We start from the raw sequence: 55606 nt of genomic DNA, 5'->3' as shown, positions 1-55606 counted from the left end.
AAGGCCAGCCCGGCCAGCAGCAGCGCAAAGGCGGCAAGCAATGCGACAATCGCCAGCACCCACAGGAAAGCCGGTGTTTCAACAAGGTCGAAGCGATGGCCGACAAGGACGGTCAGCAGCAGGACCACTGCAAAAGCAGCTATGCGCCGCGACCAGCCGGCCGACTTGGCCGTTTGCCGTTCAGGAATTTCCATGATGTTCCGTGCCACCCCAACCCGGATAGAGACTTAGAGCATGATCCCGAAAAGTGGAATCCGGTTTTTGCTTCGCTGACATTCGGTTCGGAAAAAGATCATGTTCAACACAGGAATAGAGCCCCATCCCGATCCAATCGGGATGGAACAGGCTCGATGACCTTTGCGGCCGGCTTGAAGGCGAAAAGGCGCGCCATCCCCGTCAATCCGTCGGCAGGCGGTAGTCCTTGAACTGCTGGCGCAAGGTGATCTTCTGGATCTTGCCGGTTGCCGTGTGAGGAATTTCGCCAACGAAGGCGATATCGTCGGGCATCCACCATTTGGCCACCTTGCCGTCCATGAAAGCCAGAATATCGGTTTTGCTCGGATCCTTGCCCGGCTTGCGCACGATGACAAGCAAGGGCCGCTCGCCCCATTTCGAATGGGCAACGCCAATGGCGGCAGCTTCGGCCACGTCGGGATGACCGACGGCGAGATTTTCGAGGTCGATGGTCGAGATCCACTCGCCACCCGACTTGATGACGTCCTTGGCGCGATCGGTGATCTGCATGTAGCCGCCGGCATCGATATGGGCGACATCGCCAGTATCGAACCAGCCGTCGGCGTCGAACTGCTCGGACCCCACGCCGCCATAATAGGCGCGGGCGATCGCCGGCCCGCGCACCTTCAACCGCCCGAAGGTCCTGCCGTCCCATGGCAGCGCCTTGTTGTCGTCATCCGTCACCTTCATTTCGACGCCGAAGGGCGGATAGCCCTGCTTCTGCTGCAGGTCGAGCCGGGTTTCGCCCTCGAGCCCGGTATATTCCGGCTTCAGCGTGCACAGCGTGCCGAGCGGCGACATCTCGGTCATGCCCCAGGCGTGGATGACCTCAACGTCGTAATTGTCCTGGAATTTCTTGGTGATGGCGCGCGGGCAGGACGAGCCGCCGATGACGACCTTGTTGAGATGGGGGAGTTTCTTGTCGTTCTCCTCCAGATACTGCAGCAGCATCATCCACACGGTCGGCACGGCGGCGCTGAAGGTCACCTTCTCGGTGTCGAGCAACTCGTAGATCGAGGCGCCGTCCATCTTGCAGCCGGGCATGACCAGTTTGGCGCCGATCATCGGCGCGCTCTGGCCGAGGCCCCAGGCATTGGCATGGAACATCGGCACCACAGGGAGGATCGTGTCCCGCGCGGATATGCCCATTGCGTCGGGCAAGGCGGCGATCATGGCGTGCAGCACGTTCGAGCGATGGCTGTAGAGGACGCCCTTGGGATCGCCCGTGGTGCCCGAGGTGTAGCACATGCCCGCAGCGGTGTTTTCGTCGAAGCTCTTCCAGGCGAAGTCGCCATCGGCTTCGTCAAGCCATTCCTCATAGGCGACGACGTTGGGCAGCGCCGTTTGCGGCATGTGCGCCCTGTCGGTCAGCACGATGATTTTTTTCAGCGATTTGACCGCGCCGGCGATCTTTTCAAGCAGCGGCATGAATGTCAGGTCGACGAAGATCGCCTTATCCTCAGCATTGTTCATGATCCAGACGATCTGCTCGGGAAACAGCCGCGGATTGAGCGTGTGGTAGATCGCGCCGATGCCCATGATGCCGTACCAGGCCTCGATGTGGCGCGCGCTGTTCCAGGCCAGCGTGGCGATGCGGTCGCCAAGCCCAAACCCGTCACGCTCGAGCCGCTGGGCGACTTTCAGGGCGCGACGATGAATTTCGGCGTAGGTGGTGCGGACGATCGGGCCTTCGATCGAGCGCGACACGATCTCGCGTTTGCCATGCTGCCTTTCTGCGTTGTCGATGAGCTTGTGGCAGAGCAGCGGCCATTCCTGCATCAGTCCGAGCATGTGTTCCTCCCCTACGCTTTTTGCGTCTGTTGTTTTCGTTCCATTGTGGGACGAACCGGCAGATTGTCCAGCCATACCCTCGTACATCAGGTGCATTCGTCGAAAACACCGGAGAAACCGCCACAATCCGGCCATCGTCGGCGTTAATCTTCCTTAACGGGCAGGGTGCGATTGGCGACTGAAAGAGGTTCGCATGGACGCGCAGCTCGACGACAAGATTCTCGAAGATTCGCTTGCCGAAAGCCTGGCCGATTTGACGCCGGATCCCAAAACCGTTTCCGAAGATGAATTCGTCGAGGTCGTGGGCGGCGCCCTTGAGGCGGTCGGCGGCACGCTGCTGTTCAAGATGTGCGTCCACAACGAAGGCGAAGGCCAGCATGTCGCCGCGGCATCCATCGGCAATGGCGGCAACCGCCAGTTCCTGCTGCTCACTCTGCCGACCGGCGGTGGCGCGCTGAAGGTCGAGACGACATCGAGAAGCAGCAATCCGGTCGCCGGTATCGCTGCTGCCTATGCCGGCCTCATGGACGTGTTCCAGACTGCCGCGTGACGGCTCACCGGCACGACCGTTTGACGAGAGACCAGGCCTAACCTGGCCTTTCAGGTGGTGCATTGCACAACGCCCTCGTCCGACACACCTAATGCCGGACAAGGAGAACCCGTCATGGATCAGATTGCAAACCCGGCACCAGGCTTTCAACGCAACCCGGGCAAGGTCATCACTGTCGAGCCCTATCACGGCACCGTTGTCGTTCGCGCCGGCAACACGATTGTCGCCTCGTCGACGAAGGCAAAACTCCTGTCAGAGACCCCCTACCCCCAGGTTTTCTACATTCCGTTCGAGGACATCGATTTCAGCCAGCTCGGCAAGACCGAACGGTCGACCCATTGTCCCTACAAGGGCGATGCGAGCTACTGGAGCGTGCTGCCCGCCGCCGAGGCAGGCAAGGATGCGATGTGGGCCTATGAGCGGCCATTCGACGAGATGACGGAAATCCGCGATCACGGCGCGTTCTATGCCAGCAAGGTGACGATCGAAGCCACGCCCGACTGAGGGGCGCATCGATATTCAGGTGAGACTGGCCTGCAAATGGCTGACACCTCCGCTTCCGGTGCTCACGTACTTAAGTACGCTCCGCTCCGGTTCTCGGTATCAACCATTTTCGACTCAGCCTGACCTGAATCTCAACGCACCCCAAGCGCCGTTCCCAGTCGATTAATCAGTCGTCCCGTCGTTGCCGACCCCATCGGCGTCGTCGAGCCGCACGAAGGTCAGGCCCTTGTCCCTGAGTGCCAGGAGACCTTGCACCACACCTTCGCCAGCCGCATGGGTCGGCTGGTTGATGTGAGCGATGATGACGTCGCCATCCTTGGCGGCGGCAATGCGCCGGGCGGTTTGCCTGGCGCCAAGCAATGAACCACCGTCGCCGTTTATCGAGAAGCCGGCGATCTTGAAGCCCAGCTTGCGGATCATGGCGATGGCCGACGGGCTGTATTCGGCAGTCGCGCCGCGAAACCATTTCGGCGCCGGCTCGCCGGTTCCGGCGAGAGCTGCGGCGCCCGATTCGACTTCGGCCAGCACGGCATCCGGACTGCCGGCGCTGCGGATGCCGTAGATCTTCTGCGGCGTGTCGACGGCCGGGATGTGACGGCCGCCATGGTTTTCCAGTTCGAACAGATCAGGATGCGCCCGCATGATCTCGACGGCGGCGGCGTTGCGCTTCAGCCAGATGCCGGTGACGAAAATGGTGGCCGGGATCTTGTTGTCGACCAGCGCCGAAAGAATGCGCGTGTCGGTCTGGCCGCCACAGGCATCGAGGGTCAGCGCGACACGGCCAACTCCGGTTGCACCCGGCTTGATGTGCAGCGTCGGCTCGACCAGCGGCACGGCATGGGCTGTGGACACCGCCCACATCGACATCGCGATGGCACAAAAATGTTTTTGGAGCAGGCGCATGTTTGGCTTCCGGATCGGCACTGTCTTAGTCGGTCATCCCAAGGCCCGCAACAAGGCGGAAATCGGGATGATGGCAAAGGCAGCCGCCGTGACAAATTGACCGCCATACCCTCCACCGGCGCGCGGTCAAACTGTGTATTCCCTGTCCATTTGTGTTCGCGCCAGGATTTCGCGCAACGCACCGACGACAGGTTCGACGTCCAGGCGCCAGACACAGCAAGCCTTGCTCGAGTCTCGCGATCGGCACAGCTCGCTCGCCACGCAGGCGCAAGGCATTGAAGGCTGCAGCGTGATGCTGGGCACGCCCACCGGCCCCCACTTCAACGGGTTGGTACGGCCGAAGAGGCCGACAACCGGCGTTCCCGCGGCGGCTGCCATATGCATCGGGCCGCTCTCGTTGCCGAGAAACAGCCGCGCCTGTTTCAGGACCGCCAGCAGCGTTTCGAGCGACAAGGCGCCGACGAGAGTGACGACCGGCGCCGCGGTCCCGACAACGATCTGTTCGGCCAGCTCGCGCTCATCGGAACCACCGACAAGCACGAAATCCAACCCGGTCTCGCGCGAAATGATGTCAATCGCGGCGGCAAAGCGTTCCGGCTGCCATCGGCGCCCCCTGAAGCTCGCTCCCGCATGCACCGCGATGAAGCCCTTTGGCCTGAGACGGTATTTGTCCAGCAACGCCAGGGCTCTCGCCGTCTCCAGTGGCAATGGCCGAATTGACGGCACGCGCACGCGCAGATCGACGCCAAGCGGCTCAAGCGGAGAAAGATAGCGGTAGAGAAAATGCCGCTCGCCAAAGCCGAACGGTTTGGCAAACACATTGACGGGCTGACGTTCCAGCCAGCGCAAAGGCCTTTCTGGCGGATTGTAGCCGACCCGGGTTTTGGCATTGATGAAGCCGACGATGATGCGCGACGTCTTGGAATCGGTCAGATCGATCGTCAGGTCGAAGCGAAAGGCGCGCAGCTTGCGTATCGTGGCATAGAGCTCGCGCCCCCGCTCCAGCAGGCTGCCGCGCATTTTGGCACGGCGGAAGGCCACTACCTCGGAGGCGATGCCGTGCGCGGTGACGAATTTGGCGAGATGGGCCTCGCAAAGAAAGACGATCCTGACGCCTGGATATTCGAGCTGCAGGTTCCTGGCGAGTGCGGAGGCGAGAACGATATCGCCGATGAACTTGGTCTGCAGGATCAGGATCGAGCGGAAGGGTTTGGGCGAGATCTGTAACATCTGTTCCGGGCACCGTGCGGGTTCGGGGCCGTAAAACTGGGCAGAAACGATGTCGAGATTGCGCGCTCTCGCGCGCAACTTCGCGTGAGGTTCATTACAAATCGGTAAGCCGAAATTCGCACGGCTGGATCGCTAGCCGCGCCCAGCCTTTGCAACCTGCACCGCCGCTTGCGCTGCGGCCAGCCTGGCGATCGGCACGCGATAAGGCGAGCACGAGACGTAGTCGAGGCCGACCTCTTCGCAGAAGCGGATCGACGCCGGATCGCCGCCATGTTCGCCGCAAATGCCGAGCTTGATGTCGGGCCGCGTCGCCCGGCCTTTTTGCGCCGCCATGCGCACCAGTTCGCCGACACCCTCGATGTCGAGCGACACGAACGGATCCTGTTCGATGATGCCTTTCTGGCGATAGGTTTCCAGGAACGAGGCCGCATCGTCGCGCGAGATGCCGAAGGTGGTCTGGGTCAGGTCGTTGGTGCCGAAGGAGAAGAATTCGGCAGACTCGGCAATGACATGGGCGCGGATGGCCGCGCGGGGGAGCTCAATCATCGTACCCGTGAGATACTCGATCTTGACCCCGGTCTCTTCCATGACGCTCTTGGCGACGGCATCGATGCGCGCCTTGACGTAGTCGAGCTCCTTCTTCAGTCCGACCAGCGGCACCATGATCTCGGGAACCACCAGCGCGCCAGCCTTGTGGCCCGCCTCGACGGCGGCCTCGAAAATGGCGCGCGCCTGCATCTCGGCGATCTCGGGATAGGAAACCGCAAGCCGGCAGCCGCGATGGCCAAGCATCGGGTTGAACTCGTGCAAGGCCTCGGTGCGCTGCCTGAGCTTCTCGGGCGACACCTTCATGGCAGCGGCGACTTCGGCCACCTCTTCCTCGGTCTTGGGCAGGAATTCGTGCAGCGGCGGATCGAGCAGACGGATCGTCACCGGCAGGCCGGCCATGATCTCGAACAGTTCGAGGAAATCCGAGCGCTGCATCGGCAACAGCTTGGCAAGGGCTGTGCGCCGCTCCTTCTCGGTGTCGGCCAGGATCATCTCGCGCATGGCGACGATGCGCTCGCCGTCGAAGAACATGTGCTCGGTGCGGCAAAGCCCGATGCCTTCGGCGCCGAAGGAACGCGCCATGCGCGCATCGAGCGGCGTTTCGGCATTGGTGCGCACCTTCATGCGGCGCACCGCGTCGGCCCATTCCATGATGGCGGCGAAATCGCCGGACAGTTCCGGCTGCAGCATCGACACGGCGCCCTTCAAAACCTGGCCATTGCTGCCGTCGATGGTGATGATGTCGCCCTTGCGGAAGGTCGAGCCCATCGCCATCAGCGTGCCGGCCTTGTAGTCGACGCGCAGCGAGCCGGCGCCGGACACGCAAGGCTTGCCCATGCCGCGGGCGACGACGGCCGCGTGGCTGGTCATGCCGCCGCGCGTCGTCAGGATGCCTTCCGACGCATGCATGCCGTGGATGTCTTCCGGGCTGGTTTCGATGCGCACCAGGATCGCCTTGCGACCTTGCGTCTTCAATTCCTCGGCATCGCCGGAGGAAAAGACGATCTCGCCGGTGGCGGCACCCGGAGAGGCCGGCAGGCCGATGCCGATGACATCGCGCGCCGCTTTCGGATCGATGGTCGGGTGCAGCAGCTGGTCGAGCGAGGCGGGATCGATGCGGGCAACCGCCTCCTCCTTCGTGATCAGTCCATCGCGCGCCATTTCGACGGCGATCTTGAGCGCCGCCTTGGCGGTGCGCTTGCCCGATCGCGTCTGCAGCATCCAGAGTTTGCCGCGCTCGATGGTGAATTCGAGATCCTGCATGTCGCGGTAGTGCTGCTCCAGCCGGTCGGAGATGGCGACGAAGGATTGGAACGCTTCCGGCATCAATTTCTGCAGCGACGGCTTGTCGGAACCAGCGGCAATGCGCGCAGCCTCGGTGATGTTTTGCGGCGTGCGGATGCCAGCGACGACATCCTCGCCCTGCGCGTTCACCAGGAACTCGCCATAGAGCATCTTTTCGCCGGTCGACGGATTGCGGGTGAAGGCAACGCCGGTGGCCGAGGTCTCGCCCATATTGCCGAACACCATGGCCTGGACATTGACCGCGGTGCCCCAGCTTTCGGGAATGTCATGCAGGCGCCGATAGGTGATGGCGCGGTTGTTCATCCAGCTCGAAAACACGGCGCCAATCGCGCCCCACAGTTGCTCGTGCGGATCCTGCGGGAACGGCTTGCCGAGTTCTTCCTCGACCTTGGCCTTGTAGAGCGCGATGACGCCCTGCCATTCGATGGCCGTCAGTTCGGTGTCGAGCTCATGGCCGAGCCCGCCCTTCTGGTCTTCGAGGATTTCCTCGAACACCTCGTGGTCGAGGCCCATGACGACATCGGAATACATCTGGATGAAGCGGCGGTAGCTGTCATAGGCAAAGCGGGCATCGCCGGAATCGGCGGCCAGCGCCTCGACCGTCTCGTCGTTGAGGCCAAGATTGAGCACGGTGTCCATCATGCCCGGCATCGAGGCGCGGGCGCCGGAACGCACCGACACAAGCAGCAACTTCGACGGATCGCCGAAGCGGCGTCCGGTCAGCCGGCCGATATGGTCGAGAGCGACAGCCACATCCGCTTCCAACGAGCCGGGATAGGTGCGGGCATTGGCGTAGTAGGCGTTGCAAACTTCTGAAGTGATGGTGAAACCAGGCGGCACGGGCAGGCCGAGGCTGCACATTTCAGCCAGGTTCGCACCTTTGCCCCCCAGCAGATTCTTGTCGCCGGCGCGACCTTCCGCCGCCCCATCGCCAAAGGTGTAAACCCACTTGGTCATGCCTGCTCTCCGGTTGCGGGAGACTCTAAGAATTGGCGAGGTCCGCCAGTGTCGAGACCGAGCGATATGATGCTGCACTGCGAAAGGCAAGGCGTCGGCAAAGCCCGCCGGCCTCTACAATCGATTAAGCAAAAGCTGCGTCAAAAAGACTTGCGGCATCGCAGGCAACGGAATAGAACATAACAAGAACATTATATGGAGTGACGTTATGAAACTGACCGGAAAGCTCGATTATCTCGAATTGCCGGCTACCGGCGGCACGCTGGACAGGCTGAAAGCTTTCTACAGTGCCGCTTTCTCCTGGTCGTTCACGGACTATGGGCCAACCTATTCGGCCTTTGCCGAGGGACTGGACGGCGGCTTTCAGGCCGATGCCGCGGAAGCGCCCGCCAGGCCGCTGCCGGTACTCTATTCGCAAGATCTGGAAGAAACGGTGAGCGGTGTCGAAAGCGCTGGCGGCACCATCGTCAAGCCGATCTTTTCATTCCCAGGCGGCAGGCGGTTCCATTTCGTCGATCCGGCCGGCAATGAAATGGCGGTCTGGGGCGAGTAGCACGCCCCTCGACGGGGCTGTGTCGAGCGCGAAATCAGGCGGCCAAAAACCGCGCTTCATTGCCATTGTGCTTTTCGGCTGCTCTGCTAATAACGCGCCGCGCAAGCGACTCTTATGGCTATTGGGGCGTCGCCAAGTGGTAAGGCATCGGTTTTTGGTACCGACATTCCCAGGTTCGAATCCTGGCGCCCCAGCCAATCCGTATGCCTTTCAATCCTGTAATGTGCTGACGCCATGAATGGCTGCCGTCAGCCGTTATCTCATTCTTTTCACTCTTTTTAGGGGCGCGCGACCCGACTCCATCCACAGAGCCGGGCCGTGCGATGAGGATCAGTAATCGCTGTCGTCCAGGATGACGACGGGATGATGACGATGATGACGACGATCGATCGAGCCGGTCACGACAACAGTGTCCGGACGGTGCCGGCGGCCGTGGTCGTAGAAGGCAACCGTGCCGTGTTTACGGTGATGAAGGCGCTGACCTTGGTCATTGATGATCTTGACGTTGGTGTGATGGTGCCGATGGTGGGTTTTGATGACTACGTCAGCTTCGGCCGCCGAAGCTATCGCCGGCATCGCCATGAACAGCGCCAAAGCGCTCACGATCATTGTTTTCATTGCAATATCTCCATCTGCTAATTTTCCCTTCGTGGGGATAACCGCTTCCCATCTCTTTGGTTCCGACTGGCGTCGTCAGTTCACGCGGCGCCATCAGTGGCGGCTACTCCTGCGCCACAGGGCATGTGTCGGGGCTGCGCAAGTCGACAACGAAGCGCCGCGCACGACCACGGTCTCCGGGTCTGTGCTGTGAAGCGTCTGCGGTGTGGGGAAGACCGTCGACACGCATCTTTTCAGGATTTCCGAGAGGACGACCAATCAGGCCGTCTCAGATCCCGTAAATGAGTGCAAAGTAGACTACCGGTGCCAAGATCAGCAAAATCGCCATACCAATAACCACTGCGATTGCCTGGCGCTCTGTTCGCCTGACAATTTCAGCGACCTTGTCGTCGTCAGTCGACGGTATGAGGTCAAGGATCGAAGAGACTTCGGGCGCACGACTATCGTTGTCGTTTGCGGGTCGGGTTGCGTCGTCATGCACTGATCTCTGGACAAAGGTCACTGTTAGCCTCGCTGTCGAAAACGCCATGCCGTTTGGCGGTGCCACCGAAACCGGGTGCCCGCCAGTCTCTGGAGAATTGCGGGCACCCGATTGACCGCCGATGAAGGGACTCATACTCGGCAGCCCGGCTCCAATGTGTCGGGAGGGCATAGGTTGCCTGCCCTCAGACCTATGGCTCTGACGCTAGGACTTCAGTCGTACCCTGTTCGGACCTTAGCCCGCCGGCCGACGAAAGGCATGGCGGGCCATTCTTTCGACAGCAGAAATGTGGGAACATTAGTAGGCTCTAACGAGTTCATTCCCAGCAACTGATTTTTGGGAGAGATATCGTGAACAGCATTATTTGGCTCGTCGGAGCAGTCGTCATAGTGGTTGCGATACTGAGCTTCCTTGGCCTCCGATAAAGGCGGCCTCGGCGGAATCGGCAACAAACACGCGGCCCCGTTTTTCGTATGGCGAGTTTGCGCTGGGGCGCCATGCGTCCCAGCAGCCGGTTGGCGAAAATCCGACCACTGACTGATTTCCGTGATCCATCATAGGTCGGGTCGCGCCGGCAGCTGCCATCACATGTTGCTTATCCCGCCGTCCATTCCGAGCGGTACCAGTCGACAAACTTCTTCAGCCCAGCCTCAATCGAGACGCTCGGCCTGAAGCCGAAATCGCGCTCCAGCGTGGTCATGTCGGCAAAGGTCTGCTCGACATCGCTGTCCTGCATCGGCTCATACTGGCGGATCGCCATTACGCCGAGCAGCCTTTCCAGCGTGTCGATGAAGTCGGCGAGCCGCACCGGGCTGTTGTTACCGACATTGTAGATCCGGCTTGGCGGAACCTCAGCCAAAGGCGGCTTGTCGAGCACGGCAACCACCGCCCGCACCACATCGTCGACATAGGTGAAATCGCGCCACATCTCGCCATTGTTGAACACCCGGATCGGCTTGCCCTCGAGCATCGCCTTGGTGAAGAGCCAATAGGCCATGTCGGGCCGACCCCAGGGACCGTAGACGGTGAAAAACCGCAGGCCGGTCTGCGGCACGCCGAACAGATGAGCGTAGGTGTGGCTCATCAACTCGTCGGCCTTCTTGGTGGCGGCGTAGAGCGAAACAGGGCGATCGACCTGATCTGTCTCCGAGAACGGCACCTTGGTGTTGCCGCCATAGACCGAACTCGACGAGGCATAGACCAGATGCTCGAAACCGACTGCCGCGCGACAGAATTCGAGAATTTCGAGATGGCCGACGACGTTGGAGCGGACATAGAGCCTGGGATTTTCGAGCGAATGACGCACCCCCGCCTGCGCGGCCAGATGGACGACTTTGGTGATGCCTTGCCCGGCCAAAGCCGCGCTCAGCGCCCCCTGTTCGGCGATGTCGAGCTGATGAAATGAAAAGCCCCTTTTGGGCTGAAGGCGGGCGAGCCGTCCCTGCTTCAGCGCCAGATCGTAATAGTCGTTCATATTGTCGACGCCGACGACCGCTTCTCCCCTGTCGAGCAGGTGATGGCAGACATGGCTTCCGATGAACCCCGCGGCTCCGGTGACGAGTACAGGCAACAGGGTTCTCCATAGGCACGATCAGGTCGGCCCCTGCGGAGCCGACGATTTTCAGTTGGTGCTATAGTCGAAAGCCGAAATTGAGGCCACTGGCCACGCGACGCGTCAGCTCGCCTCGCGCATTGCCTCGGCGGCCTGCAGGTCGACCGAGACCAGTTGGCTGACGCCTTGCTCTGCCATGGTCACCCCGAACAGCCGGTTCATGCGCGCCATGGTGATCGGATTGTGGGTGATGATGACGAAGCGCGTCTCGGTGGTGGCGGCCATCTCGTCCATCAGATTGCAGAAGCGCTCGACATTGTGATCGTCGAGCGGCGCATCGACTTCGTCCAGCACGCAGATCGGCGCCGGATTGGTCAGGAACACGGCAAAGATCAGCGACATCGCCGTCAGCGCCTGCTCGCCGCCGGACAGCAGCGTCATCGTCTGCGGCTTCTTGCCAGGCGGGCGGGCGAGGATTTCGAGACCGGCCTCCAGGGGATCGTCGGACTCGATTAGCTGCAGTTCAGCAGTACCGCCGCCGAACAGATGCGAGAATAGCCTCTGGAAATGGGCGTTGACGACGTCGAAGGCGGCCAGCAACCGCTCGCGGCCTTCGCGGTTCAGGCTCTGGATCGCCTGCCTGAGCTTGCGGATGGCCTCGATGATGTCCTCGCGCTCGGAAACGATGGTTTCCAGTCGGTCCGAAAGCTCCTTCTGCTCTTCCTCGGCGCGCAGATTGACCGCACCGAGACGCTCGCGCTCGATCTTCAGCCGGTCGAGCTGGCGCTCGATCTCAGCCATTTCGGGCATCGGGCTGTCCACTTCCAGCCCGGTGTGGCGGATGACCAGATGCGGCGGCGTGTTCAGCGTTTCCTGGATGCGTGCCTCGACTTCCAGCCGCCGCTCGTCGGCCGCGGTCAGCCGCTCTTCGGCGCGAACGCGGGTTTCGCGGGCCTCGGCCAGCGACTGGATGGCTGATGTAGCGGCCTTGTCCAGCTCGGACTGGCGGTTTTCCGCTTCCTGCAGTCGGTCGGCCGCCGTTTGGCGCAGGCTTTCAGCCTCGGCCAGCTGCGACAGCAACGCGCGCCGCCTGGCGTCGATCTCGTCAGGGGCGTCGGCCAGCCTTTCGCGCTCGGCTTCGGCCTCGGCCTTGCGTTCGCCAAGCGAGGCGATCTGCGTCGAGGCGTTTTCGGCGCGCTCCAGCCAGTTGCGGCGCTCGGCGTCGATGGCATCGAGGCGACGCACACGCGCCTCGGCTTCGCGCCTCAAGCCTTCATGAACGGCGCGGGCATCGGCAAGGCTGGCGCGGTCGCGGGCGACATTGGCCGATGACTGTTCGAGCTGCAATTGCAGGTCGCCGAGATCCGGTGCGCTTTGCAGCAGCATCTCGGCCTCGACGAAGGCCGTCGCGGTTTCCTCGTGGCTGTCGACAATGCGCGCCCGCGCCTCGTCCAGCGCGGCGCGCCGGCTCGCCAATTCACCGCCGGCCTTTTCGGCATCGGCCAGCACGTTGCGGGCGGCGTCCAGTCCGTGCTGGGCCTCGCGCCCGGCCTGGCGGGCGCGGCGTTCGGCTTCGCTGGCGCGGGCAAGCGCCTGTTCGGCCTGGGCAAGCGCCGCCTCGGCCTCGCGCAGGATGAGGGTGGCATGGACCGCTTCGGCGTCGAGCTCGGCCAGCCGGTTTTTCTGCGCCAGCCTTTGCGCGGCCGCAGTCGGCGCGTCGGCGCTGGCGGTAAAACCATCCCAGCGCCAGAGCGCGCCTTCGCGGCTGACCAGCCGCTGCCCGGGAGCCAGCAGCGTCTGCAGCCGTCGTCCGTCGCCGGCCTCGACAATGCCGATCTGCGCCAGGCGGCGGGCAAGCTGAGCCGGGGCGCGTACCAGGCTGGCAAGGCTCCTAAGGCCTTCAGGAAGAGCCGCATCGCCGGGCCGGACTTCGCTCTCGCCCCAATGCACCGGGGCGCTGCGGTCGAGCGGCACGTCGAGGTCTTCGCCCAAGGCAGCGCCAAGTGCTGTTTCGTAGCCACGCTCGACGCTGATCTGTTCAAGCACCGATGGAAACAGGTCGCCGCTGGCGGCGTTCAGGATCTTGGCCAGCGTGCGGGCTTCGGTTTCGATGCGCGCTAGTTCGGCCCTGGCGTCCTGGAGCGGCGGACGAGCGGCACTTTCCGCCGCGCGCGCCTCCACCACCGCCTGTTCGGCTGATATCGCGGCAGCCTCGGTTTCCTCCAGCAGCCCCAGCGCCTGTTCGACCAGCTGCTGCTTCTCGACGGGATCGGGCAGGCCGGCGACCTTCGAAATGATCTCGGAAAGTTCCCGGTCGACATCGGCGAGCTGGCGGGCAAAGCGATCACGACGCTCGGCTGTGTCGCGCAGTGTGCGCTCGATCTGGTTGCGCGAGGCGGCGGCCTCTGCGCGTTCGGCAGTCAGCGCCGCGAGCTTGGCTTCGCTCTGCGAAAGCGTTGATGCCGCCTGCTCGAAAGCCGCGCGGGTGGTGGCCTCGCGCTCGGCAGCACCGGCGTTTTCGGAATTGAGCGCGGCCTCTTCCGTGCGCAGGCGCTCAAGAATATCCGCATTGTCGCGGACCATGCGCTCTTCGCGGGCGATGTCGCCGTCGAGTTGCTGCAGCCGGCGGTCGAGCTCGGCCTGGCGGGCGCGGATGCGGCCGGCTTCCTCCTCGATCTGCGCCTTGGCGATCGACAGTCGCTGGAAGGCGGCGGCAGCGGCGGCTTCCGCGTCGCGCAAATCGGGCAGCCTGTGCGCGCCGATGCCTTGCTCCTTGGCGGCATTCATCTGCGACGCGGCGCGGTCGCCGACCAGGGCAGTGGCGATCGCCAGCGCCGAGCGCGCCTCGCCTTCCTGTGTCTTGGCCAGCGTCCAGCGCAGATGCAGCAGCGTCGCCTCGGCCTTGCGGATATCGGCCGAAAGGTTCTTGAAACGCGAGGCCTGGCGCGCCTGGCGCTTCAGGCTTTCGATCTGGCTTTCCAGTTCGCCGACGACGTCGTCCAGCCGTTCGAGATTCTGTTCGGCCGCCTTCAGCCGCAACTCGGCCTCGTGGCGGCGGGTGTGCAGGCCGGAAATGCCGGCGGCTTCTTCGAGCAGCGCGCGGCGCGCCTGCGGCTTGGCCTGGATCAGTTCACCGATACGGCCCTGGCCAACCATCGACGGCGAGCGGGCGCCGGTCGACTGGTCGGCGAACAGCAGCTGCACGTCCTTGGCTCGAGCTTCCTTGCCGTTGATGCGGTAGAGCGAGCCGGCCTCGCGCTCGATGCGGCGCGACACCTGCAATTCATCGGCGTCGTTGAAGGCGGCGGGCGCCGTGCGGTCGCTGTTGTCGAGGAAAAGCGTGACTTCGGCGGTGTTGCGAGCGGGGCGCGTTCCCGAACCGGAGAAGATGACGTCGTCCATGCCGGACGCGCGCATGTTCTTGTAGGAGCTTTCGCCCATCACCCAGCGCAGCGCCTCGACCAGGTTCGACTTGCCACAGCCATTCGGCCCGACAATGCCCGTCAGCCCGCGCTCGATGACGAACTCGCCGGGCTCGACGAAAGACTTGAAACCGAGGAGGCGAAGGCGCGAAAACTTCATTCGCGCCGCTCCACAAGTGGGTTCCGCAAAAGTGTTGCGGGGTTTTGCGAAGAGAACCCACGGCAAGGCATAGCGACGCGCACGCCGAAGCGCAGCCGCTCCGGCGTCGCCTGGACGTCAGAGCAGAGGGTCGATGATGGCCGACATTTCCTCAATCGACATCGCCCCTTTGTAGGTCTTTCCATTGATGAAGAAGGTCGGCGTCGAGTCGACCTTGAATTCGTCGGCGCCGCGCTTCTGGACCGATCTCACATCGTCCAGAAGTTTCTGGTCCGTCAAGCAGGCCTCGAAGGACTCCTGTGTAAAACCGGCGAGCTTCGAGATTTGCAGCAGCGCGTCCTTGGTATTGTTGACGCCCACCCAGGCCGGCTGCTGCTTGAACAGCACGTCCACCATCGGGAAATAGTTATCCTTGGCGCAGCGCGCCAGCATGAAACCGGCCTCGGCGCTGGGATCGAACGGGAATTCGCGCAGGATGTAGCGGGCCTTGCCGGTGTCGATGTATTTCGTCTTCAACTCAGGGAAGGTGGTCGCGGCGAAATGCGCGCAATGCGGGCAAGTCATCGAGGCATATTCGACGATGGTGACCTTGGCGTCGTCCTTGCCGAGCTGCTTGTCGGGCAGCGCACCCGGCTTCAGCAATGTCGCCATATCCACCGCGCCAGTGGATTCAGGCGCCGTGACGGCGGCCGGCTTGGCCGGGTTTGCAGGGGCTGCCGGCGTTGCCGGGGCCGCAGGCTTCACATCCGCCGCCTTGGCCTCCTCGTCCGAGTCGCTGCATGCGGCGAGCAGAACCACCACCGGGACGGCGGCCAGCGACGACAGGATTGTTCTGCGAGACAAGCTTTGGTCAAACGGGGGACGGTTCATGCGAATCACCTGACTATGGTTGGATTTTGCAATGCAAAGGCTAGAAAAGGCGAGAGTTGGCGCGAATTAAGGCATCGCCGTCCCCATTCCAATCGCCAAACTTGATGCGCATGATCACGAATGCGCGAGATTGTCACTTCCTTTCGCCAAGAATGGTGGCGCCGAGCCGCTCCAGTGAGGCGCGCAGCCCGTCATCCTCGATCAGTCCGACGGTATCAGACAGTTTTGTCTTTTCGGCCGCGGTCAGCGGCCGGAAGCTTGGTTTGGGCCGGCCCTTGTCCTTCGTCACCGGCTTCTGCACGATCCTGATGCGGCCAACGGCGTTGAAGCCGAGGAAAGCGTTGACCCGGTTGATGATCTCGCCGGTCTCGTGCTGCAGATGCAGAGCCGCCATGCCCTCGCAGGCGATGACCAGTACCGCCGGCTCGAACGGATCGTCCTCATGCATGCGGCGCGGCCACTGGATCTTTTCGGGGCGCGAATGGCCGGCGAGCCTTGGCCCGGCGATCTCTTCCCAGGACTGGACCAGCCCGATCGAAATGCCGGCCCGCTTGCGCAGCACCGGATCGAGGATCGCGGTCGCCAGATCGCTCACCGGAACGGGATTGCCGTAGGGCCTTTTCCCTGCCATGTGCGTTCTCCAGCCACGCCCCTCACCAAGCTTAGGGCCAGTTCTCGATCAATGGCACTGCACGACCAGACCCGCAAGGTTGCAACACCGGATGATGGCGACATCGCGTCCCGGCTCCTCGCCTGGTACGATGTGCATCACCGCGAATTGCCGTGGCGGATCACGCCCCGCGAGCATGCGCGCGGGGCGCGGCCCGACCCCTACCGCATCTGGCTGTCCGAAGTCATGCTGCAGCAGACCACGGTCGAAGCGGTAAAGGCTTATTTCCGCGCCTTTGTCGCGAAATGGCCTGATGTAAACGCCCTTGCCGAGGCTGAGACCGAAGACGTCATGAAGGCTTGGGCTGGGCTCGGCTACTATTCCAGGGCGCGCAATCTCAAGGCTTGCGCCGATCTTGTGGCACTTCGACGCGGCCGATTTCCCGAAACGGAAGCCGGTCTGCGGGAATTGCCAGGCATCGGTGCCTATACGGCGGCGGCGATCGCGGCGATCGCCTTCGACCATCCGGCCGCGGTCGTCGACGGCAATGTCGAGCGGGTTGTCTCACGGCTGTATTCGATCGCCACGCCGCTGAGCGAAGCCAAGGCCGAGATACGCGCCCATGTCGAAGGCATGGTTCCCCTGATAAGGCCGGGCGATTTCGCCCAGGCGATGATGGATCTGGGCGCGACGATCTGCACCCCGCGGCGGCCGCGCTGCATGCTTTGCCCGCTGCGCGAGGATTGCAGCGCGACTGTCTCGGGCGATCCCGAACACTTCCCGGTGCGCCTGCCGAAGGCCGAAAAGCCATTGCGGCGCGGCGCCGCCTTCGTCGCGGTGAGAAGCGACGGCGCCATCCTGTTGCGCAAGCGCCAGGACAAAGGCCTGCTTGGCGGCATGACCGAGGTGCCGACGACGGGCTGGACCGCGCGGAACGACGGCGCGACGACGGATGCGGCCGCGCCGTTCACCGCCGATTGGCGGCGTGCCGGCCAGATTGGGCATGTCTTCACCCATTTCGCGCTTGAGCTCGAGGTTTTTCGTGCCGAGGTGAACGGCGCCGCGCCTGCGGGGCATTTCTGGTCGCTGGTCCATGAAATTTCCGGGGAAGCGCTGCCGACTGTCATGAAAAAGGCAATTGAAGCAGCGATACCCGGCGCGACGAAAAAGCCGTCGCCGCAGAGTGCAAAGAGGCTTGCATGACTGAAGTCCGCCATATCGTTTTCGACATCGGCCGCGTGCTGATCCACTACGACCCGAACATTCCGTTCAGCCGCCTCATTCCCGATGCCGAAGAGCGCAAGTGGTTTTTCGACAATGTCTGCACGCATGACTGGAACATCGAGCAGGACCGTGGCCGCAAATGGGAAGAGGCCGAGGCGCTGCTGATCGCCGAGCATCCCGACCATGCTGAAAACATTCGCAATTTTCGCCGCCACTGGCACGAAATGGTGCCGCACGCCTATGACGACAGCGTCGCCATCATGGTCGGCCTGATCGAGAAAGGCCACGATGTGACCATGCTGACCAACTTCGCCGCTGACACGCTTACTGAGGCCCGGCAACGCTTTGACTTTCTCGACCGCCCGCGCGGGGTGACGGTGTCGGGCGATATCGGCCAGATAAAGCCGGACCGCGCCATCTACGATCATCACGTCGCCGCGTTCGGCCTCGAACCCGGAGCCACGCTGTTCATCGACGACAGCCAGAAAAACGTCGATGGCGCAAAGGCGGCCGGCTGGCAGGCGGTGCTGTTCACCGACGCAAAAACGCTCGAGGCGGACCTCGAGCGTTTGGGGATCAAAGTCTGATCTCAGGCGCTTGCAGGAGGGGCAATCAGGCCCCTGCCCGCTCCATGCCGAGCCTCGCGATGCGGCGAAGCTCGTCGATCGGGGTCAGGCCGCCGCTGCGCTCATAGTGCCAGAAGGTCCAGCCATTACAGGCGTCCAGGCCCTGCACCTCGGCGCCGATCTTGTGGATCGAGCCGGCGCTGTCGCCAATCGCCACCGTGCCGTCGGCGCGCACCTTGGCCGCCCAGCGCTTCTTGGCGTCGTAGAGCGTCGCGCCGGGCTGCATCAGCCCGGTGTCGATGAGGCTGACAAAGGCAACACGCGGTTCGGCGCGCTTGCCGGTCAGCACCGTCAGGTCGGCCTCGTCCAGCGGCCGCACCGCATCGATGCGTTCATTGGCGGCGTCGATATAGGCCTGCTCGCGCTCGATGCCGACGAAGTGGCGGCCAAGGCGCTTGGCGACGGCGCCGGTGGTGCCGGAACCGAAGAAGGGATCGAGCACGATGTCGCCGGGCTTGGTCGAGGCCATCATGATGCGGGCGAGCAGCGCTTCCGGCTTCTGCGTCGGATGCAGTTTGTCGCCATCGTCGTTCTTCAGCCGCTCGCCGCCGGTGCAGATCGGAAACAGCCAGTCGGACCGCATCTGGATGTCGTCGTTCGATGCCTTCATGGCTTCGTAGTTGAAGGTGTAGCCCTTGCCCTTCTGGTCGCGCGAAGCCCAGATCATCGTCTCATGGGCGTTCTGGAAACGTCGACCGCGGAAATTCGGCATCGGATTGGTCTTGCGCCAGACGACGTCGTTGAGGATCCAGAAGCCGAGATCCTGCATCTTGGCGCCGACCCTGAAGATGTTGTGGTAGGAGCCGATGACCCAGATGGTGCCGTTGGGTTTCAACACGCGGCGCGCCGCCAGCAGCCAGGCGCGGGTGAAGGCGTCGTAGGCCTCAAAACTCTCGAACTGGTCCCAGTCGTCGTCGACGGCATCGACCTTGGACTGGTCGGGCCGGTGCAGGTCACCGTCGAGCTGCAGATTGTAGGGCGGATCGGCAAAGATCACGTCGATGGATTTTTCGGGCAGCCGGTCGAGTGCTGCGACGCAATCGCCCTTGAGGATCGTATCCAGCCACTCGGATTGCTGGGGAGCGTGGGAAAGGTCGTCGAGAAGACGCACGGCAGACATTGATACACCCAAAGCACGCGTTACTGTTTACTCCCCGTTATGGTTACCGATCAGCGTAAATATTCAGTGAAGGGATCGGTTCGACGGCCGAAACCTTCTTAATTTGCGCAGCCCGGCCTGTTGGTGTATGCCGCGCCGCCTGAGCTTTCCTGGGTCCCCCGGGGCCTTTCCCCTCCCTTGTTGCGGATCACCATGCCCCAGCCTGACCTTGTCATCTTCGATTGCGACGGCGTGCTCGTCGATTCCGAAATCATCGCCGCGCGCATCGAGGCCGAGCTTTTGACCTCGGCCGGATACGAAATCTCGGCTGAGGAGGTTGCCGAGACCTATGCCGGGCTGACCTTCAAGGACATCATGATGCGGGTCGAGGAAAAGTCGCGCATCCCCTTCCAGGCCTCGCTGATCGACCGCGCCGAAGACCTGGTCGACCGCAAGCTGCGTAGCGACGTGCGCGCCATAGACGGCGCACGCGAGGCGGTCGCCGCGGTAACGGTGCCGCGCTGCATCTGCTCGAATTCGCGCTCCGAGCGGATCGAATTCATGCTGGAGAAGGTGCAATTGCTGCCGTTCTTTGCCGGCCGGATCTTTTCCGCGCTGGAAATACCGAGCAAAAAGACCAAACCGGCGCCCGACGTGTTCTTGCTTGCGGCGCAAAAGCTCAACGCCGATCCGGCCAACACCTTCGTCATCGAGGATTCCGTGCACGGCGTTGCCGGCGCCAGGGCGGCGGGCATGCGGGTGATCGGCTTTACCGGCGCATCACACAGCTATCCCGGCCATGCCGACACACTGACCGAGGCCGGCGCCGAAACCGTCATCCGCCGTTGGGCCGAGCTGAAAAGCGTGATTGCGGCCCTGTCGGAATGGTCGGACGCCTGAGAGCCGCGCTCCCAACGAGCGCACGGCCCGAATGCTAGCCTCGCGGGATCAGGGTCGTGTTGTCGTCAGCAGGAGCAGCAGGAGGAGGAGCGGGTTTGGCTTTCTTCCGGCCCGACTTCTTGGGCTTGTCCGTCACCGCCTTCGGGGTGACTTCGTCATAGCCGGCAAAGGCCTGGTAGTCCGACGCGGTGGGCTCGGGGACGACGACATTGGAATCCGTGAAGACGAATTGCGTGGCGGTCGAGGGGTCACTGACCTGGATCTGATACGGGTGGATCTGCGAGTAAAGAACCTCGGTGCCGTGCATGACGGCGACACGGATCGGCATGGTGATGGTACCGGGGGCAAACAGCGGTCCCGGCACAACCTTGCCGGCGACGGCAATCTTCATCGACAGCTGGCCGTTGGCGCGACTGCAGTCGCGGGTCACATCGGTGATCGAGGCCTGGTAGATGATCTTCGTCGGATCCTTGTTCGGGTCAACGATGGTCCCGTCTGGCGCCGCAGGAGCAGCATCCGCAGCGGCCGCGTCGGTTTTCTTCTTTGGCTTCTGGCTACCCTTGCCATAGGTGTTGAAGAAGGCCGTACCGTCGCGCAGCGTCACTTTCGGGCAGTAGGCCTGCAGCTGGCTGGCGAGAACCTTGGGATCCTGCGGCGGCGGAGGCGTCGTGTCCTTCTTGCCGAAGCCGAGGTTGAGAACGCCATTGTCGCTCGATTGGCAGCCGGCGGCGGCAAGCATAAAGCCGGTAAGCGCCAGACCCGCGACAAAGCGGTTGTTTAACGAATAAAACGCCATGAAACTGCACTTCCCTCTCGCAAAGCTGGTGACGTATATCAACGGCGCGGCAAAAATGCGACTGGAGCCAGCGTAGAAATTAACCACCTTGCCGTGAACGAAACCGCGCGGCAGCAATGGAATGTGACGATGCAATATGTGAGTACCCGCGGGGAAGCGCCCGTGCTTGGATTTTCCGACGCGGTGCTGGCCGGACTGGCGCGCGATGGCGGACTTTACGTGCCCGGCACCTGGCCGCAGTTCTCCGCCGCCGAAATCCGCGCCATGCGCGGCCTCGCCTATCCCGATCTCGCGATCCGCGTGCTGTCGCCGTTTATCGGCGGCGAGATCGAGATGCCGGTGTTCGAGCGCCTGGTGCGCGAAGCCTATGCCACCTTCCGTCATGACGCCGTTTGTCCGCTGGTGCAGACCGGCCCGAACATCTTCGTCCTGGAACTCTTCCACGGCCCGACGCTGGCCTTCAAGGATGTGGCGATGCAGCTTCTCGCGCGGCTGCTGGACCACGTGCTGGCCGAGCGCGACCAGCGCGCCACCATCGTCGGCGCCACATCGGGCGATACCGGCGGCGCGGCCATCGATGCCTTTGCCGGGCGCAACCGCACCGACATCTTCGTGCTCTTTCCGGATCGCCGCGTCTCGCCTGTGCAGCAGCGGCAGATGACGACGTCGGCCGCCGCAAACGTCCATGCGCTGGCGATCGAGGGCAATTTCGACGATTGCCAGGGCCTGCTGAAGGACATGTTCAACGATCACGGCTTTCGCGACCGGGTGGCGCTGTCCGGCGTCAATTCGATCAACTGGGCCCGCATCATGGCGCAGATCGTCTATTATTTCTCGTCGGCGCTGTCGCTCGGCTCTCCCGACCGGCCGGTCTCCTTCACCGTGCCGACCGGCAATTTCGGCGATATCTTCGCCGGCTACGCCGCCAAGCAGATGGGCCTACCGATCGAGCGGCTGATCATCGCCACCAACGACAACGACATTCTGGCGCGCACGCTTGCGACCGGCGAATACCGCATGAAAGGCGTGTTCCCGACCACGTCGCCGTCGATGGACATCCAGGTCTCGTCGAATTTCGAGCGCCTGCTGTTCGAGGCCGCCGGCCGTGATGCGGCGACGGTGCGGCGCTATATGAACGGCCTCAAGCAGTCCGGCGCCTTCACCATCGAAGACGGCGAGATCGCAAAAATCCGCGCCGAATTCGACGCCGGCCGTTCGACCATGGACGAAGTCGCCGCCACGATCCGCTCGACGCTTGGCGCCAGCAACTATCTGCTCGACCCGCACACGGCCGCGGCCATGCATGTTGCCGCCGGCAAGGCCGACGGCGCGGTGCCGATGGTGGTGCTTGGCACCGCCCATCCGGCCAAGTTCCCGGCCGCCGTCGAAGCCGCCTGCGGCGTATCGCCCGCCCTGCCCGCATGGCTAGGCGGGTTGATGACAGCGGAGGAAAAATACACGGTACTTCCATCCGACCTGAAAATGGTGGAAGATTATGTCGGCCGCCACACGCGGGCGGCGCGTTAGGGAGTACTAGCCATATGGGTGTTGAGGTAAGCCGTCTGTCGAACGGCCTGACAGTCGCCACCGAAACCCTTCCAAGTCTTGAATCCGTTGCCCTTGGTGCCTGGGTCAAGTCAGGCGCACGCAATGAGCGTGACGACGAGCACGGAATGGCCCATCTGCTCGAGCACATGGCGTTCAAGGGAACGAAGCGGCGAACCGCCTTCGAGATTGCCTCGGAAATCGAGGATGTCGGCGGCGAGATCAATGCCGCGACCAGCGTCGAGACCACCTCCTATTATGCCAGGGTGCTCTCCGACGACGTGCCGCTGGCGGTCGATATCCTCTCCGACATCCTGCAGGAATCCGAGTTCGACCCGCAGGAGCTGGAACGCGAGCAGCATGTGATCCTGCAGGAGATCGGCGCCGCGCACGACACGCCCGACGACATCGTCTTCGACCGCTTCACCGAGACCGCCTTCCGCCATCAGACGATCGGCCGCTCCATCCTCGGCACGCCGGAAACCGTCAAATCCTTCACCTCCAAGCAGTTGCACGATTTTATCGAGCGGCAATACGGCGCCGAGCGTATGGTGGTCGTCGCTGCCGGCGACATCAAGCACGACAATTTCGTGCGCGAGGTCGAGAAGCATCTCGGCGGCTTCCGCAGCAAGGCCGACAGCACAATGCCGCAATATGCGCAGTATGTCGGCGGCGATTTCCGCGAGGATCGCGACCTGATGGACGCGCAGATCGTGCTCGGCTTCGAGGGCCGCGCCTATCACGTGCGCGATTTCTACGCCTCGCAGGTGCTGTCGATGATCCTTGGCGGCGGCATGTCGTCCAGGCTTTTCCAGGAAGTCCGCGAAAAACGCGGCCTGTGCTATTCGGTCTATGCCTTCCACTGGGGCTTTTCCGATACCGGCATATTCGGCGTCCACGCCGCGACCGGACAGAGCGACATTGCCGAACTGGTGCCTGTGATCATCGACGAGTTGCAGAAAGCCGGTGAAAACATCCTGCAGGAGGAGCTCGATCGGGCGCGCGCACAATACCGCGCCGGGCTGATCATGTCGGCCGAAAGTCCGGCCAGCCGTGCCTCGCAGATCGCCCGGCAGCTGCTTTTGTTCGGCCGGCCGATTGCCAAGGAGGAACTGATGGAGCGGCTGTCGGCGCTGACCATCGAGCGACTGACTGATCTCTCGTCGCGGCTGTTTTCGACCAAGCCGACGCTTACCGCTGTCGGACCGGTGGGTACGCTTGCACCCTACGAGTCTATCCTCGACTCGCTCTCGGGCACGCAGACCACGGCCCGCAAGCTCGCCGTCTAAATCAGTCCAGGCGTTGTGTTCGCGCTCCCTTTCTTTCGCCGAGACCTGCCGGCGCTGAAAGGTGACCACGTCACGCTGCGCGTGCCGTTCACCAACGACTACCGCGAGTGGTCGGCACTGCGCGGCGAAAGCCGCGGCTTCCTCGAACCGTGGGAGCCGCGCTGGACGCCTGACGAGCTCGACCGCACGGCATGGCGGCTTCGCATCAGCCGCTACCGCGAAGACTATGCGCAGGGAACCGCGATCGCCTTCTTCATATTCGAGAAGAGCAGCGGCAAGCTGGCCGGCGGCATAACCCTCGGCAACATCCGCCACGGCGTTTCGCAAAGCGGCCATATTGGCTACTGGATCGGCGAGCGCTTTGGCGGCCGTGGCCTGATGACCGACGCGGTCAAGGTGGTGTCGCGCTTTGCCTTCGATACGCTGAGGTTGCACCGGATCGAAGCTGCCTGTATTCCCGACAACGCCCGGTCGATCCGCGTGCTTGAAAAAGCCGGATTCCGGCGCGAAGGACTTCTTCGATCCTATCTCAGGATCAACGGCATCTGGCAGGACCACTACCTCTACGCCCGGATCGCGGACGATCCGCCGGGCGCTGGAACGAAGGGCTGATTTTTGACGAATATCCTGCGAAACAGGTCGCTGTTGGCCTTCGCCCTGGCGGCAATCGTCACGCTGTGCGCGGCGGTCTCGGCCTTCGCCGTCGAACCGATCAAGATTGCCCGCGACGACGTGGCGCTCGACCTTTCGGGCGCCGTCGAAATTTACCGGAACCAGGGCGAGAATTTCCAGGTCTCGACCGCGCCCGGGCCGGACGGCATCGTGCGACGCATCGAGGTCGAGGCCAATGATGCGCGCTCGACCGGCGACTGGGCGGTGTTCGCGCTGGCCAACACCACCGACCAGCAGCTCGACCGGCTGATCGTCGCGCCGCATTTCCGGCTGGTGAATTCCGGCATCTTCTGGCCGGATCTCGGTTCGACCCGCATCGCCGCGATCACGCCCAGCGAAGGCTTCGCGCTCGACCGCCAGACCAGCCCCGACGCCGACGTGTTCCGGGTGACGCTGAACCCCGGAACGGTGATCACCTTCATCGCGGAACTCGCCTCCCCCAAGCTGCCGCAGGTCTATCTGTGGGACCCGGAAAAATACAAGGACTCGGTCAATTCCTACACGCTGTTTCGCGGCATCGTCATCGGCATCGCCGGCCTGCTGGCGCTGTTCCTGACCATCCTTTTCGTCGTCAAGGGAACCTCGATGTTCCCGGCAACCGCGGCCCTTGCCTGGGCGGTGCTGGCCTATATCTGCGTCGATTTCGGCTTTCTAAACAAGATCATAGAGATATCACCCGGAAATGAGCAGATGTGGCGGGCGGGAACGGAGGTGGCGCTGGCGGCGACCTTCGTGGTGTTCCTGTTTGCTTATCTCAACCTCAACCGATGGCACGGCCATTTCAGCTACGGTGCATTGGTCTGGATCCTCGGACTGGTGCTGATCGCCGGTGTGGCCATCGTCGACCCAGCGGTTGCCGCCGGCATCGCCCGCATTTCCTTCGCCGCCACCGCGCTGACTGGCCTTGGCCTGATCATCTTCCTCGGTATTCGTGGTTACGATCGTGCGATCATGCTGGTGCCGAGCTGGGTCATGGTGCTGCTGTGGCTGTGCGGGTCGTGGATGGCAATCACCGGCATGCTCGCCAACGATATCGCCCAGCCCGCACTTGGCGGCGGGCTGATCCTGATCATCCTTTTGATCGGCTTCACCGTCATGCAGCACGCCTTTGCCGGCGGCGCGCTGCATCAGGGCCTGTTTTCCGACCTCGAGAGGCAGGCGCTGGCCGTTGCCGGCTCGGGCGACACGGTGTGGGACTGGGACGTGCTGCGCGACCGCGTCGTCACCAAGCCCGACGTCAGCATCCAGCTCGGCCTGGCGCCCAACAGCCTTGGCGGCGCTGCCCGCAACTGGCTGCCGGTGCTGCATGCCGACGACCGTGACACGTTCCGCACAACGCTCGACGTGGTGCTCGAACACCGGCGCGGCCGGGTATCCCAGAATTTCCGCCTGCGCGGCGCCGATGGCCACTATCACTGGTTTTCGCTACGCGCCCGTCCGGTAATCGGCTCCGACGGCGAGGTGATTCGCTGCGTCGGCACGATGATCGACGTCACCGAGCAGAAGAAGTCCGAGGAAAGGCTGCTGCACGACGCCGTGCACGACAATCTGACCGGCCTGCCCAACCGCGAACTTTTGATGAACCGGCTGGAGGCGATCATCTCGATCGCCCGCACCGAAGAGAAGGTGCGGCCAACCGTCTTCGTCATCGACATCGACCGCTTCAAGCAGGTCAATGACGGGCTCGGCATCTCGGCTGGCGACACCATCCTTTTGACCATTGCGCGCCGGCTGCACCGGCTGCTCAAACCGAAGGATTCGCTGTCGCGCTTTGCCGGCGACCAGTTCGCGCTGATGCTGCTGTCCGAACAGGACCCGGCCCGCATCGCCGGCGTTGCCGACGCCATCAAGCATGCGATCAACAACCCGATCACCTTCGCCAAGCGCGAGATCGTGCTGACCGCCTCGATCGGGCTGATCACCTGGACCTCGGCGCAGACCTCGGCCGAGGACATGGTCAAGGATGCCGAGCTTGCCATGCACCAGGCCAAGCGTTTCGGCGGCGACAGGATCGAGCCGTTCCGGCCGGCCTTCCGCACCGTCGGCACAGACCGGCTGCAATTCGAGTCCGATTTGCGCCGCGCCATCGAGCGGCGCGAATTCACGCTTGCCTACCAGCCGATCGTGCGGCTAGAGGACGGCAGCACGGCCGGCTTCGAGGCGTTGCTGCGCTGGGACCATCCACGCCGCGGCATGATCCCGCCGGGCGATTTCATCCCGGTCGCAGAAAGCTGCGGCCTGATCGTGCAGCTTGGGCTGTTCGCCATGCAGCAGGCGGCGGAAGACCTCGCCGGCTGGCAAAAACAGATCGGCGACACGCCGCTGTCGGTTTCGGTCAACCTGTCCAGCCGCCAGCTGATCCGCCGCGATCTGGTCAGCGATGTGCGCTCCGTCATCGCGCGCGCCAATCTGAAGCCGCGCTGCTTCCGCCTCGAACTCACCGAATCGCTGGTGATGGACAATCCCGAGCAGACCTCGCATGTGCTGACCAAGCTGAAGCAGCTCGGCATCGGCCTGTCGCTGGACGATTTCGGCACCGGCTATTCGTCGCTGGCCTATCTGACGCGCTTCCCCTTCGACACCATCAAGATCGACAAGAGTTTTGTCGACGACGCGACGCCGAAGCGCGCCGTGCTGCTCAAGTCCATGGTCAACATGGCGCATGAACTCGGCCTGTCGGTGGTGGCCGAGGGCATTTCAGACGAAAGCGATGCGCTGGAGCTGCGCCAGATGGGCTGCGAATATGTGCAGAGCTTCATGTTCGGCGCCCCGATGCCCGCCGACCAGGTGCTGAAGACGCTGAAGGAACAGTATCCGATGACGCAGGCCTAAGGGGTCAAGCGTGCCCGGCAGCCAGGCTGAGATGCGCCAGATCGATGCCGATCGAGGCGAGGATGCGGTCGTATTTGCGCTCGATATCGGTATCGAACAAAAGCTCGGCATTTGCCGGGCAGGTCAGCCAGCCATTCTCGGCGATCTCGGTTTCCAGCTGGCCGGCGCCCCAGCCTGAGTAGCCAAGCGCCATCAGCGCGTGCCTGGGGCCACGGCCCGACGAGATGGCACGCAATATGTCGACGGTCGCCGTCAGGCAGATATCGTCGGAGACCGTCAGCGACGATTCCACCCGGTAATCGCCCGAATGCAGGACGAAGCCGCGGCTGCGGTCAACCGGGCCGCCATTGCGCACGACGAAATCGCGGGCCTGCGCGGGCAGGCGGATCGCCTCCTGCTCGTTCATGATGCCGAGTTGCACCAGGAGGTCCGGAAACAGCATCTGCTGCGTCTGGTTGATGATCAGGCCCATCGCGCCTTCGTCGCTGTGCGCGCAAATGTAGATGACGGAGCGCGTGAAGCGGTCGTCCTTCATGCCAGGCATGGCAATGAGGAACTGGTCGTCGAGAAAGCCGCGCTGGGCCGCCGTCTTCTTGTGCCGCAACAAGTCCATGGACAGGAGCGTAACGCGTTTCCAAAGCGCCGAAAAGATGCGACACGCGCGATTCGGATATGGCCGCCCTGCCGCAGGTCACGCAAATATGATACGGGCGATCCCATGACGCCATTGCGCAGACACGAACGGACGATCAAATCACCGCCATGCAACGCTTGAAAATCATGCTGCTCGCTGCGGTCATTGGATGCGGAACCGGCTTGCCCGCCGCTGCCTCGTCGTCAGCCTGGTACGACAGCGAAGGCGGCAAGGTGCGGCTGGTGACATCAGGCAAACCCGACGAAGCCGGCCGCATCCATGGCGTGCTCGACATTGCGCTGAAGCCAGGCTGGAAGACCTATTGGCGCGATCCGGGTGACGCCGGCGTGCCGCCGCAACTCGACATCTCGGCCAGCACCAACATTGCCGACGCCGCGCTGTCGTTTCCGCCGCCGCAGCGCCACGATGACGGCTACGGCAAATGGGCCGGCTACGACCATCCGGTTTCGTTGCCGGTGACGTTCACGCTGTCGGCGCCAAAAGAGGCGACCGTCATCGACGCCGATATTTTTCTCGGTATTTGCGAGACGATCTGCATTCCGGTGCAGACCAGGCTGAGCGTCGATCCTGCCTCTGACCCGGACAATGCCGAGGACGCGGCGCAGGTGGCGGCAGCGCTTGCAGCCCTGCCCACCCAGGCAAAGCCCGATTTCGGCATCGTTGTTTTGCCGGGCGACCATGAGACGCTGGTTGTCGAGGCGAGTTTTCCGGGCAATCCGGACGCTGCCGATTTCTTCGTTGCCGGCGAGCGTGACTACATGTTCGGCGCCCCGGTGCGCAGCGAAAAGGACGGCAGGCTGGTGTTTACGGTGCCGATCCTCGACCGGCCGTCGACGACGCCGACGGATGGCGGCCTTCACTACACGCTGACCAGTGCCGAGGGTGCCGTCGAAGGCCTCTTGCCTTTCCCTTGATACAGGCTTTGTCAGCGGTTGCGGGAAACGCCTGAGTTCGCTATCTCGAAGACCAAGTCCTTCCAGCTTTTCGAACGAGGAATTTCATGACGATTGCCGTTGGCGACAAACTACCCGATGCGACTTTCAAGGAAATGACCGCCGATGGCGCCAAGGTCATCACCAGCGCCGAGATTTTCTCGGGCAAGAAGGTCGTGCTGTTTGGTGTTCCCGGCGCTTTCACGCCGACCTGCAGTAACAACCATCTGCCCGGCTATCTCGAAAACCATGACGCCATCCTGGCGCGCGGCGTCGACACCATCGCTGTCGTCTCGGTCAACGACGTGCACGTGATGGGCGCCTGGGCGCGCTTCAGCGGCGGTGAAGGCAAGATCCTCTACCTCGCCGACGGCACCGGCGATTTCGCCAAGTCGATCGGCCTCGACTACATCAGCGCCGATATGGGGCTGCGTTCGAAGCGCTTCTCGATGATCGTGGATGACGGCAAGGTCACCGCGGTCAATGTCGAGACCAAGCCCGGTGTCGACGAGTCCGGTGCGGCCCACATTCTGGGACAGCTCTAGGGATCAATCATGTCCGATGTCCTTTGGCGCGCGATAGCGATCGGCATCGGCGCCACGGTGCTGATGGATATCTGGGCGATGTTCCTGCACTTGGCGTTCGCTCAGCCGCGGCCGAACTGGGGGCCGGTCGGCCGCTGGGTCTGGCATCTCAGGAGCAAGGTTTTTCACGACGACATCGGTGACGCCGCACCTTACGCGCATGAATCGGCGCTCGGCTGGGCCTTCCACTATCTCGTCGGCATCGTCTACGGCATTATCCTGGTGGCGTTGGCCGGGACGGCGTGGCTGGCCGCGCCGACCTTCCTGCCCGCCTTCATCCTCGGAATGGTCACGGTCGGCGCCGGCTGGTTCCTGCTAGCCCCTGGCATGGGCGCCGGCTGGGCCGCATCCAAGCGTCCCAATCCGATGCAGATCCGCGCCCTCAACCTGGTGTCGCACACGGTGTTTGCGCTCGGCCTCTACGGCACGGCCCTACTGATCCGCTGAGGCACTCTATTCGCTGACCGTGCGCGGCTTCATCGAGGCGACGGTATCGATGATTTCCTGACGCAGCGCGTCTTTCTCCGCCTCGAATTGCTCCCGCGTGATGCTCCGGCCGCCGGTGGCGGTGACGCCGAATTCCTCGAGTGCTGATTCGTAGCGCGCCTTCCACCGGATCACGTGCCCGGTCATTGCCTGGTTCAGCGCCGGAACCGAGCCCGGATGGGCCGGCAGGCCGCATGATTGCGTGGTCCGTGCATCCGCCGCCAACATGACGACGTTCCAGTCGTCGAAGCTGACGAGATCCATCTGGGCATAGAGGAATGCGCCATGCTCGCCGTCCCAGATCGTGCCGTCGATGACCAGGAAGGGCGTGGCACGGCAATAGCCGTGGCGTGCCGCCATCTCGCTGTTGAAGGCCTCGGTGCGCTGCTGAAGCCGGTATTTGGCCGCGGCGAAAAGAGCGATGTAGTCGTCTGCCGTTCGCATGATGTTGCGCGCATCGTCCGGCGCGAAGCCGACTTCGCGCAGGAGTGAGCCGATCTTCGGATCGTCCCAAAGCTCTTTTGAGAAAACGCGTCACGCCATCGGCATCCGGCGTCGGACGCATCATTTTCTTCAGATCGGCAAAGCTGTGCTGCTGCTTGCCGAAAGTCCTGCGCCCGAACATTGCCGCAATACCTCACACCAGGTCGATTGCGGCAGTCTATCGCGCAGGGTGTGAAATTCATTCTAATCCAAAATATAGAATTGCTTGCTTTCCTCAATCAATTGGCGCGCTGCGGAGCCGCCTTGTCGATCGGCCACCATTCATGAATGACGCGACGAGCACCCATATCATAGGCGAAGTAGTTGCCACCGCCGGCTGGCTGATCCCCCGCGCGGCTGATCTCGCGGCCGCTGAGCGACAGCAAGAGGAGTGTTCCGACGCCGCCATGGCCGACGAAGGCAATATCGCCGATGTCAGCGGCGCCGAGTACAGCCTCGACCTCGCTCACGATGCGCTGCTGGGCGTCGATGGCCCGTTCCCAGCCGCGGATGCTTTGGTGCGGGTTGGCGAAGAACTGGTCGGCGATCGCTTCGAACTCCGGCGGCGGCAGAAAGCCTGTCGCCGAGCGGTCGTTCTCATGCATGGCCTCTCTCACCTCGACAGCAAGGCCGAGATGTTTCGCGAGGATTTCCGCGGTTTCGATCGCCTTGCGCTCAGCCGACGAGACGATGCGGCGGATCGAGCCGACCCAGGGTTGGTCGAGCATGGCCAACGCCCGCGACCGGCCGATGTCGGACAGCCCCCATTCCGGCACGGGAACGCTGGCGTCAATCTGAACCTGCGGATGGGTGATATAGAATGCAATCGGCATGATAGAGATTCCTGGCAGGAACTGACCGGTGCCCGGGTCTCAATAGCTCTGGGTCGAGCGCCGTGCCCTTGGCGCCGCCGGCTGCTTCTCGGATGCCGCGGGCTTCAGCGCCGCTGCAGGCCTCGGCGCGGCAGGTTTGGCCGAGCCTTTCTTGAACGGCGCCATGCCTTCCCGCGCCAACTCGTCGGCGCGTTCGTTCTCGGGATGACCGGCATGGCCCTTGACCCAATTCCAGGTGACCTGATGGCGTCTGTTGGCCTCATCCAGCGCCTGCCAGAGTTCGCCGTTCTTGACCGGCTTCTTGTCGGCGGTTTTCCAGCCGTTCTTCTTCCAGCCGTGGATCCACTTGGAAATACCATCCATGACGTATTTGCTGTCGGTGTGCAGGTCGACGGCGCAAGGCTCCTTCAGCGCATTCAGCGCCGAGATGGCAGCGAGCAATTCCATGCGGTTGTTGGTGGTCTCGGCCTCACCGCCTGACAGCTCCTTGGTTTTGCCGTTGAAGCGCAGGATCGCGCCCCAGCCGCCCGGACCCGGATTGCCCGAACAGGCACCGTCGGTGAAGATTTCAACGCGCTTGCTCATGTCAGCCCATATTCGGAGGGAGATTGGATCGCCCGGTGGAATCGCATCCTGCGGATATATTCGGTCGGATCGCGCTTCATCACCAGCCCACCATCGGGAACGTTCAGCCAGTCATAAAGCCGGGTCAGCATGAAGCGCAGCGCCGAGCCGCGCGCCAGCATCGGCAGCGCCGCTTTCTCGTCGCCGCTCAAGGGGCGCACGCTCTGATAGCCGGCAAGCAGCGCCGTGCCCTTGGTCAGGTTGAAGGAAAAGTCCTTCTCGAAACACCAGGCGTTGAGGCAGGTGGCGACATCGTAGGCGTAGAGATCGTCGCAGGCGAAATAGAAATCGATCAGCCCCGACAGTTTCTCGCCGAGGAAGAAGACATTGTCGGGGAAAAGGTCGGCATGGATAATCCCTTCCGGCAGGCCCGTCGGCCAATTCCGCTCGAAATCGGCGAAATCGGCATCGACCTCGGCCGCCAGCCCCAGCTCGACCTCGTCGGCGCGGTCGCGCGCCGCGTTCCACAGCTTGCGCCAGCCATCGATGGCCAAGGCGTTGGGACGGATCATGGAAAAGTCCTGGCCGGCAAGATGCAGCGCGGCCAGCGCCTTGCCGACTTCGCCGCAATGCCCTGCTGTCGGCCGCCGGAGCGAAAGGCCTTCGAGGAAAGTGATGATCACCGCGGGACGGCCGGCCAGCTCGCCAATGACTGTGCCGTCATGCGCGGTCACCGGCAGCGGGCACGAAATCCCCTTCCTGGCGAGATGGCCCATCAGACCGAGGAAGAACGGCAGATCCGCCCTGTCGACGCGCTTTTCGTAGAGCGTCAGTATGTAGGCGCCGCTGGTGGTGTGCAGCAGGAAATTCGAATTCTCGGTGCCTTCGGCGATGCCCTTATAGGACAGGAGATCGCCGACCGGATAGGCCTTCAGGAACGCGCCAAGCTCGCCCTCACTGACATCGGTATAGACCGCCATGGGCTGTTCACGCGGCTCCGTTGACGAAGGCCATGTCGGCCTTCGTCAGTTCGACATCGCGCAGAACCCGCATTACCGGAAAATCCTCCGTTTCGGTCGCCGTGACCGCCAGATCGATCGTTACCTCGAAGCGCTGCCGAAAGGCATCGATGATCTCGTCGACGATGATTTCCGGCGCCGACGCGCCGGCCGACAGGCCGAGCGTCGAGATGCCGGCAATGTCATTCCATGGAATCTCGGAGGCGCGCTGTACGAGAAGCGACATCGTCGCGCCGGCACGCTCCGCCACTTCGACAAGACGGCGCGAGTTGGAGGAGTTGGGCGCGCCGACGATCAGGAAGAGATCGGCACCGGCAGCGGTCTCCTTGACCGCTTCCTGGCGGTTGGTGGTAGCATAGCAGATCGATTCCGCGGCAGCCGCATGCAACTGCGGAAACCGGTCCTGCAAGGCGCGGATGATGCCGGCGGTGTCCTCGACCGACAGCGTCGTCTGGGTGACGAAGCCCAGCGCTTGCGGGTCGACCGGCACAAAGGTTGCAGCGTCGGCCTCGGTCTCGATCAGGGTGACGGCGCCCTCCGGCAACTGGCCCATGGTGCCGATCACCTCGGGGTGCCCGGCATGACCGATCAACAGCACATGGCGGCCGAGCCGCTGGTGGCGCATCGCCTGCTTGTGGACCTTCGACACCAGCGGGCAGGTGGCGTCGAGATAGAAGAGGTTGCGCGCCTGGGCGTCCGCCGGCACCGATTTCGGCACGCCATGCGCCGAAAACACCACCGGGCACTGGCGATGCTGAGCCGGGATCTCGGACAGCTCCTCGATGAACACCGCGCCGAGGCTTTGCAACCCCTCGACGACATAGCGGTTGTGCACGATCTCGTGGCGGACATAGACCGGGGCGCCGTATTTCTTTAGTGCCAGCACGACGATCTGGATGGCGCGGTCGACGCCGGCGCAAAAGCCGCGCGGCTGGCAGAGCCTGATCGTCAGCGGTGGCTTGGTCTTGGTGTGAAGCATGAATCCGGGGCCGTTGTTCAGAGCCGAAATGAGGTGTGCACCCCTGCCCTGTCAAGGGCGGCGACGATCATTCCTCCTTTGCGGGGCGGCGCAACCTGATGATGAGAACCGCCGCCAGAGCAGCCGCCAGGCCATACCAGGTGAAGGCATATTGCAGGTGGCTGTTCGGCAAATCGATGATGGTGACGCCGCCGACCGGCAGCCCGCCGGGGTTCGGCGCGGCGTTGGCGTCGACGAAGAACGGCACCAGCGCAGCACCGGCCGGCAGGACGGCGCTCGAGGCCATGGCGTCGCGGTCCTTCCAGTAGAAGATGTTCTTTTGCACATCATTGTCGGGAAGCATCATCGACGGCTTGGCCAACAGCGGATTGCGGGCGAGCCCGGTCACCGTCACCTTGCCCGCCACCTGGCCCTGCGCGCGCTTGGCCGCGTCCTTCAGGTCGTAGGGAACGAAGCCGCGGTTGACCAGCACGAAGCGGCCACCGTCGAGCTGCAGCGGTGTAATGACGTCGAAACCGGACGCGCCTTCCCAGGTCGAGAAGAAGTGGCGCTCGCCCTGATGCAGGAACGTGCCGGTCACCGTCACCGGGGTGTAGTCGACATCGCCGGTGGCTGTGAACTGCCTCTCGACCTCCGCCAGCGGCAGCGGCGCGGAATGCGTGCGCTGGTCGATGGTCTGCAGAAGCGCTTCCTTCCAATGCAGGCGCTGGATCTGCCAGGTGCCGAGCGCAAGCAGGATACAGAACAGCACCAGGCCAAGGCCGATCAGCAATGCCGTCTTTGGCCGCGAACGGCCAGCGACCAAACCGGAAGCCTGGCTCATTGCCCGCTGTCCAGCCGGCCCTCGGCCGCCTTGTTGGCGTATTGCAGCGTCAAAAGCACGCCCTTGATCAGCCGCAGCGCCGTCAGGCACAGAACCAGCGCCAGCGGTATCCAAAGCAAGAAATGCAGCCAGAGCGGCGGGCTCAGCGTGACTTCCATCCAAAGCGCCAGCCCAACGACGATGAAACCGATGATCAGGATGACGAACACCGCCGGTCCATCGCCGGCATCGGCATAGGAATAGTCGAGGCCGCAATTGCTGCAGCGCTTGCCGACGGTGAGGAATCCGGAAAACAGCTTTCCCTCGCCGCAGCGCGGACAGCGGCCGTGCAGGCCGGCCGAAATCGGATCGATCGGTGGCCAGATAGCCTTGTCTTCGCTCATGCTTTACGGCTCGATTTCGATCGGCGTTCCATCCGGCACCCTAGTCCAGATTTCATCCATGTCCGAGTCGGTAACCCCAATGCAGCCGTCCGTCCAGTCGACCAATTGAAGCAGCCAGCCCCACCAGCCGAAGCCGTTGGGCTGGCCATGGATCATGATCATGCCGCCGGGGTCGATGCCGGCGGCTTTCGCGGTCTCGATTTGTGCGGCGTTGGGATAGGAGATGTGGATCGACTTGTAGGCGACGCTACCGGGATTGCGCCAGTCGAGGATGTAGCGCCCCTCGGGCGTGCGCTCGTCGCCTTCCCGGTGTTTTTGCCCGATAGGGTCGCCTCCCAGTGCAATGCTGTAGCTGCGGAGGACCTTGCCACCTCCGATCAGATGGAGCCGCCGTTCCGACTTGTCGACACGCACGAGGTCGATGCGTTCGATGGCAAAGGCCGGGAAGGCGGCGAACAGAAATGTGCAGATCGTCCAGAAAATCGTCAGCCGCATTGGCTACCGATCGGCGATCATTGCGCCGGAAAGAAGATGGCGCCGAAAAGAAGAAAGGCGGCTGCGTTGTCGCAACCGCCTTTCTGATTTCTCGGGTCGATTCTCCCGGCGAAGTCGGTCAATGGCCTTCGATCAGAGCGCCGGACGATCCCCAGACATAGATCGCGCTGAACAGGAACAACCAGACCACGTCGACGAAGTGCCAATACCAGGCGGCGGCCTCGAAGCCGAAATGCTGCTTGGGGGTGAAATCGCCCTTCATCGCGCGTACCAGGCAGACCAGCAGGAAGATGGTGCCGATGATGACGTGGAAGCCATGGAACCCGGTCGCCATGAAGAAAGTGGCGCCATAGATGGAGTCCTTGAAGCCGAACGGAGCGTGTATGTACTCGTAGGCCTGCACCATGGTGAACAGCATGCCGAGGCCAACGGTCAGCACCAGGCCGTTGATCAGCCCCTTGCGGTCGCCATGCAGGAGCGAGTGGTGGGCCCAGGTGACCGTGGTGCCCGACAGAAGCAGGATGATGGTGTTGTAGAGCGGCAAATGGAAGGGATCGAGGACTTCGAGGCCCTTCGGCGGCCAGACGCCACCAGTAAACGCCGTGCGCGCATAATTCTGGACCTCGCCCGGAAACAGGCTGGCGTCGAAATAGGCCCAGAACCAGGCGACGAAGAACATCACTTCAGAGGCGATGAACATGATCATGCCGTAGCGCAGATGCAGCGACACGACGCGCGTGTGATGCCCCTCATGCGCTTCCTTGATGGTGTCGGACCACCAGGCGAACATGGTGTAAAGGACGATGACCAGGCCGATGAAGAACAACCACGGATTGGCAATGTTGTGGCCGAAAAGCGGAAAATCGCCACCCTTGAGATACTGCATCCAGGCGACGCCGCCTATGGCCATGACCAGTGCACCGATGGCCCCCAGGAAGGGCCACGGGCTCGGGTTGACGAGATGGTAGTCATGTTGTGGTTTTGCGTGCGCGTCTGCCATATCAACCCCCGAGATTTGCTTCGGTATCTGGAACTTTGTTGCTGCTGCCTTCGATCGGCGCTGACGACGCAACCGGCTTGCTCTTTTCGACCGGGAACATCGTGTAGGATAGAGTGATCGTCTTCAAGTCCTTCAGTTCCGGCACGTTGACGATGTCGGGATCGACATAGAACATGACCGGCATGTCCAGCGTCTCGCCGGGCTTCAGCGTCGTGTCGGTGAAGCAGAAACACTCGACTTTGTTGAAGTACGGGCCAGCCAGTTCGGGCTGCACGTTGAAGGTGGCGCGGCCGGTGACGGAGCGGTCGAACTTGTTGGTCGCGCTATAGTGTGCCTGAACCGTCTCGCCGATCTTGATGACGATGGAGCGGGCCACGGGCTCGAACTGCCATGGAACGCCGGCTGTGTTGGCGTCGAAGCGGATGGTGACGTCGCGGTCGAGCACACGATCGGCATATTGCTGCGTGGCGCGCCTGGTGGTGCCGCCATAGCCGGTCGCCTTGCAGAACATCGCATAGAGCGGCACCGCGGCATAAGCCATGCCAATCATGCCGCCGAAAAAGGCGATGCAGACGCCGGCGACGATGCGGTTAGTGTTCTTCTTCCTGGGATCGGTGACTGTCTGGCGGTTCATCGTCAGCCTCACATCGATCCGGAATGACCGAACTTCACGATGGTCGCGACATAGAAAATGACGACAAGCACGGCCAGCGCCAGGCCGATGGCGGCCGAACGGTTGCGCCGGGCTTTCTGCTGGCGATCCGTCAACGTAACTAGGTCAAGCTTCTTGTCGACCATGGTCATGCTCCACCGATGGCGAGCGCGCGACCGACGACGCAGTCGGCAAGGTAGATCGCGAAGATGGCGAACAGATACAGCAGCGAGTAGCCGAACAGGGCCTTGGCCGGCTTCATGACGCGGTCGTCGTCCGTCATCTGCAGCACCTTCCAGGCATACCAGACGAAGCCGGCGCCAAGCAGTAATGCGGCGATGCCATAGGCCGATGTGGTGAAGCCGAGGATCCATGGCAGCACGCCAACCGGTGCAAGGATCAGCGCGTAGGCGAAGATCTGGCGCCGGGTCGATGCCTGGCCGGCAACGTTCGGCATCATCGGGATGCCGGCTTTCGCATAGTCCTCGGACTTGAACAGCGCTAGCGCCCAGAAATGCGGCGGCGTCCACAGGAAGATGATGAGGAACAGGATGAGGCTTTCGAGGCTGACCGCTCCGGTCGCCGCGGCCCAGCCGATGACCGGCGGAATGGCGCCCGCGGCGCCGCCGATGACGATGTTCTGTGGCGTCGAGCGCTTCAGCCACATCGTGTAGACGACGGCGTAGAAGAAGATGGTGAAGGCCAGCAGCGTCGCCGACAGCCAGTTGACCAGGACGCCGAGGGTCATCACCGACAGCACCGAAAGCACGAGGCCGAAACTCAGGGCTTCACCGGGCCGGATGCGGCCGGCCGGGACCGGACGTCCGGCGGTTCTGGTCATCACCGCATCGATGTCGGCGTCGTACCACATGTTGAGCGCGCCCGACGCGCCGGCACCGATGGCAATGGCCAGGATGGCGATCACCGCCAGCAACGGATTGATGGTCACCGGTGCGGCAACCAGGCCGACAAAGGCGGTAAACACCACCAGCGACATGACGCGCGGCTTCAGCAGGGCGAAGAAATCGCCCGCCGTGGCTTCCGACATGCGAAAGCCCGCTTCGTCAATCAATGGGTCGTCGACTAGGGCCATGCGTACTTAAGTCCATCATTCCGTTGGCCAAAACCGCCGGACGAGCCGGCGGTTTCGTATTCAAGCTGCCTTACTTGATCTTCGGCAGCTGTTCCCACTGGTGGAAAGGCGGCGGCGAAGGCAGCTGCCATTCAAGCGTCGTGGCGCCCTCGCCCCATGGATTGGCGCCGGCCACCCGCTTCTTCTGGAAGGCCTCGAACACGCCATAGAGGAAGATCGCGACGCCGACGGCCGAGATATACGAGCCGTAGGACGACACCATGTTCCAGCCAGCAAACGCATCCGGGTAGTCGATGGTGCGGCGCGGCATGCCGGCAAGGCCGAGGAAATGCTGCGGGAAGAAGATCAGGTTGACGCCGATGAAGGTGACCCAGAAATGGGTGTTGGCGATGGCGAAGGAATACATGTAGCCGGTCATCTTCGGGAACCAGTAGTACCAGCCGGCGAAGATGGCGAACACCGCGCCGAGCGACAGCACGTAGTGGAAGTGGGCGATGACGAAATAGGTGTCGTGCAGCGAGCGGTCGAGACCGGCATTGGCGAGCTGAACGCCGGTCACGCCGCCAATCGTAAACAGGAAGATGAAGCCGAGCGCCCACAGCATCGGCGGCTTCAGCGAAATCGAGCCGCCCCACATCGTCGCGATCCAGGAGAAGATCTTCACGCCCGTCGGCACGGCAATGACCATGGTGGCGAAGACGAAATAGCGCTGCGTGTCGAGCGACAGGCCGGTCGTGTACATGTGGTGGGCCCAGACGATGAACCCGACCGCGCCGATCGCCACCATGGCATAGGCCATGCCGAGATAGCCGAACACCGGCTTCTTAGAGAAGGTGGAGACGATATGGCTGATGATGCCAAAGCCCGGCAGGATCAGGATGTAGACTTCCGGGTGACCGAAGAACCAGAACAGATGCTGGAACAGGATCGGGTCACCGCCGCCATCCGGGGCAAAGAAGGTGGTGCCGAAGTTGCGGTCGGTGAGCAGCATGGTGATGCCGCCGGCCAGAACCGGCAGCGACAAAAGCAGCAGGAAGGCGGTGATCAGCACCGACCAGGCAAACAGCGGCATCTTGTGCATGGTCATGCCAGGCGCGCGCATGTTGAAGATGGTGGTGATGAAGTTGATTGCGCCGAGGATGGACGAGGCGCCGGCAATGTGGATCGACAGGATCGCCAGATCCATCGCCGGCCCGGGCTGGCCCGAGGTCGACAGCGGCGGATAAAGCGTCCAGCCGCCGCCGACGCCGTAGGCGCCAGGCGCGCTCGGCATGAAGGCCGAGGTGATCAGCAGGATGAAAGCCGGCGGCAGCAGCCAGAACGAGATGTTGTTCATGCGCGGGAACGCCATGTCCGGCGCGCCGATCATGATCGGCACCATCCAGTTGGCAAAGCCGCCGATCAGCGCGGGCATGACCATGAAAAAGATCATGATCAGGGCGTGCGCAGTGCCGAAGGCATTGTACATGCTCTTGCCGCCATCGATGGCGGCATCGCCGTTCATGCCGTAGACCATCTGCGCCAGGCCGGTGAATATCTGGATGCCCGGCTCCTGAAGCTCCATGCGGATGACGACCGAAAGCGCCCCGCCGACGATGCCCGCGAAGATCGCGAAGATCAAATAGAGCGTACCAATATCCTTGTGGTTGGTCGAATACACCCACCGGACCCAGCCGTGATAGGGCTTGTGGTCGTGATCGTCGTGAGCTGCAGCGTCTGCCATGTTCCGCTCCGTTCCCTGATCTCTTATGGTCGCGGCGTCAGTTGCCGGCGGCCGCTACCTTGTTTGTGCCATCGACCTCGGCCATCAGCGCCTTGTTGGCGCCGGGCAGATCGGTCTTGGCTGCCGCCAGCCAGGTCGTGTACTGCGCATCGGAGACGACACGGATCGCGATCGGCATGAAGGCGTGGTCCTTGCCGCAAAGCTGCGAGCACTGGCCGTAGTAGAGGCCTTCCTTTTCCGCCTTGAACCAGGTCTCGTTGGTGCGTCCGGGAACGGCGTCCATCTTGATGCCAAACGCAGGCATGGCAAAGGAGTGAATGACGTCGGTTGCGGTGACCAGCACGCGGGTCATGGTGTTGACCGGCACCACCATCTCATTGTCGACGGCGAGCAGGCGCGGGTAGACCTTGCGATCGTCCTTGCCGGCGGCAGCGCGGTCAGCGTCCTGCAGGATCGCCGAGTTGAAGGTAAGCGCCTTGTCGACCTGGTATTCGTAGTCCCAGTTCCACTGGTTTCCCGTCGCCTTGATGGTCAGCTTGGCTTCTTCCGGCGGCGTGTATTGCGCGGTCAGCAGCTGGAACGACGGTATGGCGATCAAAAGCAGGACGATGACAGGCCCGATGGTCCAGATCACTTCGATCAACGTGTTGTGGCTGGTCTTCGAAGGGATGGGATTCACGCTCGCACGGAACTTCCAGATGCAATAGGCGAGCAGGAAAAGCACCACGGCGGTGATGATGACGATGAACCAAAGCGTGTAGTTCCCGAACCACTCGATCTGCCGCATCATGTCGGTCGCCGGAGGCTGAAAACCGGTCTCCCACGGCTGGGGCTGAGCCGCATGGGCGGACGCACCGGCAAAGACTGTGGCGGCGGCTGCGCCTGCCAGAGATTTGGCGCTTGCTAGAAAATTGGCGCTAGCTAGGAATTTTCTCATCGCCCTCATCATCTCCCGGTTCCTCGCGATCGGAGCGCAAGAATATCTGATAAAGCCGGGATGGGAATCCCGGACAGTCCCAAGGCTGGTTCAAACCATACTCTATTTGCCTCCGCAAGAAAGGAGCGGAGGAAACCGTGCGGCATTTTTGCGCGCAAGTGCGATAGCGGCCTTTTTGCCTTGCGCGGATCGGGGATGGACGGGCGGCGCAGGCGTGCGGACAGAATGCGCCGGACGGTCGCAATTCGGGCGAATTTGCTAGGGAAAAGCGGATTGTGGCCGCTATCGGGGCAGACCAGCGGCGGTCTCATCCTTTACTTGGCTTTGGCGCGGCTTAAAGTGCCGTGATTCGCAATGGAGCCGTCATGAACGCTTGGCTTTCGGCAGATTTTGGGCTTTCGAGAAACTCTTGGCTTTCGAGAAACTGGACGAAGGTCATCGTTCTCGCCGCCCTCTCTTGCGTCGGCTTGTCCGGCATCAGCCATGCCAATGCCGCGCAGCCAAGCGGCACGGTGCGGTCGACGCATGGGGCGTGGTCGATCATCTGCGACACACCGGCCGGCGCCACGTCGGAACAATGCGTGATGATGCAGAACGTCGTCGCCGAGGACCGTCCCGAGATGGGGCTTTCCGTCGTCGTGCTGCGCACCGCCGACAACAAGGCCGAGATTTTGCGCGTGCTGGCGCCGCTCGGCGTGCTTTTGCCCAACGGACTTGGCCTCAATGTCGACGGCAAGGACATCGGCCGCGCCTATTTCGTGCGCTGTTTCCAGGATGGTTGCTATGCCGAGGTCATTCTCGAAAAGCCGCTGCTCGACACGCTGAAGACCGGCACGTCGGCCACCTTCATCGTCTTCCAGACGCCGGAAGAAGGCATCGGCATTCCCGTCGACCTCAAGGGATTCGCCGACGGTTTCGCCGCCCTGCCTTGAGACTGTTTTGGCCCTGAAACTGCTCGATCCCAACGACTTCGAGATCTTCAAGCGAATTCGCCTGGAGGCGTTGCGCGCTAATCCCGAAGCCTTCGCCAGCAGCCTGGCGGATTGGGAAGGTCTGCCGGACGAGGAGTGGCGACGGCGCCTGACGAACAACCCTGTTGTCGTCAGCTTTAGCGGCGATGAACCTGTCGGCATAATGGGCCTGATGCGACAGCAGGCCGGCAAGATGGCGCACCGCGCCACCATCATCATGGTTTACTTGCGCGACACCGAGCGCGGCGACGGACACGCCATCGCAATGCTCAATCTTTTGCTCGAACACGCCCGCGCATTGGGCATCAGGCAGGTCGAACTGGCCGTAAGCGCGGAAAATCCCGCCGCCATACGATTTTATCAACGCGAAGGTTTTCATGAAATCGGTCGCATCCCTGCCGGCTTTCTTCACGAGGGCCGGGAGATCGACGAAATCATGATGGCGCGGCGCCTGACATAGGCTACGGCTCGGCCAAGCTCGAAAAGGACGACGGTGGCGATCCGATGGTTTCCGGCCGGCTCCAGGGCATGAAATATGTGATCTACTTCTACGGTTGCGATAATCACGAGAAGTGCAAGTCGCTGCAGTTCTCCTCCGGCTACACCGATGCGTTCACGGCCGACCAGGCCAACGAATGGAACAAGAAATATCGCTGGATCAAGGCCTATTCCGGCGACGGATCCAACTTCAAGATGGATGTCAGCTTCATCGGCGGCATCACCAAGGCCAATCTCGAGGAACAGTTCTCGACCTGGGATTCGCTGACCAGCGATATCAAGGTTTTCGTGAACCAGAAGTAGCGCGGCCCTGGCCGGCCGCCGGCAATCGGCAATATCGATCTTGCCGATTGTCTGGGCGCGGCTTCGCGCCTACATCGTGGGAGACAATTCTTCTTCCCACGAACGGACCTGCCATGAACAGCCTGATCGGCCAATTCGACATTTCCGACGATCGCATCAAGCAGATCGTCGCCGAGACCCTCAACGGCGCCGACGACGGCGAGCTGTTCCTCGAATACAGCGAAAGCGAAGCGCTGATGTTCGACAATGGCCGGCTGAAGACCGCCAATTTCAACACCGACCAAGGCTTTGGCCTGCGCGCTGTCGCCGGCGAAGCCAGCGGCTACGCGCATTCCAGCGACCTTTCGGAAGCCTCGCTGCTGCGCGCCGCGGATGCCGTTGCAACGGTCAAGGGTGGCTATTCCGGCACGCTCGCAGCGGCACCCGCGCGCACCAACCGCCATCTCTACGGCGATGAAAACCCGATCCCCTCGCCTTCCTTCGAGGTCAAGGCAAAGCTGCTGCAGGAAATCGATGCCTGGCTGCGCGCCGAGGACCCGCGCGTGCGCCAGGTGACGGCCTCGCTCGCCGCCTCCTGGCAGCATGTCGAGATCGTACGTGCCGACGGCCAGATGGTGCGCGACATCCGCCCGCTGGTCAGGATTAACGTGTCGGTCGTCGTCGGCAATGGCGACCGCCAGGAGAGCGGCTCCTACGGCATGGGCGGACGCAAGGCGTTCGGCGAGTTTCTGGTCGAGGACAGCTGGAAGCACGCGGCCAAGGAGGCACTGCGGCAAGCACTGGTCAATCTCGAAGCCATTCCGGCGCCCGCCGGCACCTTTGACATCGTGCTGTCCAGCGGCTGGCCTGGGGTCATGTTGCACGAGGCCGTCGGCCACGGGCTGGAAGGCGATTTCAACCGCAAGAAGACATCGGCCTTCGCCGGGCTGCTGGGCCAGCAGGTCGCCGCCAAAGGCGTCACCGTCGTCGACGACGGCACCATGCCCGAGCGACGCGGCTCGCTGACCGTCGATGACGAAGGCACGCCTTCGGCCCGCAACGTGCTGATCGATGACGGCAAGCTCGTTGGCTATATGCAGGACCGCCAGAATGCCCGGCTGATGGGCATGAAGGCCACCGGCAACGGCCGACGCGAAGGCTATGCGCACCAGCCGATGCCGCGCATGACCAACACCTACATGACCTCGGGCGACATGGAGCCGGACGAGATCATCGCCTCGGTCAAGAACGGCATCTATGCCGTGTCCTTCGGCGGCGGCCAGGTCGACATCACCTCGGGCAAATTCGTGTTCGGCTGCACCGAGGCCTACATGATCGAAGACGGCAAGGTGACGCAGCCGATCAAGGGCGCCATGCTGATCGGCAACGGGCCGGACGCCATGCATCGCGTGTCGATGATCGGCAACGACATGAAGCTCGACAACGGCATCGGCATGTGCGGCAAGGCCGGACAGGGCGTACCGGTCGGCGTCGGCCAGCCGCATCTGAGGATGAACCAGATGACGGTCGGCGGCACCAGGGTTTGAGGATGCCGCCGTGTTCCGGCAACAAGCCTAAATCTCAGCCATACCTTGAAGTGAACACAATCGGCGTTAGGAAATTGGTAACTGTTTAACCGCCTGGGCCACGTTTCCGCGCAAACGCTGTACCAGCCTTCTCGTTGCGGTGGTGTTGGCAATGCAGCGTTCCCCCGGCGTCCTGGCTTTCCTGCTTGGCTTGGTTTCATTGATTGGCGCGACATCACTGCAAGCCAATCCGGCGTCAGCACAGTCGACATGGTTCAAGTCGCGATCGACGCAATCTGCCGTCGTTGGCGGAAGCACCAGTGTCCCCTACGGCTGGATCGATTTCTGCCATCGCCGGCCAAAAGAGTGCAAGGTGCCTGCCCTGCCGGCCGCTGATATCAAGCTGACCGCGCAGAACCTGCGCACCCTCAAGCGGGTCAATCAGAAGGCGAACAGCTCCATCAAACCGGTCAGCAATTTCGATCATTGGGGCACGATGATGGACCACTGGGACTATCCGGTGGACGGCAAGGGCGACTGCAAGATCTACGCGCTCTACAAGCGCAAGCTGCTTCTGCAGGCAGGATTCCCGCGGCAGGCGCTGCTGATGACGGTCGTGCGCGACCTGAACAATGAAGGCCACACCATCCTGACGGTGAAAACCGACAAGGGCGATCTTGTCCTGGACAATCTGGTCGATGAGATCAGGCCGTGGAACGCGACGGGCTATTACTTCCTGAAACGCCAGTCGCAGCAGAACCCAAACACCTGGGTATCGATCAACCAACGGGGCGGCACGCCGAAACGGATGTCGCCAAGCTAGCCTACGGCTAACGCCGCCGTTTCGGCTTCTCCAGCAGCGCCACCGCCTCGACATGCGACGACCACAGGAACTGGTCGATCGGGGTGACGCTCTTCAGCGTATAGCCACCATCGATCAGGATGCGCAGGTCGCGCGCCAGCGTCACCGGATTGCAGGAGACGGCGACGACCAGCGGCACGTCGGAACGGGCGATCTGCTTCGACTGGTCCTCGGCACCGGCGCGCGGCGGATCGAAGACGAGGCCGTCGAAGGCATTCAACTCCTTGAAGGTGAGCGGCCGGCGGAACAGGTCGCGGCGTTCGGCGGTCACCCGCTTCAGCCCAGAGGCGAAACGAAATCCCCGGTCGAGCGCCGCAAGGGCTGCCGCATCGCCTTCCACCGCATGGACTTCCGATTTCGCCGCCAGGCGCAGGGCAAAGCTGCCGCAGCCGGCGAAAAGATCGGTGACCTTCTTGGCCCGCGACAGGTGCTGGCCGACGATATCCGCCATCGCTTGCTCGGCGGCCTGCGTCGCCTGCAGGAAGGCACCCGGCGGCACCGCGACGGCGATGCCGCCAAACATGACCACCGGCTTCTTCGGCTCGACGACGATCTCGTCATCGACCGAAAGCCGGGCCAGTCCTTCGCCGATGACAAAATTGGAAGCGACGCGGCGCTGGTTTTCGCCGAGCTTGCCGGACTCGTGGACCGCGATGTCGAGGCCCGAGCCGGTCAACGTCACCGTCATGCGGAACGATTTGGTGGTTGCGCATACGAGTTCTGCGAGTGCCCTCAGACGATCGAGCGCTGCGACGATCTCGGGCAAGGAGATCGGACATTCCTCGATGGGAATGATTTCCGACGACAGCGCGCGAACGAAACCCAGCTTCATGCCGGCCTCGCTGCGCCGGGCCGTGAAGACGACGCGGCGGCGCGTATGCGGCGCGCATGGCACCAGCGCGCCTACATCGCTGGCTATGCCCTTGCTCTTCAGCGCCTGCACGACCTTTTCGCGCTTCCACTGGTGATAGGCTTCGGCTTCCAGATGCTGGAGGGCGCAGCCGCCGCATTCGGTGAAATGCCGGCAGGCGGGGTCGATCCGCAACGGTGACGTCTCCAGCACCGCCATCAGCGTGGCGCGGTCCTTTTCGCGTGCGGCGGTGACGGTTTCACCGGGCAGCGCAAACGGGATGAACACCTCGCCGGTTTCGGCCTCGGCGACGCCGTCGCCCTGGGAGCCCAGTCTTGCGATGGTGAAGCGCGCGCTCATTGGTCGCGCCCCTTGGGATCGCTGCCCTTGGCGTCCTTGATACCGGCAAGCAGGAATTCGCGATTGCCGTCACCACCTTCGATCGGCGACAGATGCAGCCCCAGCGTGCGCCAGCCGGGGACGCCTTCGAGCCACTCCTGCAGCAGGCCGGCAACGCGCGCGGCATCGTAAGGATCTTTCAGCAGGCCGCCCTTGCCGATCGCCTCGCGACCGGCCTCGAATTGCGGCTTGACCAGGAACACCGCTTTCGCGCCACTTTTGGCCAGAGCGAGCGCCGGCGGCAGCGCCAGTTTCAGCGAGATGAAGCTGACATCGGAAACGATGAAATCCGGAATGCGACCAGCCAGATCGGTGACCGAGAGTTCGCGAGCGTTCAGCCCTTCGATCGCCGTCACGCGCGGATCGCCTGATATGTCGGGATGCATCTGGCCATGTCCGACATCGATCGCGGTGACATGGGTCGCACCGCGTTCGAGCAGCACCTGGGTGAAGCCGCCGGTCGAGGCGCCGATGTCGAGCGCTTCGCTGCCCGTGGGATCGAGGCCGAAATGATCGAGCCCGGCGATCAGCTTCAGCGCCGCGCGCGAGACATAGCCCTGCGCCGGGTCGTCGATGGCGATCTGGCACTGCGGCAAGACGGTCTGGCCAGGCTTGCGGGCGATGGTGCCGTCGACCGTCACCGTGCCGCGCTCGACCGCGTCACGGGCGCGCGAGCGGCTGGCGAACAGGCCGCGTGCGACGAGCAGTTCGTCGAGCCGCTGGCGTGTGCTGGCTGGCAGAGGGGAATTCATCGGCCTTCATGGCGAAAGCCGACGATGATGGCAAGCACCTTGGGGCCGATCGGCAATCATCGGTCGACCGTAGCTGTCGATGAGTGTCAGAAGATGGTGCGCGAGACCTGCCGTTCGACGGCCGGCGTCAGACTGTCATTGCTGTCGCCAGAAGCCTGCTTGCGCGGGGGCTCAGCGGGGCCGGGTGCCACTGATACGGCGTCCGGAATGACGACGAATTGTAGCCTTTGCTTGTAGGAAAAGCCGCCACGGATGCCGCCGATCTTGCCGGCGACGATGCCCATCACCGCCTTTTCGAGGTTGCGATCATAGCGCGTTTCGGCCATGGCCGGCGCAGCGATAGCGGCCAAAAGGGCCACGCCGCACAGAAGCGTTCTCATTGTTTTTAACTCCCTGCCTTGGGCACGTTCTATAGCAGGGCGCCGTTGAAAAACGGCCAAGAGACACGGTAAGCAAAACAACAAACGGCAACGTAAACAGCGCGTTACGATCGCCAGCCGACAAACCGATTCAGGGCTTTGAGATTTTGATTCAGGCGCGCTGGGCGCGAGCGGTGTGGCCCAAGGCGACGAAAACGGTGCGCACGATGCCGGTCGCATCCAGCCCGGCATCGGCATACATTTTTTCAGGCTTGGCGTGATCGGTGAACGCGTCGGGCAGCACCAGCGGGCGCACCTTCAGGCCGCTTTCCAGCAGCCCTTCATGGGCGAGGAACTGCAGCACGTGACTGGCAAAGCCGCCGACCGCGCCCTCTTCCACCGTAACCAGCACTTCGTGCGAGCGGGCCAGCCGCCGGATCAGATCTTCGTCGAGCGGCTTGGCGAAACGGGCGTCGGCAACGGTGGTGGAAAGCCCGGCCGCGCCAAGCTCCTCAGCCGCAGCCAGGCAATCCTGCAGCCGCGTGCCGAAGGACAGCAGCGCAACCTTGGTGCCTTCCCTGACGATGCGACCCTTGCCGATTTCGAGGATCGAGCCGCGTTCCGGCATGTCGACACCGACGCCATTGCCGCGCGGATAGCGGAAGGCGATGGGGCCATCATCGTAGCTTGCCGCGGTGCGCACCATGTGGCGCAGTTCCGCCTCGTCGGCCGCCGCCATGACGACAAAGCCGGGCAGCGTCGCCAGGAAAGTGGTGTCGAAGGCGCCGCAATGGGTGGCGCCATCGGCACCGACGAAACCGGCGCGATCGATGGGAAAGCGCACCGGCAATTTCTGGATCGCCACGTCGTGGACGACCTGGTCGTAGGCGCGCTGCAGGAAGGTCGAATAGATCGCCGCGAACGGCTTGAAGCCTTCGGTGGCGAGGCCAGCGGCGAAGGTCACCGCATGCTGCTCGGCGATACCGACATCGAAGACCCTTGTCGGGAACGCCTCGCCGAACAGGTCAAGGCCGGTGCCGTTCGGCATGGCGGCGGTGACGGCGACGATGCGGTCGTCTTCACGGGCTTCCTGGACCAGGCTTTCGGCGAAGACCTTGGTGTAGCTCGGGGCGTTGGCCGGCGCCTTGGCCTGCGCGCCGGTGATGACATCGAACTTGTTGACGCCGTGATATTTGTCGGGCGCGGCCTCGGCAGGCCCGTAGCCCTTGCCCTTCTGGGTCACGACATGGATCAGCACCGGGCCGTCGCCATTGTCGCGGACGTTCTTCAACACCGGGATCAAATGCTCGAGATTGTGCCCGTCGATCGGGCCGATGTGATAGAAGCCAAGCTCCTCGAACAGCGTGCCGCCGGTGACGTAACCGCGTGCATGCTCGACCGCCCGGGTGATGGCGCGATCGGCGCGCTTGCCGAGATAGGAGGTCAGCTTCTTGCCGAAATCGCGCAAGCCGAGATAGGTCTTGCCGGAAGCCAGACGCGCCAGATAGGCGCTCATCGCGCCGGTCGGCGGCGCGATCGACATATCGTTGTCGTTGAGGATGACGATGAGGCGAGCATCGAGCGCGCCGGCATTGTTCATCGCTTCATAGGCCATGCCGGCCGACATGGCGCCGTCGCCGATGACGGCAATGACATTGTTGTGGCCACCGGAGAGATCGCGCGCCGCCGCCATGCCGAGGCCGGCGGAAATCGAGGTCGAGGAGTGCGCGGCGCCGAACGGATCGTATTCGCTCTCGGCGCGGCGGGTGAAGCCGGACAGGCCACCCTCCTGGCGCAGCGTGCGGATGCGGTCGCGGCGGCCGGTGAGGATCTTGTGCGGATAGGCCTGGTGGCCGACATCCCAGATCAGCCGGTCGTCCGGCGTGTTGAAAACGTAATGCAACGCCACCGTCAGTTCGACCACGCCAAGGCCGGCGCCGAGATGTCCACCGGTGTGGGACACCGCATCGATCAACTCGGCACGAAGCTCCGCAGCCAACTGCGGTAGCTCGCTTTCGGCAAGCGTGCGCAGGTCGGCCGGAATGCGGACCTTGTCGAGAAGCGGTGTGTGCAGCGTTGCGTTCACTGTTAAGGGGCCTGCTCAGATATGATGTTCATGCACGTCGATCATGGGCGAAATATGCCTCCGCCCAGCGAATGTAAATGCGTGTCAGTGACGCGGATGGTTCTGATCCAGAGCCTGATCCATCCCGATAGAACCGGGATGAGGCTCTGTCCTCCTGTTTGACCATGATCTTTTCCGAAAACCGGGTCCCACTTTTCGGGATCATGGTCTTAATTGTCCGGTAACGGAATGAACTCTTCCTCATCTCCAGGAACGATATCGAAGCGGCCTGTCTTCCATTCTTGTTTGGCCTGTTCGATGCGTTCTTTCGACGAGGAGACGAAATTCCACCAGATGTAGCGCGGCGAGCCGAGCGAAGCGCCGCCGAACAGCATGAAATGGGCACCAGTTTCCGACGAGACGACGATCTCGTCGCCCGGCTTGAACACCAATAGCCGCTCCGCCGGGAAGCGATCGCCGGAAATCGAAACCTCGCCTTCCAGCGTGTAGATGGCGCGCTCCTCGGCGTCGGCCGGGATCTTCACACTGGCGCCAGGCGCCAGCCTCAGATCGGCGTAGAGCGTCTCGGAGTCGGCTCTTACCGGCGACCGCAGCCCGGAAAACGCGCCGATGACGACGCGGCCGTTGACGCCTTCGGCGTCGATTTCGGGCAGACGGAGCGCCGCCGTGTTCTCGAAGACCGGGTCGACCTCTTCCTTGCCATCCGGCAGTGCCAACCAGGTCTGCAGGCCGGAGACCGACATCGGCGCGCCGCGCAACTCTTCCGGGGTGCGCTCGGAATGGACGATACCGCGGCCGGCGGTCATCAAATTCACGTCGCCGGGCTGGATCACCATTTCGGTGCCGAGCGAATCGCGATGCCTGATCTTGCCGTCGAACAGATAGGTGACGGTCGACAGGCCGATATGTGGATGCGGACGGACATCGAGCGCCTGGCCGGCGCGCAGGATGGCCGGTCCCATGCGGTCGAAGAAGATGAACGGGCCAACCAGCCGGCGCTTGGCCGTCGGCAGCGCGCGGCGAACCTGAAAGCCGCCAATATCCTTGGCGTTCGGAATGACCATCAGCTCGATCTGGTCGCTGGCGAAGGCGTCACCGACTTCAGGGTCTTTACCGGGGAAGAAGCTCATCGGAGGTCCTCAGGCGAAGCGGAGTGCCGATTTGGCCTTTGCCTTGGCCGCCACTTCCTCGCGGTTGCGCGGATGATGATTGGTTTCCATGGAATGCAGCAGTTCGTGCGCCGATGCGGCAATCGCCTCGACGGCACGGTCGAAGGCCGCCTGGTTGCGCTGCGAGGGCCGTGTCGTTCCGCTTAGTTTGCGCACGAATTGAAGCGCGGCGTCGCGGATCTCGTCATGGGTTGCCGGCGGATCGAAATTGAACAGGGTCTTGATGTTTCTGCACATGCTTGAACTCCTTACCTGCTTTCTCTGCCCGCCCCGTTTTGCAACCTATTCCGCGTCGAGTGGCTCGGTGCCAACCGGCTTGCCGTCGCGCGACAGCCTGATCTTCTCGACCTTGTCCTCGGCCGCCTTCAGCAACCGGTCGCAATGCAGCTTCAGCGCCTCGCCGCGCTCATAGATCTTGATCGACTGGTCGAGCGGCACGTCGCCGCGTTCCAGATCATCGACGATCTTTTCCAACGCGTCGAGTGCCTGCTCGAAGCTCATCGCCTTGACGTCTTCGTTCACTTCGCCAGCCATCCTCTATCCTTTCATCAGTCGCCCGACGTGGGCGGCGACCGAAAATGCCAGTCCCTGCAGATCGTAGCCGCCCTCGAGCAGGCTGACGAGGCGGTTGCCGCTGTGACGTGCAGCGCGCTCGAGCAACTGGCCGGTCGCCCAGTCGAAATCGTCCTCGGTCAGGTTGATCTGTGCCAGCGGATCGCGATGGTGCGCGTCGAAGCCGGCGGAAATTATGATCAGGTCGGGCGCGAAATTGTCGAGCGCCGGCAAAACCCGCGACAGGAAGGCATCGCGGAACACCTCCGAGCCAGTCTCCGGCGCCAGCGGCGCGTTGACGATGTTGCCGGCGCCGGTTTCGCCCTTGGCGCCGGTGCCGGGGTAAAGCGGCATCTGGTGCGTCGAACAGTAGAGCACCGACGGATCGTCCCAGAAAATATCCTGCGTGCCGTTGCCGTGATGCACGTCCCAGTCGACGACGGCGACGCGCTCGACGCCGTGTTTGTTCTGCGCATAGCGGGCGGCAATCGCCGCGGTGTTGAACAGGCAAAAGCCCATGGCCGTGGTCTTTTCGGCATGGTGGCCGGGCGGCCGCGCGGCGACAAAGACGTTGTCGGCACGGCCCTGGAAGACATCGTCGACGGCGGCGTTGGCGGCACCGATGGCCGTCACCGCGGCCTGCCAGCTTTTCGGGCTGGCGCTGGTGTCGGCATCGATCGAGACGATGCCGGTCTCGGGGATCGCGGCGCGGACGCGGGCGACGAAATCCTGGGGGTGGGCATAGAGGATGGTTGCCTCGTCACCTTCCGGCGCCTCGACGCGATCGAGCGCCGCAAAGGCCTCGTCGTCGAGCACGCGCTCGATGGCGCGCAAGCGGTCGGGCCGCTCTGGATGACCGGGCGGTGTCAGGTGTTCGAGAAAGATCGGGTGGGTGTAGAGCCGTGTGACCATGTCCCGATATAGGCGCGCCCGGCCGCTTTGACCATGTTTTCACGCCCGGAAAGGGCGACGTTCAACAGGGTTTAGACCGTGATCCCGAAAAGTGGGAACCGGTTTTCGGACAAGATCACGGTCAAACAAGAAAATAGAGCCCCATCCCGTTTTTATCGGGATGGATCAGGCTCTAGGTGTTTGGCGTCGGCTGGGTCCAGCGCGAGCCGCCGAACGAGGCCAGTGCCTTGTCCTTCAGTTCCCTGAACTTCGACGACGCCTCGGCCAGCCGCCGGTCCCAGTCGGGGTTCGGCACCTGGCCCTGGATGGTCTTGAAATAGACCTGCATCAGGCAAGCGATGGCAAAGGGTTCGATGAAGGCGGCCTTGAAGGCCCAGGCGAAGACGATGGCGAGCACGAAGGCCCAGCCTGCGAGTTGCCCCGGCATGAGGTACAGAATGGCGCCGGCCGGTGCCAGCATCAGCAGGAAGATGACCAGGGACACACCCCACATGATCACCGCCAGCCAGACGGCGTTCTTGACCATGGTCTTGCCGTTCTGCGCGTAGAGCACGACCCCTTGCCGCGCCGTCTCAAAGGGTGAGGCGGAATTGATGCGGATGTTGTAGCCGAGGATGATCTCGTCGACATAGGTCAGCGACAGGCGGATGACGGTGTTGATGAAACTGACCAGGCCGCTCAAGCCGGGAATGGGCAGGAAGGCGGCAATGCCGCCGATCAGGCCGGTGATGGCGCGGATGGCGCCCTTGACCAACTGGTCGAGCACGAAAAGGATGTTGGCTTCGGCAAAACGCTGAGTCACGACTTCCCTGGCATAGGCGATCTGGCTCTGGCCGCCGGGGACGTCGCGGCCGTCGATCAGGTGGACCATCACCGCGATATGGCCGGCCTTGACGATGTAGAGGATGTATTCGCGGATCCAGTAGACGGCGATCGAAACGACGCCGATACCGACCACGCCGCCCCACAGGGCAAACGACATCGGCCCGTCAGGATCCGTCGAGATATGGCCGACGCCATAGCCGACGCTGGCACCAGTACCGGTCGCCACGATGTAGGCCAGCGTGATGCCGAAATAGACGATCATGCGAAAGACGATGAAGGGCCATGTCCTGATCATGATGGACACCGACCTGCCGATCTCGAAATCCCACATGTCCCGAATCTCCCCTCAGAGATGGTCGCAGAGGATGAACTCAGGCGGGCGATTGTCAATCTCGGGCCGACCGGCGACTGCCAATTATCCCGGCAAATCGCCAGTTCGCTTGAGCAGCCCTTCCAGAAGGATGTTGAAGGCCTTCACCGCCTTTTTCGACGTGGCTTCGGGATCGTCCGAATTTGCGATCCACTGCGCCGCATGCAGCGAGGCGCCACTGATCAGCCTTGCCGCAGCTTCGGCATCGACGCCGACGATGGTTCCCTCGTCGCTCAGCCTTTGAAGGTTCTCCGTCATCAAGCGGATGCATTCGTTCTGGCTCGGCCATTGCGAAGGATCGCCAAGCACCGCCGGCCCGTCGCGCAACACGATGCGCTGGATTTCCGGCTCCAGGGCCATTTCGATATAGGCCGTGCATTCATCGACAAAGCCGCTCCAGAGCGTGTCCGCTTTGGCTGAAACGACTTTCAGCCGGGCGAACATTTCAGCGTCGATCTCGGCGATCACCGCCTGCAGCAGTCCCTTCTTGTCGCCGAAATGATGATAGAGCGCGCCGCGCGTCAGCCCGGCCGATGCGGTGAAATCATCCATCGAGGCCTCGGCATAGCCGACGGTGCCAAAAGCCTGGCGCGCGGCCGCCACCAGCTTGGCACGCGTCTCTGCGATCATCTCCTTGCGGGGTCTGTGCATGGTTCTGGCCCTACTGACATACGCTGCGTATGCCAATTGACATACGTGGCGTATGCTCTATTTAACAATCATACGCCACGTATGTAATTGTCGAACCTGCCTTTGTCGAGGAGCCAGACCATGCAAAACCCCTATTCGGAAATCTTTCGCGCCCCTGGCGCCAAAGGCTTCGCCGCCGCTGGCTTCGTTGCCCGACTGCCGATCGCCATGGCGCCGATCGGGATCGTCGCCATGCTGTCGCAGACACATGGCGAATACTGGCTGGCCGGCGCCGTCTCGGCGACATACGCACTGGCCAACGCATTTCTCGCACCGCAGATATCAAGGCTGGTGGATCGCCTTGGCCAGACCCGCATTGTCGTGCCGACCACGGTCCTTTCGGTGCTCGCCTTCGTGATCCTGATCGCGGCGGCCAATCAACACTGGCCGATATGGACGCTGTTCGTGTCGGCGCTGCTCGCCGCCGCCATGCCCAGCATCCCGGCAATGGTGCGCGCGCGCTGGACCGAGATTTTTCGCGATCGCCCCGAGATGAACACCGCGTTCGCCTTCGAATCGGCGGCGGACGAACTGGTCTATGTCGCAGGCGCATCGCTATCGGTGGGTCTGAGCGTCGCCCTGTTTCCGGAAGCGGGCATGCTGGCGAGCACATTGTTCCTCGCCTTCGGCTCGATGGCCTTCATCCTGCAGCGCTCGACCGAGCCACGGGTGCGACCGGTGAGACAAGGTTCGCGCGGCTCGGCAATCCGCCTGCGCGCGGTTCAGATCATCACCTTCGCCCTGATCTTCATCGGCGCCACCTTCGCGACCACGGAAGTGAGCACCGTGGCGATCACCAAGGCGCTTGGCCTGCCGGGCGCCGCCAGCCTCGTCATCGGCGTCTACGCGCTGGGATCGTTCGTCGTCGGCATCATCATCGGCACGCTGAGCCTGAGAACGCCGCTGCAGCACCAGCTTGCCATTGCCGTCGCCGTCATCGCGCTCACCACGCTGCCGCTGCTGGTTGCCGACACGGTGCCGCTGCTGGCGCTGGCGGTCTTCGCCAGCGGCTTAGCAATCTCGCCGACCTTCATCACGGCATTCGGCCTGATCGAGCGGCACGTGCCGGAGGCGATGCTGACCGAGGGCATCACCTGGGTCACCACCGGCATCGGCATCGGCATGGCGCTCGGCTCCTTCGCCGCCGGCGCGGTGGTGGATGCGTATGGCGCCCAGAACGGGTTCTGGGTCTCGGTGGCGTCGGGGGTCATCGCATTGGTCACAGTGCTCGCGGGCCAGCACAGCTTGGCAACCCACACATGCGATCTGGACGAATGCAACGCGGCCGCCGTTCCTGCGGAATAACGTAGACAAGCATCCAGCCGTTTGTCTCGATAGTGCCGACGTTCAGAATTGGCAGCGGCCTCCGGGACGTCGTCATCCCAGGGCGAAGCAGGAGCGAAGCTCCGTCGCGGAGACCCTGGGATCCATGCCGCGACTTTTGCCGTAGAGTGCAGCGGAGCAGAATTCTGAACCGTCGCAGCGTGTCGAGTTCACGGCATGGCAACTGTGTTCACGCGAATGCGGTTTTGTCCCTGATGATAGCGTTGAGGGTGACCAGAAGCTTCCTTGCGACGGCGACGATGGCGA

The 55606-nt window shown here is 62.9% G+C and carries 56 protein-coding genes and 1 tRNA gene (1 of these 57 cut by a window edge); 20 read left to right on the top strand and 37 right to left on the bottom strand.

Annotated features, from left to right (window positions below):
- A protein-coding gene (locus tag AC1DVW_RS00285) for a DUF1499 domain-containing protein (protein ID WP_477321547.1) crosses the window boundary here: on the bottom strand, nt 1-197 show its start. The gene continues 589 nt to the left of window position 1, outside the view; the window shows 197 of its 786 coding nt (coding positions 1-197); it begins with the start codon at nt 195-197; its stop codon lies beyond the left edge, outside the window.
- 199 nt (nt 198-396) lie between these two features.
- Entirely contained in the window at nt 397-2025 is a 1629-nt protein-coding gene (locus AC1DVW_RS00280; protein ID WP_477320650.1) for a fatty-acid--CoA ligase, read from the bottom strand.
- Nucleotides 2026-2218: 193 nt separating this feature from the next.
- Here AC1DVW_RS00280 and AC1DVW_RS00275 point away from each other — a divergent pair, with 193 nt between their 5' ends.
- Nucleotides 2219-2575, top strand: a complete 357-nt coding sequence (locus AC1DVW_RS00275; RefSeq protein ID WP_477271887.1) for a hypothetical protein — start codon at nt 2219-2221, stop codon at nt 2573-2575.
- A gap of 114 nt (nt 2576-2689) precedes the next feature.
- Nucleotides 2690-3079 (top strand): DUF427 domain-containing protein, encoded by a 390-nt coding sequence (locus tag AC1DVW_RS00270; protein WP_477320649.1) that lies wholly within the window; start codon nt 2690-2692, stop codon nt 3077-3079.
- Between the two features lie 162 nt (nt 3080-3241).
- Here AC1DVW_RS00270 and AC1DVW_RS00265 read toward each other — a convergent pair whose 3' ends face one another.
- The 3 genes from AC1DVW_RS00265 to ppdK form a co-directional block, all read right to left on the bottom strand.
- Complete coding sequence (locus tag AC1DVW_RS00265) at nt 3242-3982, bottom strand: polysaccharide deacetylase family protein (RefSeq protein ID WP_477320648.1); 741 nt, start codon at nt 3980-3982, stop codon at nt 3242-3244.
- Nucleotides 3983-4108: 126 nt separating this feature from the next.
- Nucleotides 4109-5212: a glycosyltransferase family 9 protein gene (locus tag AC1DVW_RS00260; protein ID WP_477271881.1), complete on the bottom strand. Its 1104-nt coding sequence runs from the start codon at nt 5210-5212 to the stop codon at nt 4109-4111.
- Nucleotides 5213-5344: 132 nt separating this feature from the next.
- Nucleotides 5345-8023 (bottom strand): pyruvate, phosphate dikinase, encoded by a 2679-nt coding sequence (ppdK, locus tag AC1DVW_RS00255; RefSeq protein WP_477320647.1) that lies wholly within the window; start codon nt 8021-8023, stop codon nt 5345-5347.
- A 208-nt stretch (nt 8024-8231) separates the two neighbouring features.
- Between ppdK and AC1DVW_RS00250 the strand changes: the two genes are divergently transcribed.
- Both AC1DVW_RS00250 and AC1DVW_RS00245 read left to right on the top strand, forming a co-directional pair.
- Entirely contained in the window at nt 8232-8576 is a 345-nt protein-coding gene (locus tag AC1DVW_RS00250; RefSeq protein ID WP_477320646.1) for a VOC family protein, read from the top strand.
- A gap of 122 nt (nt 8577-8698) precedes the next feature.
- A tRNA-Gln gene (locus AC1DVW_RS00245) sits at nt 8699-8773 on the top strand.
- Between the two features lie 133 nt (nt 8774-8906).
- Here AC1DVW_RS00245 and AC1DVW_RS00240 read toward each other — a convergent pair.
- The 5 genes from AC1DVW_RS00240 to AC1DVW_RS00220 form a co-directional block, all read right to left on the bottom strand.
- Nucleotides 8907-9194, bottom strand: a complete 288-nt coding sequence (locus tag AC1DVW_RS00240; protein ID WP_477243601.1) for a hypothetical protein — start codon at nt 9192-9194, stop codon at nt 8907-8909.
- Between the two features lie 1076 nt (nt 9195-10270).
- Nucleotides 10271-11245 (bottom strand): NAD-dependent epimerase/dehydratase family protein, encoded by a 975-nt coding sequence (locus AC1DVW_RS00235; RefSeq protein ID WP_477320645.1) that lies wholly within the window; start codon nt 11243-11245, stop codon nt 10271-10273.
- Between the two features lie 105 nt (nt 11246-11350).
- Nucleotides 11351-14809, bottom strand: coding sequence for a chromosome segregation protein SMC (smc, locus tag AC1DVW_RS00230; RefSeq protein ID WP_477320644.1), 3459 nt, complete (start codon nt 14807-14809; stop codon nt 11351-11353).
- A gap of 117 nt (nt 14810-14926) precedes the next feature.
- Entirely contained in the window at nt 14927-15679 is a 753-nt protein-coding gene (locus AC1DVW_RS00225; protein WP_477320643.1) for a DsbA family protein, read from the bottom strand.
- A 133-nt stretch (nt 15680-15812) separates the two neighbouring features.
- Nucleotides 15813-16310: a DUF721 domain-containing protein gene (locus tag AC1DVW_RS00220; protein ID WP_477243591.1), complete on the bottom strand. Its 498-nt coding sequence runs from the start codon at nt 16308-16310 to the stop codon at nt 15813-15815.
- Between the two features lie 51 nt (nt 16311-16361).
- Between AC1DVW_RS00220 and mutY the strand changes: the two genes are divergently transcribed.
- Nucleotides 16362-17492, top strand: a complete 1131-nt coding sequence (gene mutY, locus AC1DVW_RS00215; protein WP_477320642.1) for an A/G-specific adenine glycosylase — start codon at nt 16362-16364, stop codon at nt 17490-17492.
- Entirely contained in the window at nt 17489-18100 is a 612-nt protein-coding gene (locus AC1DVW_RS00210; RefSeq protein WP_477320641.1) for an HAD family hydrolase, read from the top strand. Before mutY ends, AC1DVW_RS00210 begins: the two co-directional genes overlap by 4 nt.
- 25 nt (nt 18101-18125) lie before the next feature.
- Here AC1DVW_RS00210 and AC1DVW_RS00205 read toward each other — a convergent pair whose 3' ends face one another.
- Nucleotides 18126-19259, bottom strand: a complete 1134-nt coding sequence (locus AC1DVW_RS00205) for a DNA methyltransferase (protein WP_477243586.1) — start codon at nt 19257-19259, stop codon at nt 18126-18128.
- 192 nt (nt 19260-19451) lie between these two features.
- On the opposite strand from AC1DVW_RS00205, the gene AC1DVW_RS00200 reads away from it, so the two are divergent.
- The gene (locus tag AC1DVW_RS00200; RefSeq protein WP_477320640.1) at nt 19452-20138 is read left to right on the top strand and encodes an HAD family hydrolase; all 687 of its coding nucleotides are present in this window, start codon (nt 19452-19454) and stop codon (nt 20136-20138) included.
- 34 nt (nt 20139-20172) lie between these two features.
- On the opposite strand, the gene AC1DVW_RS00195 is transcribed toward AC1DVW_RS00200, so the two are convergent.
- Nucleotides 20173-20934 (bottom strand): hypothetical protein, encoded by a 762-nt coding sequence (locus tag AC1DVW_RS00195; protein ID WP_477320639.1) that lies wholly within the window; start codon nt 20932-20934, stop codon nt 20173-20175.
- Nucleotides 20935-21063: 129 nt separating this feature from the next.
- Between AC1DVW_RS00195 and thrC the strand changes: the two genes are divergently transcribed.
- Genes thrC through AC1DVW_RS00175 form a run of 4 tightly spaced genes read left to right on the top strand, consistent with a single transcriptional unit; the run spans nt 21064 to nt 27272 of the window.
- On the top strand, nt 21064-22461 hold the full coding sequence (gene thrC / locus AC1DVW_RS00190) for a threonine synthase (protein WP_477320638.1): 1398 nt from the start codon (nt 21064-21066) through the stop codon (nt 22459-22461).
- A 14-nt stretch (nt 22462-22475) separates the two neighbouring features.
- Entirely contained in the window at nt 22476-23768 is a 1293-nt protein-coding gene (locus AC1DVW_RS00185) for a M16 family metallopeptidase (RefSeq protein WP_477243579.1), read from the top strand.
- 15 nt (nt 23769-23783) lie between these two features.
- Nucleotides 23784-24380, top strand: coding sequence for a GNAT family N-acetyltransferase (locus AC1DVW_RS00180; protein ID WP_477243578.1), 597 nt, complete (start codon nt 23784-23786; stop codon nt 24378-24380).
- Between the two features lie 3 nt (nt 24381-24383).
- Nucleotides 24384-27272, top strand: coding sequence for an EAL domain-containing protein (locus tag AC1DVW_RS00175; RefSeq protein ID WP_477320637.1), 2889 nt, complete (start codon nt 24384-24386; stop codon nt 27270-27272).
- Nucleotides 27273-27276: 4 nt separating this feature from the next.
- On the opposite strand, the gene AC1DVW_RS00170 is transcribed toward AC1DVW_RS00175, so the two are convergent.
- A complete protein-coding gene (locus tag AC1DVW_RS00170; protein WP_477243574.1) occupies nt 27277-27885 on the bottom strand; it encodes a YqgE/AlgH family protein in 609 nt (202 codons plus the stop codon).
- Nucleotides 27886-28034: 149 nt separating this feature from the next.
- Here AC1DVW_RS00170 and AC1DVW_RS00165 point away from each other — a divergent pair, with 149 nt between their 5' ends.
- The 3 genes from AC1DVW_RS00165 to AC1DVW_RS00155 all read left to right on the top strand — a co-directional run bounded on the left by AC1DVW_RS00165 (nt 28035) and on the right by AC1DVW_RS00155 (nt 29890).
- A complete protein-coding gene (locus AC1DVW_RS00165) occupies nt 28035-28841 on the top strand; it encodes a protein-disulfide reductase DsbD domain-containing protein (RefSeq protein WP_477243573.1) in 807 nt (268 codons plus the stop codon).
- 86 nt (nt 28842-28927) lie between these two features.
- Nucleotides 28928-29404: a redoxin family protein gene (locus tag AC1DVW_RS00160; RefSeq protein WP_477243571.1), complete on the top strand. Its 477-nt coding sequence runs from the start codon at nt 28928-28930 to the stop codon at nt 29402-29404.
- Between the two features lie 9 nt (nt 29405-29413).
- Nucleotides 29414-29890 carry a DUF2938 domain-containing protein gene (locus AC1DVW_RS00155; RefSeq protein ID WP_477320636.1) on the top strand — a complete coding sequence of 159 codons (477 nt, stop codon included), beginning with the start codon at nt 29414-29416 and terminating at the stop codon, nt 29888-29890.
- A 6-nt stretch (nt 29891-29896) separates the two neighbouring features.
- Here the strand turns inward: AC1DVW_RS00155 and AC1DVW_RS00150 are convergent, their stop codons facing one another.
- The 14 genes from AC1DVW_RS00150 to coxB form a co-directional block, all read right to left on the bottom strand.
- On the bottom strand, nt 29897-30373 hold the full coding sequence (locus AC1DVW_RS00150) for a hypothetical protein (protein WP_477320635.1): 477 nt from the start codon (nt 30371-30373) through the stop codon (nt 29897-29899).
- A gap of 278 nt (nt 30374-30651) precedes the next feature.
- Nucleotides 30652-31245 carry a histidine phosphatase family protein gene (locus AC1DVW_RS00145; protein WP_477320634.1) on the bottom strand — a complete coding sequence of 198 codons (594 nt, stop codon included), beginning with the start codon at nt 31243-31245 and terminating at the stop codon, nt 30652-30654.
- Between the two features lie 39 nt (nt 31246-31284).
- Nucleotides 31285-31830, bottom strand: a complete 546-nt coding sequence (gene rnhA / locus AC1DVW_RS00140) for a ribonuclease HI (RefSeq protein WP_477320633.1) — start codon at nt 31828-31830, stop codon at nt 31285-31287.
- Complete coding sequence (locus AC1DVW_RS00135) at nt 31827-32789, bottom strand: homoserine kinase (protein WP_477320632.1); 963 nt, start codon at nt 32787-32789, stop codon at nt 31827-31829. The genes rnhA and AC1DVW_RS00135 overlap by 4 nt, the downstream gene beginning before the upstream one ends.
- A gap of 7 nt (nt 32790-32796) precedes the next feature.
- On the bottom strand, nt 32797-33807 hold the full coding sequence (gene ispH, locus AC1DVW_RS00130) for a 4-hydroxy-3-methylbut-2-enyl diphosphate reductase (RefSeq protein ID WP_477320631.1): 1011 nt from the start codon (nt 33805-33807) through the stop codon (nt 32797-32799).
- Between the two features lie 67 nt (nt 33808-33874).
- A complete protein-coding gene (locus AC1DVW_RS00125; protein ID WP_477320630.1) occupies nt 33875-34630 on the bottom strand; it encodes an SURF1 family protein in 756 nt (251 codons plus the stop codon).
- A complete protein-coding gene (locus tag AC1DVW_RS00120) occupies nt 34627-35013 on the bottom strand; it encodes a DUF983 domain-containing protein (protein WP_477320629.1) in 387 nt (128 codons plus the stop codon). The genes AC1DVW_RS00125 and AC1DVW_RS00120 overlap by 4 nt, the downstream gene beginning before the upstream one ends.
- Before the next feature lie 3 nt (nt 35014-35016).
- Nucleotides 35017-35508, bottom strand: a complete 492-nt coding sequence (locus AC1DVW_RS00115) for a L,D-transpeptidase family protein (RefSeq protein WP_477320628.1) — start codon at nt 35506-35508, stop codon at nt 35017-35019.
- A 118-nt stretch (nt 35509-35626) separates the two neighbouring features.
- Nucleotides 35627-36508 carry a cytochrome c oxidase subunit 3 gene (locus AC1DVW_RS00110; protein ID WP_477243554.1) on the bottom strand — a complete coding sequence of 294 codons (882 nt, stop codon included), beginning with the start codon at nt 36506-36508 and terminating at the stop codon, nt 35627-35629.
- 1 nt (nt 36509) lies between these two features.
- Nucleotides 36510-37142 carry a cytochrome c oxidase assembly protein gene (locus tag AC1DVW_RS00105; protein ID WP_477320627.1) on the bottom strand — a complete coding sequence of 211 codons (633 nt, stop codon included), beginning with the start codon at nt 37140-37142 and terminating at the stop codon, nt 36510-36512.
- 8 nt (nt 37143-37150) lie between these two features.
- Entirely contained in the window at nt 37151-37306 is a 156-nt protein-coding gene (locus AC1DVW_RS00100) for a hypothetical protein (RefSeq protein WP_477244042.1), read from the bottom strand.
- A 2-nt stretch (nt 37307-37308) separates the two neighbouring features.
- Complete coding sequence (locus AC1DVW_RS00095; RefSeq protein WP_477243551.1) at nt 37309-38253, bottom strand: heme o synthase; 945 nt, start codon at nt 38251-38253, stop codon at nt 37309-37311.
- A 70-nt stretch (nt 38254-38323) separates the two neighbouring features.
- On the bottom strand, nt 38324-39976 hold the full coding sequence (gene ctaD / locus AC1DVW_RS00090; RefSeq protein WP_477243549.1) for a cytochrome c oxidase subunit I: 1653 nt from the start codon (nt 39974-39976) through the stop codon (nt 38324-38326).
- 37 nt (nt 39977-40013) lie between these two features.
- Entirely contained in the window at nt 40014-40925 is a 912-nt protein-coding gene (coxB, locus tag AC1DVW_RS00085; RefSeq protein WP_477243547.1) for a cytochrome c oxidase subunit II, read from the bottom strand.
- A 353-nt stretch (nt 40926-41278) separates the two neighbouring features.
- Between coxB and AC1DVW_RS00080 the strand changes: the two genes are divergently transcribed.
- The 5 genes from AC1DVW_RS00080 (at nt 41279) to AC1DVW_RS00060 (ending at nt 45013) form a co-directional block, all read left to right on the top strand.
- Nucleotides 41279-41845, top strand: a complete 567-nt coding sequence (locus AC1DVW_RS00080) for an invasion associated locus B family protein (protein ID WP_477271843.1) — start codon at nt 41279-41281, stop codon at nt 41843-41845.
- A gap of 7 nt (nt 41846-41852) precedes the next feature.
- The gene (locus AC1DVW_RS00075; protein WP_477271841.1) at nt 41853-42344 is read left to right on the top strand and encodes an N-acetyltransferase family protein; all 492 of its coding nucleotides are present in this window, start codon (nt 41853-41855) and stop codon (nt 42342-42344) included.
- On the top strand, nt 42341-42685 hold the full coding sequence (locus tag AC1DVW_RS00070) for a YbjN domain-containing protein (protein WP_477321545.1): 345 nt from the start codon (nt 42341-42343) through the stop codon (nt 42683-42685). Before AC1DVW_RS00075 ends, AC1DVW_RS00070 begins: the two co-directional genes overlap by 4 nt.
- 113 nt (nt 42686-42798) lie before the next feature.
- Nucleotides 42799-44211, top strand: coding sequence for a metalloprotease TldD (gene tldD, locus AC1DVW_RS00065; RefSeq protein WP_477320626.1), 1413 nt, complete (start codon nt 42799-42801; stop codon nt 44209-44211).
- A gap of 151 nt (nt 44212-44362) precedes the next feature.
- The gene (locus AC1DVW_RS00060) at nt 44363-45013 is read left to right on the top strand and encodes a transglutaminase-like cysteine peptidase (RefSeq protein ID WP_477320625.1); all 651 of its coding nucleotides are present in this window, start codon (nt 44363-44365) and stop codon (nt 45011-45013) included.
- Nucleotides 45014-45020: 7 nt separating this feature from the next.
- Here AC1DVW_RS00060 and AC1DVW_RS00055 read toward each other — a convergent pair whose 3' ends face one another.
- The 10 genes from AC1DVW_RS00055 to AC1DVW_RS00010 all read right to left on the bottom strand — a co-directional run bounded on the left by AC1DVW_RS00055 (nt 45021) and on the right by AC1DVW_RS00010 (nt 53977).
- On the bottom strand, nt 45021-46262 hold the full coding sequence (locus AC1DVW_RS00055) for a class I SAM-dependent RNA methyltransferase (RefSeq protein ID WP_477320624.1): 1242 nt from the start codon (nt 46260-46262) through the stop codon (nt 45021-45023).
- Nucleotides 46259-47053: a TlyA family RNA methyltransferase gene (locus AC1DVW_RS00050; RefSeq protein WP_477320623.1), complete on the bottom strand. Its 795-nt coding sequence runs from the start codon at nt 47051-47053 to the stop codon at nt 46259-46261. Before AC1DVW_RS00050 ends, AC1DVW_RS00055 begins: the two co-directional genes overlap by 4 nt.
- Nucleotides 47054-47139: 86 nt before the next feature.
- Nucleotides 47140-47433 carry a hypothetical protein gene (locus tag AC1DVW_RS00045; RefSeq protein WP_477243539.1) on the bottom strand — a complete coding sequence of 98 codons (294 nt, stop codon included), beginning with the start codon at nt 47431-47433 and terminating at the stop codon, nt 47140-47142.
- A 151-nt stretch (nt 47434-47584) separates the two neighbouring features.
- On the bottom strand, nt 47585-49498 hold the full coding sequence (dxs, locus tag AC1DVW_RS00040) for a 1-deoxy-D-xylulose-5-phosphate synthase (RefSeq protein ID WP_477320622.1): 1914 nt from the start codon (nt 49496-49498) through the stop codon (nt 47585-47587).
- Between the two features lie 209 nt (nt 49499-49707).
- Complete coding sequence (locus tag AC1DVW_RS00035) at nt 49708-50628, bottom strand: pirin family protein (protein WP_477320621.1); 921 nt, start codon at nt 50626-50628, stop codon at nt 49708-49710.
- Between the two features lie 9 nt (nt 50629-50637).
- Nucleotides 50638-50904, bottom strand: a complete 267-nt coding sequence (locus tag AC1DVW_RS00030; protein ID WP_258603649.1) for a DUF2277 domain-containing protein — start codon at nt 50902-50904, stop codon at nt 50638-50640.
- 45 nt (nt 50905-50949) lie between these two features.
- Nucleotides 50950-51201, bottom strand: coding sequence for an exodeoxyribonuclease VII small subunit (locus AC1DVW_RS00025; RefSeq protein WP_477243532.1), 252 nt, complete (start codon nt 51199-51201; stop codon nt 50950-50952).
- A gap of 3 nt (nt 51202-51204) precedes the next feature.
- Nucleotides 51205-52131, bottom strand: coding sequence for a histone deacetylase family protein (locus tag AC1DVW_RS00020; protein WP_477243530.1), 927 nt, complete (start codon nt 52129-52131; stop codon nt 51205-51207).
- A 172-nt stretch (nt 52132-52303) separates the two neighbouring features.
- Nucleotides 52304-53287 (bottom strand): hypothetical protein, encoded by a 984-nt coding sequence (locus AC1DVW_RS00015; RefSeq protein ID WP_477320620.1) that lies wholly within the window; start codon nt 53285-53287, stop codon nt 52304-52306.
- Nucleotides 53288-53371: 84 nt separating this feature from the next.
- Nucleotides 53372-53977, bottom strand: coding sequence for a TetR/AcrR family transcriptional regulator (locus tag AC1DVW_RS00010; protein WP_477243527.1), 606 nt, complete (start codon nt 53975-53977; stop codon nt 53372-53374).
- Nucleotides 53978-54097: 120 nt separating this feature from the next.
- On the opposite strand from AC1DVW_RS00010, the gene AC1DVW_RS00005 reads away from it, so the two are divergent.
- A complete protein-coding gene (locus tag AC1DVW_RS00005) occupies nt 54098-55321 on the top strand; it encodes an MFS transporter (RefSeq protein WP_477320619.1) in 1224 nt (407 codons plus the stop codon).
- Nucleotides 55322-55606 lie beyond the last annotated feature (285 nt).

This window comes from Mesorhizobium sp. P3_B5 (assembly GCF_056402815.1).
The sequence above is the reverse complement of the archived record's forward strand: the minus strand, read 5'-3'. Positions and strand labels throughout refer to the sequence as shown.

Coding starts and splice junctions, on each gene's coding strand:
- AC1DVW_RS00110 (WP_477243554.1), bottom strand. CDS start 36,508: ATGGCAGACGCGCACGCAAAACCACAACATGACTACCATCTCGTCAAC.
- AC1DVW_RS00160 (WP_477243571.1), top strand. CDS start 28,928: ATGACGATTGCCGTTGGCGACAAACTACCCGATGCGACTTTCAAGGAA.
- AC1DVW_RS00150 (WP_477320635.1), bottom strand. CDS start 30,373: ATGCGAACGGCAGACGACTACATCGCTCTTTTCGCCGCGGCCAAATAC.
- AC1DVW_RS00045 (WP_477243539.1), bottom strand. CDS start 47,433: ATGAGAACGCTTCTGTGCGGCGTGGCCCTTTTGGCCGCTATCGCTGCG.
- AC1DVW_RS00250 (WP_477320646.1), top strand. CDS start 8,232: ATGAAACTGACCGGAAAGCTCGATTATCTCGAATTGCCGGCTACCGGC.
- AC1DVW_RS00100 (WP_477244042.1), bottom strand. CDS start 37,306: ATGGTCGACAAGAAGCTTGACCTAGTTACGTTGACGGATCGCCAGCAG.
- AC1DVW_RS00095 (WP_477243551.1), bottom strand. CDS start 38,253: ATGGCCCTAGTCGACGACCCATTGATTGACGAAGCGGGCTTTCGCATG.
- AC1DVW_RS00165 (WP_477243573.1), top strand. CDS start 28,035: ATGCAACGCTTGAAAATCATGCTGCTCGCTGCGGTCATTGGATGCGGA.
- AC1DVW_RS00010 (WP_477243527.1), bottom strand. CDS start 53,977: ATGCACAGACCCCGCAAGGAGATGATCGCAGAGACGCGTGCCAAGCTG.
- AC1DVW_RS00220 (WP_477243591.1), bottom strand. CDS start 16,310: ATGGCAGGGAAAAGGCCCTACGGCAATCCCGTTCCGGTGAGCGATCTG.
- coxB (WP_477243547.1), bottom strand. CDS start 40,925: ATGATGAGGGCGATGAGAAAATTCCTAGCTAGCGCCAATTTTCTAGCA.
- AC1DVW_RS00025 (WP_477243532.1), bottom strand. CDS start 51,201: ATGGCTGGCGAAGTGAACGAAGACGTCAAGGCGATGAGCTTCGAGCAG.
- AC1DVW_RS00240 (WP_477243601.1), bottom strand. CDS start 9,194: ATGAAAACAATGATCGTGAGCGCTTTGGCGCTGTTCATGGCGATGCCG.
- AC1DVW_RS00270 (WP_477320649.1), top strand. CDS start 2,690: ATGGATCAGATTGCAAACCCGGCACCAGGCTTTCAACGCAACCCGGGC.
- AC1DVW_RS00035 (WP_477320621.1), bottom strand. CDS start 50,628: ATGAGCTTCTTCCCCGGTAAAGACCCTGAAGTCGGTGACGCCTTCGCC.
- AC1DVW_RS00005 (WP_477320619.1), top strand. CDS start 54,098: ATGCAAAACCCCTATTCGGAAATCTTTCGCGCCCCTGGCGCCAAAGGC.
- AC1DVW_RS00195 (WP_477320639.1), bottom strand. CDS start 20,934: ATGGCGTTTTATTCGTTAAACAACCGCTTTGTCGCGGGTCTGGCGCTT.
- rnhA (WP_477320633.1), bottom strand. CDS start 31,830: ATGAGCAAGCGCGTTGAAATCTTCACCGACGGTGCCTGTTCGGGCAAT.
- AC1DVW_RS00105 (WP_477320627.1), bottom strand. CDS start 37,142: ATGAACCGCCAGACAGTCACCGATCCCAGGAAGAAGAACACTAACCGC.
- AC1DVW_RS00210 (WP_477320641.1), top strand. CDS start 17,489: ATGACTGAAGTCCGCCATATCGTTTTCGACATCGGCCGCGTGCTGATC.
- AC1DVW_RS00265 (WP_477320648.1), bottom strand. CDS start 3,982: ATGCGCCTGCTCCAAAAACATTTTTGTGCCATCGCGATGTCGATGTGG.
- AC1DVW_RS00120 (WP_477320629.1), bottom strand. CDS start 35,013: ATGAGCGAAGACAAGGCTATCTGGCCACCGATCGATCCGATTTCGGCC.
- AC1DVW_RS00205 (WP_477243586.1), bottom strand. CDS start 19,259: ATGTCTGCCGTGCGTCTTCTCGACGACCTTTCCCACGCTCCCCAGCAA.
- AC1DVW_RS00170 (WP_477243574.1), bottom strand. CDS start 27,885: ATGGACTTGTTGCGGCACAAGAAGACGGCGGCCCAGCGCGGCTTTCTC.
- AC1DVW_RS00125 (WP_477320630.1), bottom strand. CDS start 34,630: ATGAGCCAGGCTTCCGGTTTGGTCGCTGGCCGTTCGCGGCCAAAGACG.
- AC1DVW_RS00055 (WP_477320624.1), bottom strand. CDS start 46,262: ATGAGCGCGCGCTTCACCATCGCAAGACTGGGCTCCCAGGGCGACGGC.
- AC1DVW_RS00185 (WP_477243579.1), top strand. CDS start 22,476: ATGGGTGTTGAGGTAAGCCGTCTGTCGAACGGCCTGACAGTCGCCACC.
- AC1DVW_RS00080 (WP_477271843.1), top strand. CDS start 41,279: ATGAACGCTTGGCTTTCGGCAGATTTTGGGCTTTCGAGAAACTCTTGG.
- ispH (WP_477320631.1), bottom strand. CDS start 33,807: ATGCTTCACACCAAGACCAAGCCACCGCTGACGATCAGGCTCTGCCAG.
- AC1DVW_RS00050 (WP_477320623.1), bottom strand. CDS start 47,053: ATGAATTCCCCTCTGCCAGCCAGCACACGCCAGCGGCTCGACGAACTG.
- AC1DVW_RS00200 (WP_477320640.1), top strand. CDS start 19,452: ATGCCCCAGCCTGACCTTGTCATCTTCGATTGCGACGGCGTGCTCGTC.
- AC1DVW_RS00135 (WP_477320632.1), bottom strand. CDS start 32,789: ATGGCGGTCTATACCGATGTCAGTGAGGGCGAGCTTGGCGCGTTCCTG.
- AC1DVW_RS00280 (WP_477320650.1), bottom strand. CDS start 2,025: ATGCTCGGACTGATGCAGGAATGGCCGCTGCTCTGCCACAAGCTCATC.
- AC1DVW_RS00115 (WP_477320628.1), bottom strand. CDS start 35,508: ATGCGGCTGACGATTTTCTGGACGATCTGCACATTTCTGTTCGCCGCC.
- AC1DVW_RS00275 (WP_477271887.1), top strand. CDS start 2,219: ATGGACGCGCAGCTCGACGACAAGATTCTCGAAGATTCGCTTGCCGAA.
- smc (WP_477320644.1), bottom strand. CDS start 14,809: ATGAAGTTTTCGCGCCTTCGCCTCCTCGGTTTCAAGTCTTTCGTCGAG.
- AC1DVW_RS00260 (WP_477271881.1), bottom strand. CDS start 5,212: ATGTTACAGATCTCGCCCAAACCCTTCCGCTCGATCCTGATCCTGCAG.
- AC1DVW_RS00060 (WP_477320625.1), top strand. CDS start 44,363: ATGCAGCGTTCCCCCGGCGTCCTGGCTTTCCTGCTTGGCTTGGTTTCA.
- AC1DVW_RS00020 (WP_477243530.1), bottom strand. CDS start 52,131: ATGGTCACACGGCTCTACACCCACCCGATCTTTCTCGAACACCTGACA.
- tldD (WP_477320626.1), top strand. CDS start 42,799: ATGAACAGCCTGATCGGCCAATTCGACATTTCCGACGATCGCATCAAG.
- AC1DVW_RS00155 (WP_477320636.1), top strand. CDS start 29,414: ATGTCCGATGTCCTTTGGCGCGCGATAGCGATCGGCATCGGCGCCACG.
- AC1DVW_RS00015 (WP_477320620.1), bottom strand. CDS start 53,287: ATGTGGGATTTCGAGATCGGCAGGTCGGTGTCCATCATGATCAGGACA.
- AC1DVW_RS00225 (WP_477320643.1), bottom strand. CDS start 15,679: ATGAACCGTCCCCCGTTTGACCAAAGCTTGTCTCGCAGAACAATCCTG.
- ppdK (WP_477320647.1), bottom strand. CDS start 8,023: ATGACCAAGTGGGTTTACACCTTTGGCGATGGGGCGGCGGAAGGTCGC.
- AC1DVW_RS00030 (WP_258603649.1), bottom strand. CDS start 50,904: ATGTGCAGAAACATCAAGACCCTGTTCAATTTCGATCCGCCGGCAACC.
- mutY (WP_477320642.1), top strand. CDS start 16,362: ATGGCACTGCACGACCAGACCCGCAAGGTTGCAACACCGGATGATGGC.
- AC1DVW_RS00145 (WP_477320634.1), bottom strand. CDS start 31,245: ATGCCGATTGCATTCTATATCACCCATCCGCAGGTTCAGATTGACGCC.
- ctaD (WP_477243549.1), bottom strand. CDS start 39,976: ATGGCAGACGCTGCAGCTCACGACGATCACGACCACAAGCCCTATCAC.
- thrC (WP_477320638.1), top strand. CDS start 21,064: ATGCAATATGTGAGTACCCGCGGGGAAGCGCCCGTGCTTGGATTTTCC.